This window comes from Bradyrhizobium manausense (assembly GCF_018129685.1).
Taxonomy (GTDB): domain Bacteria; phylum Pseudomonadota; class Alphaproteobacteria; order Rhizobiales; family Xanthobacteraceae; genus Bradyrhizobium; species Bradyrhizobium manausense_D.
Genome location: NZ_JAFCLG010000021.1, coordinates 1 through 57671, shown reverse-complemented (window position 1 = coordinate 57671; position 57671 = coordinate 1). Strand labels below are relative to the sequence as shown.

Below are 57671 nucleotides of genomic sequence, written 5' to 3'. Positions count from 1 at the left end.
AGCTTCAGGTCATGGACGCCGACGACGAGGCGCGCGACGCGGTTGGTCTTGTCGATGGTGAGGATGCGCTCGGCGAGCTTGACCGCCTCCTCTATGTCACCATCGTCGACGGAGGAAATGAAGGCGCGATCGAGCAGCTCGTTGTTCTTGGGATCGGTCCGCAGCGCGGAGCGGTAGAAGGCGGCGGCGGAGGTCGCGTCGCGCTCGACGCTGGCGTGGCGGGCGGCGAGATAGCTGCCGGCGGTGGTGAGCGACTTCAGATCGTTTCGGGTCGGATATTGCGCCGCCGTGTCGGCCGGATGGTCCGGCGTCTGCGCCAGGACCGCGCCGGGGACCGCCACGATCGCAGAGCCGGCAAGGGCGATGGCAGCAGCAGTCCAGCAGTTAAAACGATTTGAAAACATCAGGGCTCGCCTTGAGTTGGTAGTGCCTGGGTTCGAAGCAAAAGGCCGTCTCGCACGCGAACGCGGCCGGCGACATGGACCCGGAACCGTCAGGTCCGGACAATGCCGCTTTTGGCGCTTCGCCGCAAGGATTCGGACCGGGCGTTCCGCTCCGCACGCCTCAAATCGGCCAAGTAAGCGTTCACGAGAGCCCCAAGACCCCGCTACTATGGCCTTATCGTGACCGGGGCTCCCCGTGGCGCTCCCAGGGGTACCTGTTGTGCTCCCGGCCTCACGCGAACGTGCGCACCATCACCCTGCAGGCCGGTTTGGCCTTCCGGCGCGCCCTTACATCGCCTCGTAGTTCGGTCCGCCGCCGCCCTCCGGGGGAACCCAGGTGATGTTGCCGTTGGGGTCCTTCACGTCGCAGGTTTTGCAGTGGACGCAGTTTTGGGCGTTGATCTGGTAGCGCGGAGCGGAACCTTCCTCCACCCATTCATAGACACCGGCCGGGCAATAGCGGTTCGACGGCCCCGCGAAGACGTCATGCTCCGAGGTCCTTTGCAGGTTCATGTCGGCCACCTTGAGATGGACTGGCTGATCCTCCTCATGATTGGTGTTGGACAGGAACACCGAGGACAGCTTGTCGAACGAGATCTTGCCGTCCGGCTTCGGATAGTTCCTGGGCGCATGCTGCTTGGCCGGATCGAGCGTCGCGCGATCGGGCTTGGCATGCGACTGGGTGCCGAACAGGGAGGTCCCGAACAGCGTGTTGAACCACATGTCGAAGCCGCCGAGCGCGACGCCGAGCACCGTGCCGAACTTCGACCACAGCGGCTTGACGTTGCGGACCAGGAACAGATCCTTGCCGACCGACGAGGACCGCCAGGCATTCTCGTAGTCGATGACCTCGTCACCGGCGCGATCCGCCGCCAGCGCGGCGGCGACATGCTCGGCAGCCAACATGCCGGTGCCCATCGCATTGTGCACGCCCTTGATGCGCGGCACGTTGACGAAGCCAGCCGCACAGCCAACCAGCGCCCCGCCAGGGAAAGTCAGCTTCGGCACCGACTGGTAGCCGCCTTCGGTGATGGCGCGCGCGCCATAAGCGAGGCGCTTGGCGCCTTCGAAGGTGCCGCGGATCGACGGGTGCGTCTTGAAGCGCTGGAACTCGTCGAACGGCGACAGATATGGATCGTCATAGTTCAGATGCACGACGAAGCCGACGGAAACGAGATTGTCGTCGTAATGATAGAGGAACGAGCCGCCACCGGTCTTCAGGTCGAGCGGCCAGCCGAACGAATGCTGGATCAGGCCCTTCTGATGCTTGGCGGGATCGATCTGCCAGACTTCCTTCAGGCCGATGCCGAACTTCGGCGGCTCGCTCTTGGCATCGAGTGCGAACTTCGCGATGAGCTGCTTGGTCAGGCTGCCGCGCGCGCCTTCGGCGAACAGCGTGTATTTGCCGAGCAGCTCCATGCCGCGGGTGAAGGAATCCTTCGGCTTGCCGTCGCGGCCGATGCCCATGTCGCCGGTGGCGATGCCTTTCACCGCGCCCTTCTCGTCATAGAGCACTTCGGCGGCGGCAAAGCCTGGATAGATCTCGACGCCGAGCGCCTCGGCCCTGCGCGCCAGCCAGCGACAGACATTGCCGAGCGAGCCGATATAGCAGTGATGATTGTCCATCAGCGGCGGCATCAAGAAGTTCGGCAGCTTGATCGCGCCGCCGGCGGTCATCCAGTAGAAGCGGTCATCCTTGACCTTCGTCTTCAGCGGGCAATCCGAATCCTCGCGCCAGTCGGGAATCAGCTTGTCGAGTCCGGCCGGATCGATCACGGCGCCGGAGAGAATGTGCGCACCGACCTCGGAGCCCTTCTCCACCACGACGACGTTGAGATCGGCGTTGATCTGCTTCAGCCGGATCGCCGCAGCCAGGCCCGAGGGGCCTGCGCCGACGATGACGACGTCGAATTCCATGGATTCGCGCGGGGGAAGTTCTTCGGTGCTCATCTGATCTCAGCCCTTGAGACGGTTCCTTGTCGTTTGCGCCCCCTTGTTTCCGATTTTTCCGGGTAGGACAACCACGGAAATGCGTTCCGCTGGGATGCAAGGCGCCCTAAGATGAACTAATAGTCTGACTTTCCCAAATGATCCCAGAGCCCACGCCCACCGTCCGAGAGCTTCTCGCCTTCTATCTGGAGGCCGGCGTCGATTGCGCGCTCGCCGAGGAACCGGTCGACCGCCTGGCGGAATTAGACGCCCCGGCGCCGCGCGCCGCGCCGGTCGAGGCACCGCGGCCTGTCGCCGCGCCTGCGGTACTGCGCGGCGAAGCCGCGCCTGCGCCCGACGTCGCGATCGCTTCGGCGCGCGAGGCCGCGCGAACCGCGCCGACGCTCGAGGCGCTCCGTGAGCTGATGCAGAACTTCGAGGGCTGCGCGCTCAAGCACACCGCGACGCGGCTGGTGTTCGCCGATGGCAATCCGCAGGCGCGCATCATGTTCGTCGGGGAGGCGCCGGGCCGTGACGAGGACATCGAGGGACTGCCTTTCGTCGGACGCAGCGGCAAGCTGCTTGATCTGATGATAGGTGCCATAGGCCTCAATCGCACCACGGCCTACATCACCAACGTCATTCCCTGGCGGCCGCCCGGCAACCGCACGCCGACGCCGCAGGAGACGCAGATCTGCCTGCCCTTCATCCAGCGCCATATCGAACTGGTGAATCCCGACGTGCTGGTGACGCTCGGCAATCCCTCGACGCAGACACTGCTCTCGACCCGCGAGGGCATCATGCGCACGCGCGGACGCTGGTTCGAGTACGAGACCGGCCAGCGCACCATCCGCGCGCTGCCGACCTTCCACCCGGCCTATCTCTTGCGCTCGCCGTCCTACAAGCGGCTGGCCTGGCAGGATCTGCGGTCGATCGCGAAGGTGCTGGCGGGCTGACTCTGTCAGGTCTTGTCCGCTGCGCCCAACATGACCTGCGGAAGCGCATAGCGGTCCGCCAACAGGCGAGCCAGCCATTCCCTTTCGACCTCGCTCGCCTGCGATGCGAGTTCGACACGTTTGGCACCGATATCGACGGTCAACCGATTGCCCTCTTCCGTTTCGCGCAGGCGGAGCGATATGAGCTCCTGGCGACCGAACTCGGTGAGAAGCCGCTTCGCAAAAACCGAGCCCCAGTAGTTCTTTCTTTTCTGATATGAGTTCAGCTCTAGCGGCGGAATTCCGGTATCGTAGTCGATGGCACCACGCTTGAGCAGGAGCGTCTCGGGCACGGTGGGACGAAAGATCCGAAACGCGGTGTAGGCTGCCATCGCTCCGCCGACTGTCCAGCCGCCGAGCCAAAAAACCTCAAAAGCGTTGCCGTTTCCGGACAGCAGCTGCGTCAGCACCGATTTGAAGCCGAAAGCCCAGCCTCCCAGCCAGAACAGCAGGAACAGGCCGCCGAAGTATCGCGTCGGACTTCCCTTTGCCGGAATGATGATGACGGGGCCCTGGTCACCTCGCCTGATCGAGATCTCCGAGCCGGTCGGCGGATTGAAATCCATCACGAGCCCCCAATGCCTGCTGTGATCTAGCTTCCCTTCGGCCGCACGATGGCCCAGCCGATGCGGAGCAATTGCTGGCGTCCCGTCACCAGCCATTCGAAAGCGCGCGGCACTTCAGGCACGATGCCGGGGAAGCGCGCGAGGATGTCCGGCGGCGGCGTGCCGGCGGTGTCAGCGGCGCGCCAGACCACGACGCCGCCGCTCTCGCTGAATTTGGCCTGCGACATCCACGGCGTGCGTGCAGGATTGGCATCGATGAAGAGATGCGGCCGGCCGGAATGCAGCGCGATCAGGCTCGCAAGCTGGGTCTCGCCGGCGACGGCGCGCAGGCGATGGTTGGTGCGGCGGGCAAAGCTCTCGTCGAAGAAATCCGAGATCGCGTGCGCCGGCATCGAGGTCGCAATCTCGCCGGTGCCGGTCCAGGGCATGAACAGCACGGCCAGCACTACGCCGGCCGCAGGCGCCACGACAGAAGCGGCCCACACCGTGCGCAACATCCGCGCCCGGCGCATCGCAATGAGATCGCCAGCCACCACGACCATGGCAAGGCCCGACATCATCAGCACGACACCCGCGCCGCCAACGACAGAATCAAAACCGAACAGTCCGGAGATCAGGACGGCGCCGAGTGGCGGCACCAGCGCGAAGAAATAGACGAAGTTGCGCGCGAGCGATTCGACCGGCGGCCGGTAGATGATCGGCGCCTCTTCGCTCTTGCCGGCGAACAGCGGCGTATTGAGGAAAGTCAGTACGGGAACCGCGATCGCACCAAGCACGAGCCCGCCGAGCAGCCAGGCGGCGTGGATCGCGCGCGCGCCGAGGTCGGCTACTTGCGGCAAGGCCGGCAGCGCAATCGTCTCGGCCCGCATCAGCCAGACGGCATACGGCAGGGCCAGCACGGCGACGACTACAAGCGCAAACAGCGGATCGAGCGCACGCAAGGTCCGGCGGCCGCCGGCGGTCGAAAGCGCAAAGATCACGAGCAACGCGAGCAGGAAGATCGCAGCCGGCGTGGTCAGGAGCAGCAGGCCAGCCTCGATCGACCAGGCAAACCACGCATTGCCGCGGCGCTGGCCGATGATCTGCCAGGAATGCAGCAGCAACAGCGCCCAGAGCGGCCGCGCCAGCACGAGAGGGCCGAAGTCGAGCGCCGACGAGGAAAAGGCGAGCACCGTCATGGTCAGCAGCACGGCGAGCACCGCCTGCTGAGCGCCGACCACGGCGCGCGCGAGATAATAGAGGGTGACGAGGGTCGCGATCTCGCAGAGCTCGGCGAGGACGTAGACGCCGAACATGTGGCCGCCCGCGATGCGATAGGCGATGTCTCCGAGCCAGACCGACAGAGGCGGGCCGAGATCAGTGCCGACCTGGTACTCCCTGCCGAAGGCCAGCAGGGTCGCAAGGCTGCCGGGCGGGCTGCGATAGAACAGCAGCGCCACCAGCAGCCACATCGCGGCCTGGAGCAGCACGACAATCCAGACGATCAGCCGCGGCCGGGCGCGAATGAGCTCGATGACCAGGGAAGTAAACCGCATGCAACGCCCGCAAGATGCAGCCAACCCGTCCAGCCGGCCCTATTCGCTCCACAGCTTTTTGATAATGGGCGCGACGCGCCGTGGCAACGACAGTCTAGGCTAGAGGCCCGCTGGCGCGTCGATTTCAACCGGCGTCTCGGCCTGCACCTCGACCACGGCGACCTCGAACAAATCCGGCACCGGCTCGACCGTCCAGGGCATGTGCTTGGCGCGGGCAGCCGCGACGGGGGCGAAGAAGCTGCGATGGTGGACCGTGGGGCCGAGGCGGTCGAGCGCGTCGAGGTGCTCGGGCACGCCGTAGCCCTTGTGCTGCTCGAAGCCGTAACCTGGACAATCCTGCGCCAGCGCGCACATCAGCCGGTCACGCGTCACCTTGGCGACGATGGAGGCGGCCGCAATCGACAGCACGATGCCGTCGCCGCCGATCACGGCCTCGCAGTCGCAAGGCGTGTCGAGCCGATCACGGCCGTCGACGAAGACGTGCCTTGGCGCCTCCGGCAGCGCCACCACGGCGCGCTTCAGCGCCCAGAGCGACGCACGCAGGATGTTGTCTCGGTCGATGCGCGCCGGCGAGGCGACGGCGACCGAGACCTGCGCAGTGGCGCAGATCCTGTCGAACAGTCTTTCACGCTCTTCCGCCGTCAGCCGCTTGGAATCGTCGATGCCGCGCGGGATGCGGTCGGGGTCGAGAATCACCGCAGCCGCCACCACGGGACCGGCAAGCGGCCCGCGGCCGGCCTCGTCGCAACCGGCAATCGGCCAGATGCCGCGCTTGATCAGCGCACGCTCGCGGCGGAAGCTCGCCTTGGCTGGCGCGGCCTTCTTTGCAGCGGCCTTCGCCGGCGCGTCTTTGGTTGGCTTGGTGGCGGACCTGTCCCGAATCATGGCCGGGATCGTGCGCAAGCAGCAGTGTTCGCGCAACCGGGAACACCGCGCAATTCCCGTTATTCAGGTGAGCCTGTCCTAGTCCGCCAGATGCACCCGTCGGTCGTCACCGACCTCGATGCCGGGCGCGACAACGACCTCCCAGGGATGGCCGTCGGGATCGGCAAAATAACCGGAATAGCCGCCATAATCGGTCTCGTGCGCGGACTTCAGCAGCTTCGCGCCTTTACGGAGCGCTAACGCCAGCACCATGTCGACCTCCTCGCGCGAGGCACAGTTCCATGCGAGCGTGACGCCGCGAAAGGTCGCAGGCCTCGGCTGGTCCGGCAGCTTGGCATCATCAGCGAGCTGGTCCCAGGGAAAGAGGCCGAGCACCGGACCGCCGGTGTCGAAGAACGCAACGACCTCGCCAGTTGCCTTCAGCCGGCGCGAAAATCCGAGTGCACCGTAGAAGGCGATGCTGGCGCGGATATCGCGCACGCCCAGCGTGATGACCGTGAGTCGTGGCACCGGAGCCGTCAGTTCCTTACTCATCGCACACCTCGTTCGATCCGCGCCTCAGAACAGGCTGAGCTGCTCACCGTTCTTCTTCGGCCTGGCGAAATGATCGGTCGTCAGCTTTGCGCGGCGCTTGTTGAGGCCGAGCCGATCGCAGGCGAGCTCGAAGCGGCGGCCGATGGTCCAGGCCATGGGACCGGTGCCCTTCATCCGCTCGCCCCATTTCGAATCGTAGTCGCGGCCGCCGCGCATGTCGCGGATCAGCGTGAACACGTGGCGATAACGGTCCGGATAATTCGCCATCAGCCATTCGCGGAAGAGATCGCGCACCTCCAGCGGCAACCGCAGCAGCACATAGGAGGCTTCCTTGACGCCGGCATGGGCAGCGGCATCGAGGATGCGCTCGATCTCGGAATCGTTCAGCGCGGGGATCACGGGAGCGACCATCACGGTGGTTGGAATGCCCGCGTCCGACAGCTGCTTCAACGCCTCCAGCCGTTTCGGCGGCGTCGAGGCGCGCGGCTCCATGGTGCGTGCGAGCTTCGGGTCGAGCGTGGTCACCGAGATCGCGACCTTGGCAAGGTTGCGCTTGGCCATCCGCGCGAGAATGTCTATGTCGCGCACAACCAGCGCGGATTTGGTGACGATGCCGACGGGATGCGAGGTGCGCTCCAGCACCTCCAGAATGCCGCGCATGATTTTGCGCTCGCGCTCGATCGGCTGATAGGGGTCGGTGTTGGTGCCGATCGCGATCATCCGCGGCTCGTAGCCCGAGGCCGCGAGCTCCTTCTCGAGCAGCGCAGGCGCCTCCGGTTTGGCAAACAGCTTTGACTCGAAGTCGAGCCCCGGCGACAGGCCGAGATAAGCGTGCGTCGGCCGCGCGAAGCAATAGACGCAGCCATGTTCGCAGCCGCGATAGGGATTGATCGAGCGGTCGAAGCCGATGTCGGGAGACTCGTTGCGGGTGATCACCTTGCGCGAAGTGTCCAATCCGACGGTGGTCTTGAACGGCGGCAGCTCTTCCAGGCTCTGCCAGCCATCGTCGAAAGCAATGCGCGCCTCGGCCTCATAGCGACCGCTGGCGTTGGATTGCGCACCCCGCCCTCGCTTGCGCTGGCGGTCGATGGCAACAGCCAGCTCAGGGAAGTCGGCGGCAATATCGGCGAGCGCACCCGCCGGCTCGGAGGGCGCCGTGACCGGCGGGTGCTTGAGAGCAGAAGAAGCTGGACTCATGCAATCAAGATAGCATGAAAAAAGAACAAATCAAGAACAAGAATCAAAAGCGAGAAAACAACCCCATGCACAGTAGCACTGCCCAAACTTCGCGCGCCGACTTTTGACCTCACGCAACACCGCCTCATCGCAATCTCGTTTGATGCCGCGGAAGGATCGATCTCACCGGAACTCGGTTGATGACGATCCCTGGTGGAGATCGGCTGCAATATGACAAATCAACGACAATCGTCCGCTGCAAGCAGCGACCTCGCTCTCCTCGATCGCTACTGGCGCGCCGCGAACTATCTCTCCGTCGGACAAATCTATCTGCTCGACAACCCGCTGCTCCGCGAGCCCTTGCGGCCCGAGCACATCAAGCCGCGTTTGCTCGGCCATTGGGGCACCACGCCAGGGCTGAACTTCATCTACGCCCACCTCAACCGCGTCATCCGCGCGCTGGACCTGAGCGTGCTCTATGTCTGCGGCCCCGGCCATGGCGGCCCCGGCATGGTCGCCAACACCTATCTCGAAGGCAGCTACAGCGAGATCTATCCAAACATTCCGCGCGATGCGGACGGATTGCGGAAACTGTTCAGGCAGTTCTCCTTCCCCGGCGGCATCCCGAGCCACGCAGCGCCGGAAACACCGGGTTCGATCCATGAAGGCGGCGAGCTCGGCTACGCGCTGGTGCATGCCTATGGCGCGGCGCTGGACAATCCCGATTTGATCGTCGCCTGCGTCGTCGGCGACGGCGAGGCCGAGACCGGCCCGCTCGCCGCATCCTGGCACTCGAACAAGTTCCTCAACCCCGCGCATGACGGCGCGGTGCTGCCGATCCTGCATCTCAACGGCTACAAGATCGCCAATCCGACCGTGCTCGGGCGGATGCCCGACAGCGAGATCCGCGACCTCTTCCACGGGTTCGGCCACGAGCCGCTGTTCGTCGAGGGCGACGATCCCCAGCTGATGCATCGGGCCATGGCCGATGCGCTCGACGTTGCAATCGCCAGTATCCGCTCGATCCAGCAGCACGCCCGCGACGGGCGCAAGACGATCGAGCGGCCGCGATGGCCGATGATCGTGCTGCGCAGCCCGAAGGGCTGGACCGGCCCAAAGGAGGTCGACGGCAAGAAGGTCGAAGGATTTTGGCGGGCGCATCAGGTGCCGGTCGCGAATTGCCGCGAGAACCCGGCCCACTTGAAAATTCTCGAAGACTGGATGCGCAGCTACGAGCCGGAAAAGCTGTTCGACAAGAGCGGCGCGCTCGTTCCGGAGCTTCAGGCCCTCGCGCCTGAAGGCATCAGGCGCATGGGCGCCAATCCACACGCCAATGGCGGGCTGTTGAAGAAGGAGCTGAAGCTGCCGGACTTCCGCAGTTTTGCGGTCGAGGTTCCAGGGCCCGGCGCCGTCACGGGTGAAGCCACGCGCGAGCTCGGCAAATTTTTGCGCGACGTCATCCGCCTCAACGCTGCCGAGCGCAATTTCCGCATCATGGGGCCGGACGAAACCGCGTCAAACCGGCTGGATGCCGTGTTCGACGCCACCGAACGCGTCTGGATGGAGCCGATCGAGCCTTACGACGTGCATCTGGCGCAAGACGGCCGCGTGATGGAGGTGCTGAGCGAACATCTCTGCCAGGGCTGGCTGGAAGGTTACCTGCTGACGGGGCGGCACGGCTTCTTCTCCTGCTATGAGGCCTTCATCCACATCGTCGATTCCATGTTCAACCAGCACGCCAAATGGCTGAAGGTGACGCGGCACCTGCCGTGGCGTCGGCCGATCGCCTCGCTGAACTATCTGCTGACATCGCATGTGTGGCGGCAGGACCATAACGGCTTCAGCCATCAGGATCCTGGCTTCGTCGATCTCGTCGCCAACAAGAAGGCCGATATCGTCCGCATCTACTTTCCGCCTGACGCCAATACATTGCTGTGGATCGCCGATCACTGCCTGCGCACCTATAACCGCATCAACGTGATCGTGGCCGGCAAGCAACCGGCGCCGCAATGGCTGTCGATGCAGGAGGCGGCGACGCATTGCGATGCCGGCATCGGCATCTGGACCTGGGCCGGCAACGAAGACGCCGACAACGAGCCCGACGTGGTGATGGCTTGTGCCGGCGACGTGCCGACGCTGGAGACGCTCGCAGCCGTCGATCTGCTGCGCAGGGCGCTGCCGGACCTCAGGATTCGCGTCGTCAACGTCGTCGATCTCATGACGCTGCAGCCGAAGGAGCAGCATCCGCATGGCCTCTCCGATCGCGATTTCGACAGCCTGTTCACGAAGGACAAGCCCGTGATCTTCGCCTATCACGGCTATCCCCAGCTGATCCACCGCCTCACCTATAATCGTACCAACCATGCCGGCCTGCATGTGCGCGGCTTTGCCGAGGAAGGCACGACGACGACGCCGTTCGACATGGTCGTGCTCAACGAGCTCGACCGCTATCACCTCGCGATCGAGGCGATCGAGCGCGTCCCTGATCTTGCGACCAAGGCCGCACATGTGAAGCAGCAATTCCGCGACGCCCTGATCGCGCATTCGCGTTACGTGCGCGAGCATGGCGAGGACATGCCAGCGATCCGTGACTGGGCCTGGCCAGGCAAGGCGGCATGACGGCGTCAGTCCTCGTCCTCAACGCAGGCTCGTCGAGCATCAAGTTCGGCCTGTTCGATATTTCGGCGGGCGAGCCTGCCCTGCTCTGCAACGGCCTTCTCGACGAGCACGAGGCGAAGCCGCGGCTCGTCGCCAAGAGCCCATCTGGCGAGACGATGTTCGAGACGCAAAGGGACGCATCAGATGGCGACGGCGGCCATCTGTTCGCCGATGTGCTGACCCTCATCGAAGACCGTTTCGGCGATCACCGCTTGCGTGCTGTCGGCCACCGCATCGTCCACGGCGGACCGGACTATTCGGGTCCGGTCGAGCTGACCGAAGATATCTACGCGAAGCTGGAGGCACTGACGCCGCTGGCGCCGCTGCATCAGCCGCGGTGCCTTGCACCGGTTCGTCCCATCAAGGCCATCCGTCCCGCCCTGACGCAGATCGCCTGCTTCGACACCGCCTTTCATCACGGCATGACACCGCCGGCGAACCGCGTCGCGATTCCTCGACGCTACGAAGCACTGGGCTTGCGGCGCTACGGCTTCCACGGGCTCTCGTTCGAATATGTCGCCAGCCGTCTCATCGAGATCGCACCGGAATTTGCAGCCAAACGCACCGTCATTGCCCATCTCGGCAATGGCGCCAGCCTCTGCGCCTTGCGCGACGGGCGCAGCGTCGACACCACGATGGGACTGACACCACTCGACGGCCTCGTCATGGGCACGCGCTGCGGCGCGATCGATCCCGGCGTGCTGCTCTATCTGCTGCAGCATGAAAAGATGTCGGCCGAGGATTTGCAGCATCTGCTCTACCACGAGTCCGGCCTGCTCGGCGTCTCCGGCCTCTCCGCGGACATGCGGACGCTGCTTGCGAGCAGCGAGCCCTGGGCACGCGAGGCGATCGATCTCTTCACCTTCCGTGCGGCGCAGGAGATCGCGGTGATGGCGAACACGCTCGGGGGGCTCGACGGCCTCGTCTTCACCGGCGGTATCGGCGAGCATGCGAAGCAGATCCGGGCCGCGATCGGCGAGCGACTCGCCTGGCTCGGCGTGCGGATCGATGTTGCGGCGAACGATGCGGCGAACGAGCGGATCAATGCCGAAGACAGCGCCGTGAGTGTCCTCGTGATCCCAACCAATGAGGAAGTGACGATGGCACGGCACTGTGCCGCGCTATTGGTGAGTTGAACGTCGGCTGCTCTTCCTTCTTACGAGAAGGCGGCGCGAAGCGCCGGGCGGGTCTCTATCCGCACTCGCTCATGCAGTGATCGCGGTCATTCGTCGGTGGACGGACCGGAGAGGTTCACTGCCGCGAACTTGAACGGGACATGCGCGACTAATCGCATGAACGGATCGAGCGAGCCGGATGATGACGGGCCAGGACAGCGGTATCACGACTTCGTCGATTGGCCTGTTCATCGCCTGCGGCATCCCCGGCTGCGGTCGCAGACGCGACTCGAGGCGGTAACAGCTTTTTGAAAGGGGATTTTCATGAGGTCCATTTTGCGGGGCATGCCGTTGGCTTTGGCCTTCGCGTCGGCGCTCTGGCTGACGGCGGTGCCGGCCGCAGCCGACGATCTCGAGACCTGTGCGAACGCTTCCGCCGACAAGGCGGTCGCCGCGTGCACGCGCGCCATCGATTCCGGTCGATATGGCGGTCGCGATCTTGTTGCCCTCCTGACAAATCGTTGCGCCGAATGGAGCGACGAACAAGGTGACAAGGCCATTGCCGATTGCAGCCGGGCGATCCAGCTTGATCCAACCGACGCAGATGCATTCAGCAACCGCGCCCACGTCTATTACACCAGGCGCCAATATGACCGCACGATCGAGGACCTGAACGAGGCCGTCCGGCTGCATCCGAACGACGCAGACCTGCTGAGCAACCGCGGCCTCGCCTATAACAATATGGGCCAATACGATCACGCCATCGAGGATTTGAGCCAGGCGATCAGGCTCAATCAGGACCTCGCGGATGCGTTTTACAACCGGGGCATCGCCTATCGGCACAAACAGCACCTCGACCGGGCGATCGCGGATTACAGCGAGGCGATCCGGCTCAATCCGAAATACGCAGGAGCATTCAACAATCGCGGGCTTTCCTACGCCCTCACCGGTCAGTTCGACCGCGCCATCGAGGATCTGAACGAGGCGATCCGGCTCGATCCGAATCTCGCAGGTGCGTTCTACAATCGCGGCCTGTCATGGGAACGGAAGCACGATCTGCAACGCGCATTGGCGGATTTCAAGAAGTTCGCCGAGTTGGCCCCGTCCCATCCGGACGGTCCGAGGGCGGTCGAGCGCGTCACAAAGGCGCTGAGCGGCCGTTGACAGGCGGGCGTCGGGTGGGCCGGCGAGACGAAGACAGGCGCGACAATGAGGACCAGGAAAGCCTTGTTCAGAACTTCCTGGATCGGACTCTTTCTGGCCTGCAGCATCGGCCTATGCCGCGCCGCGCAGCCGACGGCTCCTCCGGCAGGTTACCAGATCGTCGAGAAATGGACCCGCACATCGCCGGACGGTAAGACGACCATCGAGCAATATGTCAACAAGGATGAGGATGACGACTGGAAGTGGCAGTTCTGGGCGCGCCGGCAGGACACGTTCACGCTGCTCGATCCGGAGCCGGCCGGCTATCCTTCCGAGTTTACCTTCACCAACGACCTCAACTGGATCGTCCGCGTACAAAAGTACGGCTCGGGCGAGGCGACGCTATATCTCTACCAACTCACGCCGCGCGGTTTTCGGCCCGCGACCAGCAAGCCACTCGGCGACCTCGCCTGGGACTATATGAAGACAACGCCCGAGTGGCGAAAAATCGTGAAGAAGCCGGAGTATCATATCTCGGCGTATCCGGTGAAAGGACTGGACGAGAGCTATCGCGAGTTGGGCGTCGACTGGCCCGCGAACCGCTATCTTCTGATCAGCCTCTCGGGAGAAGCCGACGTCAAGGGACGCAAGCGGGAGCGGACGGGCGTCGTGAACGGCTGGCGCTGCCGCTACGACCTCCAGACGGGCAAGTTCGACGTGCCGGCGGCTTTTTCCCGTGACAATGCCAAGGCAATCCTGCCCGAATGAATAGGCGCCGACCGCCACGACTGGAGGCGTGATTGCACGTGACCCACGGCTGAAGAAGTCTTGGCGTGGCCGCCGCTCGACGCGATCAGCGGCGGCCCAGCCCGCCGACGCGCACAGCCGCGGCTCAGTGAAGGCCGGCAAAGATCTGGAAGCACCCAATCACAACCTCCATCACGATCAGCACCACCACGGCGATTTCGAGCCGCAGCGAGCGCCGGGTGTCGATGATGTCGGTCAGCGCCTGCGGTTTCCGCGATGACCGTGATCTTGCGCTCGAGCGTATCGAGGCGCTCCTTCAGCTCGTATTCGTCTTCGAGGCGCGCATAGCGCCTCTGCGCCGGCATGCCCCATGACCGCGGATGTTTGTGACGAATACATGAATGATCTGGCGCAACGGCGCGCCGTCGCGTTGCGGGCATAATGCCGACACCCCACGTCGCGCGGACAGATCATGAAGACCCAGATCATCGAAGAGCTCGGACAGGGCGACATTCTGTTGCCGAACCTCGTGGCGGAAGGGCTCGCCGCCAATGACCGCATCAAGGTGCGCATGAGTGCCCTGCAGGCAGCGGCCCAGCATGCGCGGAACCCGGACCGGCCCGCGAGCGATCTCGGCATTGAGAGTCAGACCGCCGGCATTGCCCCTGCCGCAATCGCGACGCTGATCGGCGGCGCGCATATGATCGGGCAGGACCGGCTTGCCGCGCCGAACCTCGCGAAGCTGATGAATGAGATACAGGACGACGCCGCGACCATGATTCGCGCCGTCGACGCCGGCGCCGGCGATGAAGGCCGGAAAGCGAATGCGCGGCTCGAGACGTTCCGCGGTGCAGGCCTGCTCGATTCCGCCGGCGAGATCGAGATCGCCCGGATCGCACGCCTGACCGGCGTGACCGACACCGCCGGAGACAGTCTGCACCGGCTGGTCATGGATCTGCACAAGCAGCTCAACAAGCTTGCGGCGAGCTGCTCGGAAGAAGCGCTCGACGGCGCGCATGTCTTCGCGCTGCATGGCGAGGACCGCGCCGCGGTTGCGGCCTTCATGAAGGGGCTGAACAGCACGCGCGGCCTCAAGTTCAATCATCCCGGCCTCGACACCATGGCGACACGGGCGGGCGGACGGCTCCTGATCCAGAACGACATCGGCACCACCGATGCCCATGTCGTCGTGATCGCCGTGAAGAAGAACGCGGTCACCATCACCTACACCGACGTGCACCTGGCGCGGGCGAAATTCTTCATCTCGCTGTTCGACAAATTCGAGGCGACATGGAGCGGGCTCGATCGTCACACCGCCGCAGGTCTCGGCGAAGACAATTCGTTCTATCTCGTCACCGGCCAGTTTCAGGCAGATCATGCCACCGATCGCAACGAATTCCTCGCGGCCGTTGGCGCGGCATTGGTTTTCCTGATCGACTGGAACAAGGCCCGCAAGCTGCTGCGGACCTGGGTCGCCAAGGACGACGCAGCGCGCATCCTGGAATGGGCGGCCCGCAAACGGATCGGCCATCGCGGCTTTCTCGAGCTTGGCGGCAACGAACTGCTCAGCTCCGCGGTCAGGAACGCTGCACCGTCGCGGATCGGCTTCGGCGAGCGCCTCGACCAGGCGCTCGGGCGCGCGGCCGCGATCGACTTCCTGAAGGCGGCGCTGCGGGCCTCCACCGAGGCGCTGCTTGCGGGCCGCTCGGTCAGGACGGTCCGCGACCAGATCGAGGCCGATCTGGTGCGGCATCTCGACCGCGTCAACGGGGCGCTGCTTGCAGCCGTGCTGCGCCAGGTCGGCCTGGCCCATGATCTCGTTACCGCGATCGCGCGCCATATTGCGGCGCTCGGGGCCGGCCAGCCTGCCGACGGCAAGCTGCTGGCGGGACGTTGCGCCGCGATCGAGCAGAAGGCCGACCGCATCGCGCTGGAGAGCCGCAACGAGGTCGACCGCCTCGAGGCCCGGCCCGTGATCGGGCAGTTGATCGACCGCGCCGAGGAGGCGATCGACGAATTGGAGCAGGCGGCCTTTATCGGCTCGCTGCTTCCCGAGCTCACCGAGGCAGCCTTGCTGGCGTCGCTGGCCGAGCTCTGCTTGGTGGCCGCGACCGCGACGGAAACGGCGGCGAGCGGCGTCGCGGCTGCGATGGATGTGCCGGAAGGACAACGGATCGATTCCGAGGACGCGCTGGCCGCCGTCGCGCGCCTGATCGATGCCGAACATGCCGCCGACACCACGGAACGTGCCATCACCACGCTCGTCTTTCGCGGCGGCTTTGACGTTGCGACCTCGCTGTCAGTCATCGAGCTTGCCCGCGCCATCGAGCGCGCCACCGATCGCTTCGCCGCGTTCGGTCACCTGCTCCGCCGCCACATCATGATCGATCTCGCAGCCTGAGGGACACACCATGCGTATCGTTCGTATCGGCGCCGAGGCAACCGAATTTCGGCCCGCCGAGGAGATCGGGGCCAAGGCCGCCAATCTCGCCCGGATGGCCGCGCTCGGTCTGCCGGTGCCGCCCGCCTTCGTGCTGCCGGTCAAGCTCTGCTCCGAAATCATTTCCGGCCATGCCAATGCGGCGCAGCATCTGCGCGACGGCCTGAAGGAAGGCCTGACGTTCCTGGAGAGCGTGACCGGCAAGCGCTTCGGCGATCGCAGGCGACCGCTTCTGGTGTCGGTACGGTCAGGCGCGGCACGATCGATGCCGGGCATGCTTGATACCGTTCTCGACGTCGGCTGCACGCCGGATGCCGTGCACGGCCTGATCCGCGCGACCGGTCGGCCGCGGCTCGCATGGGATTGCCGGCGGCGTTTCCTGGAGAGTTTTGGCGAGACCGTGCTTGGGCTCGATCCCGCGCCGTTCGCCGCGCGCATCTCCGAGTTGGTCGGGGCTGAGGGCGTCGCCAACGACCGCGAGCTCGATGGCGAAGCGCTGGAGCGGCTTGCCGCCTCGGAGCAGGCGCTGGTCGAGGATCGCGCCGACGGCTGGCTCGACGATGCGGTCGCCCAGCTCGAGGCGGCGGCGCGAGCGGTCTATCAGTCCTGGATGAGCGAGCGCGCTCAGACCTATCGCAGGCTCCAGCAGCTCGACGACCTCGAAGGGACCGCCGTCACCGTACAAGCCATGGTGTTCGGCAATGGCGGCCTTTCTTCAGGTGCCGGCGTGGCATTCTCGCGCGATCCTTCGACCGGGGCGCCCCGGGCGATGATCGATCTCGTGCTGGACGCGCAGGGCGAGGACGTCGTGTCCGGCCGCCGCACGCCCGATACGGACGATGCGATCGCCCGTGCGCTGCCGACGATCCGGGACGAGCTTGGCGCGGTGTTGAAACGGCTCGAGGGCGAGTTTGGCGACGTGCAGGATGTCGAGTTCACGGTCGAGGACGGCAAGCTGTGGATCTTGCAGACCCGCACGGCCAAGCGGACGCCGCGCGCAGCGGTCAGGATCGCCATCGACCTCGTGCGTGAGGGATTGATCGCGAAGGACGAAGCGCTGGCTCGCCTCGCCGGCCTCGACCTCGCCTCGCTTGTCGAAATCTCGCTGGTATCCTCCGGCACGCCGGCGACGTGCGGTATCGGCGCCTCCGGCGGTATCGGTGTCGGCCGCGCGGCATTCGATTCAGACGGCGCCAAGCGCCTTGCAGCGGCCGGCGAGCCGGTCATTCTGTTGCGTCCCGACACCAGCACGGCCGATGTCGCGGGCTTTGCGGTGGCGACCGGCATCGTCACCGCAGTCGGCGCCCGGACTTCGCATGCGGCGCTGGTGGCGCGTCAGATGGGCAAGCCATGCGTGGTCGGCTGCAGCGAGCTCAAGATCGATGCCGCCACGCGCCAGGCCCGGCTCGGTGTGGCCGCGCTGCACGAGGGCGACTGGCTCACGATCGAGGGCGATGCGGGACGGATCTATCTCGGACGCTGTCAGACGTCGCAGACGCGGCCGGAGGCCGAGCTGGCCGAGATCGCGACATGGCGGGCGCACGCCGACGATCCACACTCGGCATGCGCCGACGCGTCTCAGTGAATCCCGGCAAAGATCTGGAAGCAGCCGATCACAACCTCCATCACGATCAGCACCACCACCGCGATTTCGAGGCGCAGCGAGCGCTGGGTGTCGATGATGTCAGTGAGTGCATCTGCGGTTTCCGCGATGACCGTGATCTTGCGCTCGAGCGTATCGAGGCGCTCCTTCAGCTCGTATTCGTCTTCAAGGCGCGCATAGAGACGGTCGAGCTGCGGCCTTTCCCAGAGCGCGTCCGGCTTTTCGGCAACCGCGACACGGCCGGCGACCCGCTGCTGCACCAGCAACGCATTGCCGATCAGTTGCAGGATGCCCTTGCGGCGCCGCGAGGTCCGGCCTTTCTCCGCGAGTTCGCGCGCAAAGGGTTCGATGACATCGAAAACGGCAGCGACGCGCCGCTCGTCGCGCGCCAGCGACGTGCTCTTGGCGAGTGCGTCCGCGATCAGCAGCAAACGCTCGTCGGAAAATTTCGAGAGATTGATCGGTCCGCCCGGCTGGATCGCCTCGGCGTTTTCGTCCTTGCAGAGCTGCGCTTGCGCGGTCTCTTCTTCATGAGGGCTGAGTTCGCCGGTGACGCGGGACTTCAGGCTGTCGAGCAATACCTTCTCTTCCGAGGGAAGCAGACCGATCAGCACCACGACACCGTAGCGGAAGATCACGGCGAGGCCGGCATGGACCCGAAAGGCGGCGGGCGTCGAGGACACCACCGGACCGATCTCGAGTCCCGACGCATTGATGCGTTCGCCCAGCATCACGGCGCGGATCCGCAAGGTCGGCGCCGCCTCCGGCTTCGGCGATGGTGACGGCGCACCAACGGAAAGTTGATCGGCATTCATGGGACATATCTCGTTCTGGGCATCGGCGAATGCATGTTTTTCCCGTCGAGGGTCTATGTCAGACTGCCAATGCAGCCTTGCGAAAAGTACAGCCTCGCCCTGGCGAGATCAGTGGAAAGAAAGCGCCAGGTTGGGCTCACGGGGGGCGGAATAGCCCGAAACATTCGGCAACATGACCACCCTGCAGGCGACACATTCGGCTGCGATGGACTGGCGGCGGTTTACCATCGCATGGCCAAAGGCTGGTGGAAATTTGCGCTCGGCACCGCAGCGTGTTTATGACAATATCATAACGAGCTACGCTTCTCCCGAAGTGCGGACATCGAAGTCTCAATGCTGAGCGTCATCATTCCGACCGAAGGCGTCGAACAGACGGCGGTCGCAACTCTGGCCGCACTGGTCCCCGGCGCCGCTGCGGGCCTGATCAAGGAAGTTCTGCTGGTCGACGGCACCCGCAATGGCGTCATCGAGCGCGTTGCCGACGTCGCCGGCTGCCGTTTCATCGGCTACGAGGGACATTCGCAAGGCGCCGCGCTGGCCGCCGGCGCGCTCCAGGCCCGTTCGCCCTGGCTGATGTTCCTGCCTGCCGGCGCCGTGCTGGACACCGGCTGGATCGAGGAGACCACCCAGTTCATCCAGGCCGTCGCGGCCAGCGGCCGGGATCGCGCCGCCGTCTTCCGTTACGCGCGCTCGCCCTACGCCGATACCGGGTTCCGCGATATCCTCTGGTCCGTGGCGCGCAAGCTGGTCGGCCCTCTCGGCGATGAGGGGCTTTTGATCGCGCGCGACCATTATGACCGGCTCGGCGGCTATCCGCCGCAGGCCCGCCGGTCCGAAGCGCGGCTGCTCAGGCGGCTCGGCCGCTCCTCCCGAACACTGCTGCGCAGCCGGATCGTCATGGTCGGGTGACGCATCTAATACTTGCTAAAGTCAAATAGTTATTTGACAATGGCAAGTATCGAGGTGTCCCCATGCCTGATACCGGTCCCGACGACCAGATCGCCGCGGTTCGCGCCTTCAACCGCTTCTACACCCGCAAGCTTGGCGTGCTCGACCAGCACCTTGGACAGAGCCCGTTCTCGCTCAGCGAGGCGCGGGTGCTCTATGAGCTCGCCCATCGCGACGAGGTTGCGGCAAAGGAGATCGGCACCGAACTCGGGCTCGATCCCGGCTATCTCAGCCGCATCGTCCAAGGCTTCGACGAAAAAGGGCTGATCACACGAACGCCCCTGCCCGCGGATCGCCGGCAGTACCAGCTCAGCCTCACTGCGAAGGGTCGCCAGACCTTCGCCAAGCTGGACCAAGGCTCGCAGAATGAGGTCGCCGCCCTGCTGGCCCCGCTATCGGCCGGCGATGCGACGCGGCTCACGCAGGCGATGGCGACCATCGAGACGTTGCTCGAGCAACGCCAGAGCCAGCCGGCGACCGTCGTGCTGCGCAGCCATCGCGTCGGCGACATGGGCTGGGTCATCTCCAGGCAGGCGGCTGCCTATGCCGCGGACTACGGTTGGGACATCAGCTACGAGGCGCTGGTCGCCGAGATCTGCGCGCAGTTCATCAAGACCTACGATGCCGCACGCGAACACTGCTGGATCGCGGAAGTCGGTGGTGAGCCGGTCGGCTCGGTGTTTCTGGTCAAGGCCACGGACGAGGTCGCAAAACTCCGCCTGTTGCAGGTGGAGAAGAAAGCACGCGGCCTCGGCGTCGGCCGCGCCCTGGTCGAGCAGTGCATCAATGGCGCGCGCGAGCGCGGCTACCGCAGGATGACGCTGTGGACGCAGAGCATTCTGGTCGCCGCGCGCGGCATCTACAAGAGCGCCGGGTTCGAGCTGGTCGCGACGAAACCGCATCGCAGCTTCGGGCAGGACCTGATCGGCGAGACCTGGGAGCGGGATCTGTAGCTGCGCGAGACGAGAAGAGGAGTGCTCATACCGTCGCGCCTTGCGCCTTCGGCCTCCGCAGATGCTCGTCGAGGCGCGGCATGATCTCGACGAAATTGCAGGGACGCGTGCGGTAGTCGAGCTGCGCCGCGAGGATGCCGTCCCAGCCGTCGCGGCAGGCGCCGGGCGAACCCGGCAGGCAGAAGATGTAGGTCGCACCAGCTACGCCCGCGGTGGCGCGGCTCTGGATCGTCGACGTGCCGATCTTGGCGTGGCTCAGCATGTGGAAGGCGATGGAGAAACCATCCATGCGCTTCTCGAACAGCGGCTCGATCGCTTCCGGCGTGACATCGCGCCCGGTGAAGCCGGTGCCGCCCGTGGTGATGACGACGTCGACGCCGGCGTCCGAAATCCAGCGGCGGATGACGGCGCGGATCGCCTCGACATCATCAGTGACGAGTTCGCGCGCGGCGAGATGATGGCCGGCCGCCGTGAGACGATCGACGAGCGTCTGGCCGGATTTGTCATCTGCAAGCGCACGCGTGTCGGAGACGGTGAGCACTGCGATATTGAGCGGGATGAACTGTCTGGATTCGTCGATCGACATTGCGGTTTCACTCCTGTTTCCGCACCCGCCGCCGTCATCCCGGGACGAACGCAAGTGCGTGCGTCCCGGGATGACGGACAACGGCCCGTGACGGATAACTACCGCACCGCGCCCGGCGCAAAGGTGTTGCAGGCGTTCAGGGTGCCCTGCTGATAGCCGGTCATGAACCACTGCTTGCGCTGCGCGGCCGAGCCGTGGGTAAAGGAGTCGGGCACCACGCGGCCGGTGGCCTGGCGCTGCAGCGTATCGTCGCCGATCGCAGACGCCGTGGTCAGCGCGGCATCGATGTCGCCGGCCTCGAGGAAGTTCGGGCGCTTCTTCTGTTCAAGATTGGTCCACATGCCGGAGAGACAATCGGCCTGCAGCTCGACCTTCACCTGCAGCGCGTTGGCTTCGGCCTTGCTGCCGGCCTGCTGCTGCAACTCCGTCACCTTCGGGATGATGCCCAGCAGGTTCTGGATGTGATGGCCAGCCTCATGCGCGATGATATAGGCGGAGGTGTATTTACACGCGTTGCCCTGGCAGCCATGGAAGCGGGTCTCGACCTCGCGGAAGAAACCGGTGTCGAGGAAGATGGTGCGGTCCGGCGGGCAGTAGAACGGTCCCATCGCCGACTCCGCCCGGCCGCAGCGGCCGCCATTGGTGGCGTTGCGGAACAGCACGACCTTCGGACCGGTGTAGGACTTGCCACTGGCCGCGAACTGCTCGCTCCAGCGATCGTCGATCTCGCCGAGGATGCCCGAGATCATGCTGCCCATCTCGTCGGTCGGCGCGCCGCGCTTGGCCTGGGACGGACGGTCGCTCTGGTAGCTCGGCGCCTGGCTGCCGCCACCGGTGAGGATCTCGGCGCCGCCGATCAGAATACGCGGATCGATGCCGAAGGCATAGCCGACCAGGCCAAGCACGATGATGGTGCCGATGCCGAGGCCGCCCCCACCCATGGGAAGGCCGAATCCGCCGCCACCACCGCCGCCACTGTCGTCGCGACGATCCTCGATGTCGTCGCTGCGGCGGAAATCATCGTAGCGCATGGCGGGTTTCCCTCAGGTCGTCGATTTGCATGGCATGGGCACGCAGAAGCGAGAAAAGCTCAACGCGCCACAGACGTAAAATTTCCATTGCGTTAATCAATATCCCGCTCGGCAATTATTGCCTAGTGCGACAGCGTGCGACGCCTGCAATTTTTTCCGAGGGCCAAGCATTTTTTTCCGAGAGAAATTCGAGAGTCTTTTGCAACACGGGCGACCTTCCGAACACGACATGACGCGAAACACACTGTAAAACACGGCTCTTGCGCGCCGCGAACCGCGCGCCACATGCGATGCGCGATCTGCTCACGAAAGCGGCGGGTTAAGCCCATTTTTACTTTGCCGCTTCATTGTAACGGCCAGTCGGTTGTTTGGTCCCGCGTCGCCGACAGCGTCGCCTGAGTCAGAGTTCTTGAGTCATGGTAGTGTCGCGTCGCGGGGCGTCTGCAAAGGCGCCCCGCACAAATTTTGAGTCCGCTTCGCACAGCATCATTCTCGGTGATTGCGTCGCCGAGATGTCGAAGCTCGAGGCTGGTTCGGTCGATCTCGTGTTCGCCGATCCGCCCTATAATCTTCAGCTGAAGGGCGATCTCAAGCGCCCCGACGAGTCCCATGTCGACGCCGTCAACGACGACTGGGACAAGTTCGATTCGTTCTCCGCCTATGACGATTTCACCCGCGCCTGGCTGCTCGCCGCGCGCCGCGCGATGAAGCCGTCGGCGACGATCTGGGTGATCGGCTCCTATCACAACATCTTCCGCGTCGGCGCGATCATGCAGGACCTCGGCTTCTGGCTCCTGAACGACATCGTCTGGCGCAAGACCAACCCGATGCCGAATTTCCGCGGCCGCCGCTTCACCAACGCGCACGAGACCATGATCTGGGCCGCGCGCGACGAGAAAGCCAAGGGCTATACGTTCAACTATGAAGCGCTGAAGGCGGCCAACGAGGACGTGCAGGCGCGCTCCGACTGGCTGATCCCGCTCTGCACCGGCGAAGAGCGCCTCAAGGGCGCGGACGGCAAGAAGGTGCATCCGACGCAGAAGCCGGAAGGCCTGCTCGCGCGCGTGCTGCTGTCGTCGTCGAAGCCCGGCGATCTCGTGATCGATCCCTTCAACGGCACAGGCACCACCGGCGCCGTCGCCAAGCGCCTCGGCCGCTCTTATATCGGTTTCGAGCGCGACAAGACTTACGCCAAGGCCGCGGAAGCGCGCATCGCCGCTGTCGAGCCGCTGCCGGAGGAGAGTCTTGCGCCCTTCATGACAGCCCGCGAAGCACCGCGCGTGGCATTCTCCGAGCTGATCGAGCGCGGCATGATCATGCCCGGCACGAAACTGTTCGACGCCAAGAAGAAGCTCGGCGCGCTGGTCCGTGCCGACGGCGCCATCATGTTCGGCGACAAGGTTGGCTCGATCCACCGCATGGGCGCGGTAGCGCAGGGCGCGCAGGCCTGCAATGGCTGGACCTTCTGGCACGTCGAGACCAAGAAGGGCCTCAAGCTGATCGACGAGCTCCGCGCCGAGATCCGCGCCGGCATGGCGGCGGAGTAGTTTTCCGCGACCCCGTAGGGTGGGCAAAGGCGCGAAGCGCCGTGCCCACCATCTCTCCCGGCAATAGAGCTTTGGTGGGCATGCTTCGCTTTGCCCACCCTACGGCTCCTTGAACGCCGCAACAGCCGGGACTACATACGTTGGACCAGTCCGTGTCCCGACCGGCGGGTCCGCCATGCGAAAACAGTCCGAGATATTGCTGGTGTTGCCGCTGCTGCCGATCTTCCTGATCGGTATGTTCCCGATGTTTCTGATCGCCCTGCTCGGCTTTTTCGGGCTCGCTCTGTTCGGCGTGCTCGTGATCTGCGTCGGGCTTGCCAGCAGCAACGAGGCGCATGACGAATTCAATCAAGACGCCATCGTGCACGGCTATGCGCGCGAATCGCAGCGGAAGGCGAGGGCCTCGGACGTGCATCTTGCGACCAGGCTGGGGCTGCGGCTGGAGGCCATGGGCCTCGCCATGATCATCGCGGCTGCGATCGGAAGTGCCTGTTCGGGCTGAGCATGTGTCACGCCAGCAGGAGCTGCGAACGGATCAACGCGAGGGACAACCGGCGCCCTTGCTCTCTCCGCTTCCTTCGACAATGACGCAGGAATGGCCTGGGTCGCCGTCGGGATACGGCACGCCCTTCATGATGAGAAACGTGACGGAATGGGCGCCGGTCAGCCGCGCCGGAAACCGGATCTTCTCGCGTACGACATATTCGCCGGCGCGGTTCTGGCTGATCTGGCCCTTGGCCAGCAGCTGGACTAAACCGGCCTGCGAGGGTAGCACGTCATAGGGCGTCACAGGGGCACTGGCGATCACGGCATTCGGGTCGATCTCGGTCACGCCGCCAGGAAAGAAGCGCTCCATCTCCTCCTTGGCCCGGCTGGGACCGGACTGGATAAGGACGTTAGCCAGATTTCCGATGATATTGAGCGTCCCCTCGCTCTTGCGGATTACGAGCTTCTGACGCTGATCCGCAGTGGACTCGATCGCCCCCGAGGGGATACTGACGCTTGCGAGCGAATATCTGGTCGCAACCAAGTCCGGCTGCTTGCCGGCTGAGGTGTTGACAAAGGCCGCCGCCTGCAGCGACGCGCTGGACGGCGCTTCGCTGAAATAGCCGAAGCAGTTCGATCGTGCCAGCAGTGTGATGCGCTCACGCGGGATTCCCGTGGCGCCGACAAGAGACGGCTGCTTCGGATCACCGGCGTCCGGACCGGTACGCGAGCTCGTCATCACCAAGCGCTCGACACGCTCGACGGCACCGCTGAATTGCCAGATCGTCGGGTCATAGCTCGCGATCACCACGTAGATCGGTTCGCTGCCGGGCTCGACCACGATACGACCGGCCCGCACTTCATTGTCCTGCGAGCCGATGGTGACGCTCGACAGCGCGTCCGTCTGGTAGACGCCCAATAGCACGACCTTGCTCGTCTCGGAGGCTTTCGGAATAGCACAGGCCGCGCGCTCGGCGTCGATCGCTTCTTGTTTCTTGCGCGCGATCTCGGCTTGTTCCCGCAGCTTTCGCAGCCGCGCCTCTTCGTTCGCGGCATCCGTGGTTTTGCGACGAAAGTCCGTCAGCTCCTGCTGGGATATCTTGCTGTCGGCATCGGTATCAATGGTGCGAAACAGCATCTCGCCGGCTGCCTGATAGCTGGCCAGCGACAGCTCGCCCGAATTCGCAGCATCAAGCGTCAGCGCATCTCGCACCCGTTGCGCGTAGCCGTTGTTGGATAGGCGGGGAGGATTCGGAGCCGGCCTGTAGCCCTCAGCCAGGGTGATCTTGCCGTCCTTGTCGGCGTCGAACGCCATGATCGTTTTGACGACCCGCTCGACTTCCTCCTCTAGCCGGCCGATCGGCGGCCTGCTTTCCGCCGGCTGCACGAGTATGGTTCTTTGCTCGTATCGCGTAACCTGCCTTACCTCGTCCTCGGTCACCACGCCATCGCCGTCGATGTCGAAGCGCATGACCTGCAGCAACGGAGCGATCCTGGCCTGCGGCGCCTCCATCTGCGCGTGAAGCGCCGAATCGCGCTCGGTCAGTTTACCATCGCGGTCCGCATCGAGCTGGAAGAACTCCTCACGCAACTGCGTCATGTACCTAGTCAGATCGGTCCCCGCGTACAGGCGGCCAAGCAGGACCCGTTCTCCGACGGATTGTGGCTGCTGCGCGCATGCGGAACTGCCAAGCGACATTGCCGCAGCAATCAAGCACGCCGACGCAAATCGGAAACAGCTCTTCGCCTCGACCATCCTGCACGCTCCGCAAAACCTCGTGGGGAAATACGACGAAGGTGCATTGGCGACAAGGCACTACCTTTTGTTGACGCTTTGCAAAGTAAATTCTTGCTTGAGATCACCCTTGCGTTTCCATCATGCCGCAGTCACGAAGTCTTCGCTTGCAGACGCGGTGGAACCGACGCAGATAGACCAACCGCAGGCGCCGCACCTGCAGAGTCAGCCTCAAACATGCAGCACTGGGGAGACCAACGATGCTCAAATTCTATTTCAACGGATCGCCGAACCCGACCAAGGTCGCGCTCTTCCTCGAGGAGGCCGGCCTGCCGTTCGAGCCGGTGAAGATCGACACCCGCAAGGGCGAGCAGTTCGCGCCGGACTATCTGAAGATCAATCCGAACGGCAAGGTGCCGGCGATCGACGACGCCGGCACGATCGTGTTCGATTCGAACGCCATCCTGCTCTATCTCGCCGAGAAGACCGGAAAATTCCTGCCCGCCAACCGCGCCGAGCTGCTGTCCTGGCTTATGTTCGTGGCAACAGGCGTCGGGCCGTATTCGGGTCAGGCCGTGCACTTCAAGCATTTTGCGCCAAAGGATCAGAACCACGATTACGCCCACAACCGCTACCAGTACGAGACCGATCGTCACTACAGGATTCTCGACGCACATCTCGCCGGCCGCCGCTATATGGTCGGCCACGACTATTCGATCGTCGACATGGCGTTGTGGGGCTGGGCACGGATGGTGCCGTTCAAGCTCGGCGACGACGCGTTTGCGCGCTATCCTAACGTGAAGCGGCTGATCGACGAGATCTCGGCGCGGCCGGCAGCCGCCCGCGCGATCGCGCTGAAGGACAAGTTCACCTTCAAGGCCGAGATGGACGATGAGGCGCGCGCCAACATGTTCAAGCACATGACGACGAAAGTCGCCTGATCATAAGAGCGCCGCGTTGGATAGACGCAGCTTCAAGGCAAATGGCGTCGTCCCGGCGCCCCGTGCGCAATTGCGCAACTGGGCCGGGACGACACGAGGGTGTCACGCCTTCTGCGCGTCCATCACCTTGCGGATCGCCGGGCGGTCCATCATGCGCTTGAAATGATCCGCAATCCTCGGCGTCGCGTTGATATCGACGCTGTCGCCTTCGAGCCAGTGCGAGAGCGTGTGGAGATAGGGATCGCAGACCGTGAACTGATCGCCCATCACCCACGGCCCCCTGAACATCGTCTGCTCGATCAGTTTGAAGCAGGCGCCCATGGTCTTCGGCACCATCGCCTTCATGTCGGCGAACGAGCTCTCCTGCGTGGCCCAGCGCGCGCCACGCATCTTGTGGGCATGGTTGATGTGCACGGTCGAGCAGAGATAGGAGTTGAACGACTGCACCTGGGCGAAGTCGAAGGGATCATCGATCGGCGCGAGTTTCGCCTTGGGGAACACTTGCGCGATATAGGCCAGCATCGCCGGCGTCTCGGTGAGGACGCCGCGATCGGTGACCAGCGCCGGCACACGGCCCTTGGGATTGATGGCCAGATAGGCCGGGCTGTTCTGCTGGTTGTCTTTGAAGCTCAGCCGTTCAGCCGTGTAGTCGGCGCCGGCCTCCTCCAGGGCCATGTAGGTGGCGAGCGCGCAGGTGCCGGTGGCGTAGTAGAGCTTGAGCATGTCGGACCTCATGGGAAAACCGGAAAATAACCGCTGTCGTCCCCGTGGTCTATAGCACGACATTCTCTTCGCAGTTGCCCACATCCGCCCGCCTGTGCCAAGACGCCCGCAATCGGAGGGGTTTGTCATGACGGTACTCATCGCCGGTGGCGGCATCGGCGGCTTGACGCTTGCGCTCAGCCTGCACGGAATCGGCGTTCCCGTAAAAGTGTTCGAAAGCGTCGCGGAACTGAAGCCGCTCGGCGTCGGCATCAACGTGCTGCCGCATGCGGTACGCGAGCTGATCGAGCTCGGTCTGTTGGACAAGCTGGACGCAAGCGGCGTGCGCACCCGCGAGCTCGCCTATTTCTCCAAGCACGGCAAGCCGATCTGGAGCGAGCCGCGCGGGCTGGAGGCCGGCTACAAATGGCCGCAGTTCTCGATCCACCGCGGCACGCTGCAACAGATCCTGCTCGATGCTGCAGTCGAGCGGCTCGGCCGCGAGAACATTTTGACCAGCCATCACCTCAACGGCTGGACCGAGACGACCACCGGCGTGCGCGCCGACTTCATCGACAGGGCGAGCGGCAAGCCTGCCGGGACCTACGACGGCACGATCATGATCGCTGCCGACGGCATCCATTCCGCCGCGCGAGAAAAGCTCTATCCCAACGAAGGCCCGCCGATCTGGAACGGCCGCATCCTCTGGCGCGGCGTCACGCCTTCAAAGGCCTTCCTCACCGGCCGCACCATGATCATGGCTGGCCACGAAATCCTGAAATTCGTCTGCTATCCCATTTCCAAGGAGCCCGACGCCGCGGGCAATCACCTGATCAACTGGGTCGCCGAACGCCACATGCCGCCGACCTATCAGTGGCGTCGCGAGGACTATAACCGCACCGCCCGGCTGGAGGAGTTTCTGCCCTGGTTCGAGAGCTGGACATTCGACTGGCTCGATGTCCCCAGCCTGATCCGGAACTGCCCGCACGCCTATGAATACCCGCTGGTCGATCGGGATCCGGTGTCGCAATGGACGTTCGGCAAGGTCACGCTGATGGGCGATGCCGCGCATCCGATGTACCCGATCGGCTCGAACGGTGCCTCGCAGGCGATCCTGGACGCCCGCACCATCACGCGCGAGATCCTGGCGCATGGTCCGACGACCGCAGCGCTGCTCGCCTATGAGGCCGAGCGGCGGCCGGCGACCACCGACCTTGTCTTGCTCAATCGCAAGAACGGCCCCGAGCAGGTGATGCAGCTCGTCGAAGAACGCGCACCTGACGGCTACAAGGTCGTCACCGACGTGCTGTCGCAGAAGGAGCTGGAAGACATCGCGTCGAACTACAAGCGCGTTGCGGGGTTTCAGGTCGAGGCGCTGAACGCCAAGCCGCCGATCGTGAGCGGGGACGCGCGGGTGCAGGTGTGAATTTCATTCGCACTTAATGCGGATTTCTGAGGTTCGTCATGCCCGGGCTTGTCCCGGGCATCCACGTTCTTCATTCCGCTTGGCAAGGCGTGGATGGCCGGGACAAGCCCGGCCATGACGACGCGGAAGCTTGGGCGCTCGAACGCAGACATCGCACGCGAAGCGGAAAGCAATCGCCCTACTTCACCACCCTAGCCGCCTCCAGCAGTCGCTCGCTCGCAGTCGCCGTTGCCAGCACCGTGCCATCCTCCGCCATCAGCCTGGCCTCGACGAACGCGATGGTCTTGCCGAGCTGCGTCACCCTGGCCTCGCCGATGATCGGGCCGGGCCTGGCGGGGCTGAGAAAATTCACCGTCATGCTGATCGTGGTGGTGTAGAGCCGGCCCTCGCTCATCACGAGGACCGCAGGGCCCATCGTGTCGTCGAGCATGGCCGAAAGCATGCCGCCCTGGATAAAACCGGCCGGGTTGCAGAACTCCGGCCTGCCTTCGAAGCCGAGTTTGATCCACCCCTCCTCCGGTCGGACATCGAGCAGCCGCCATCCGAGCAGTTCGGCACAGGGCGGCCTCTTGAAGTTATCGAGCGCGGTCTTGACCATGCGAACCTCCGTTGCCGTCGAACTGATAGTCCCGGTCTGCTGACAGCTTCATGGCAGCAGGCGATCCGCGACAACGCAAACTTCCGGGATTTACGGAAACTGTACGGATTCAGGGCATTTCGCCAGCGATTAAGCCGACTTCAACCAACCGGTTTCACGACCGATTCAATACGATCCAATTAAGCAATCGGGCGGTAAGCGGCTGGAAGTTACGACGTGGCACGAGCGACGGTGAAACCGGAGCCTTTCCATGCGAGCCCTTTTGCAACAGGCGGCCAACCGCCTGCACGCGATCGAAGATCGACTGACCGTACGGACGCAGATCGCTGCTGCCGTTGCGGTGATGTCCATCGTGCTGGTGGGCACCCTGGCCGCCGGCGCCGCCCTCATCAGTTACAGACACACGGCGGCTCTCATCGAGAGCAGCGTCGCCGGGATCGCATCCAGCACCTCCGCCCGGCTCGAGCGTTTCATGGCGACGCGGCAGCAGGAGATGAAGCTGTTCACCGAGCTCGAGCCGATGCAACGGCTGTGGCAGGGCGACCCGAACGAGCTGCGCAGCGCGCTCGAGGCGCTTCAGCGCAATTTCGAATTTACCTGGATCGGTTTTGCCGACCTCAATGCCAACGTTGTCGCGTCGACCGGCGGCCTGTTGCAGGGCAAATCCGTGCTGGAGCGACCATGGTTCAAGCAGGGTCTCGAAAATGTCGTGGTCGGCGACGTGCACGAGGCCATCCTGCTGTCGTCGCTGCTCACCCAGCGCGCCAACAACGAACCCTATCGCTTCGTCGATATCGCCCTGCCCGTGCGCGATGCCTCCGGCAAAGTGGTCGGCGTGCTTGGCGGGCATCTGGACTGGTCATGGGCCAGCAATTTGATCAAGGACGTCGAGGCCAATGACGGCAATACCGACACGCGGCTATCGATCCTCAGCAAGGGCGGCATGGTCCTCGTCGGCCCGCAGAAGGAAACCATCCGCTACGGCGGCGATCAGCTCGCCGGCATGCTGAAGGCCCGCGACGGCACCTTCCGCGAAACGGTCGACGGCCAGCAGATGCTGACCGCATTCCACGTCGGTTACGGCTATCGCGACTACCAGGGCTTGAACTGGATCGTCACCGCGAGCCAGCCGGCGAGCGTGGCGCTAAAGGCAGCGATCTCCTCCGCGCAGATGATCTTGACGATCGGAGCGGTCATCGCGCTGATCGCGCTGTCTCTGGCCCTGCTGGTCTCGCGCCGGATCGCCGCTCCGATCATCGCCCTGACGCAGGAAGCCGACCGCATCGGACGCGCCCACGGCCCGACCATGCTGGCACGGCAGAGCGGCTCGGTCGAAGTCGTCCAGCTCTCACGCGCGCTGCGCTCGCTGCTGCGACGTATCGGCCATGCCGAGGAACGCACCAAGGAAGCCGAGATGCGCGCAACCGAGAATGCGATGCAGCTCCAGGAGGACATGCTGAAGCTGCGGCATCTCGCCGACACCGATTTCATGACCGGCCTGATGAACCGCCGCTCCTTCCTCGCCGTCGCCGACGACGCCGTTGCGTTCAGCCGCCGCTACAGGCGCAACATGGCGACCTTGATGATCGACATCGATCACTTCAAGAAGATCAACGACACCTACGGACACGCGGCCGGCGACGACGCCATCAAGAGCATCGCCGACGTCATCAGCCAGTCGATCCGTACCACAGACAAGGCGGCCCGGTTCGGCGGCGAGGAATTCGTTGTCCTGCTGCGCGAGATCGACCAGGAGACAGCGCTTCTGCTCGCCGAGCGCATCAGGACATCGATCGCGGGTGCGACCGTGCGCCATGGCGACACCGTCATTCCCATCACCGTCTCGGTCGGGCTCGCTCTGTTCGACGAGAACGACCGCGACGTGCAGGACGTGATCGAGCGCGCCGACCAGGGCCTCTATGTCGCCAAGAAAACCGGGCGCAACCGCACTTTCCTGATGCCCGCAACCGACGAACGCGCCGCGCGCGCCGCCTGAGCCGTCAGTCCAGCGCATGCGCGATCACCTTGCGCATGACGTTGGGCAACGCCTCGTCGGCAAGGGTCGCGATCGGCACCCAGCGCATGCCCGCGGGCGCGCGCGTGCGGGCTTCGGCCCTCGCGGTGTAGACCACCAGTTCCAGCGGGAAATGCGTGAAGACGTGGGTGACCACGCCGAGCTTGCGGTGCCAGCGCGACAGACCATTCAAGCGGGGCGCCTGTTGTTTGGCCGTCGCGTCTTCCTGTCCGGCGAGCCAGTCCGAGCCCGGCACTTCGGTCATGCCGCCGAGCAGGCCTTTTTCGGGCCTTGAGCGGACCAGCAGTTCATCTCCGCGCGTGACGACGAAGGCTGCGCCACGCCGGAGCGTGCCGCTTTTCTTCGGTGCCTTGCGCGGAAATGTCTCCTGCGTCCCCTGCAGGCGCGCCGCGCAATCCTCGTTCAATGGGCACAGCGAGCAGGCTGCCTTCTTCGGTGTGCAGATCGAGGCGCCCAGATCCATCAGAGCCTGGGCACTGTCGCCCGCGCGGGAGTTGGCGAGCAACGTCGTTGCCATCTGCTGGATCAGCGGCTTTGCCTGCGGCAGCTCCGCTTCCACCGCGAACAGGCGCGACACCACGCGCTCGATATTGCCGTCAACAGGCATGGTGTGCCGATCGAACGCGATCGCCGCAATTGCCGCCGCCGTGTAGGGCCCGATGCCCGGCAGCGCCCGCAGGCCTTCTTCGGTGTCGGGAAAAGCACCGCCATGCTCGCGCGTCACCGCAACCGCGCAGGCATGGAGATTGCGCGCGCGGGAATAATAGCCGAGCCCGGCCCACATCCTCAGCACGTCATCCAGCGAGGCGTTCCCCAACGCCTCGACATCAGGCCAGCGCGCGACGAATTTTTCGAAGTAGGGCCCGACCGCCTTCACCGTGGTCTGCTGGAGCATGATCTCCGACAGCCAGACGCGATAGGGATCGGAGGTCTCTCCAGGCGCAGCGCGCCACGGCAGTCTGCGGCGGTGGCGGTCGTACCAGGCGAGCAGCAATATAGGACGAGCCGAAACTGCAGACTGAGCTGATTCCGGCTCGGCCTTAAGGGCGGATTTGGGGTTCATGCCCCGCACTGTAGCGGCAACGCACCGACCTCTCCACGTCATGCCAGCGCTCGTCGCGGGCATCCACGCCTTTCTTCGTCAAAGAACGTGGATGGCCGGGACATAGGCGAGCGCACGCGACGCCGTCCTTCGGACCGCCCCGGCCTTGACGGCCGCCAAGAGGCAGCGCGCGGCGCGCCGGAGTGCTATAAGGCCCCATGGCCAAATTTCCCCCCAAACCCGGCCCCATCAGCGCCAAGCCGCTCGGGATCCTGCTCAACGACGTCTTTGCCGAGGCGTATGCCAAGCAGGGTTTTGCCGCGCGCGAGCTGGTGACGCGTTGGGGGGAGATCGCCGGGCCCGAGATCGCCGCCCATGCCGAGCCGCTGAAGATGCAATGGCCGCGACCGGTGGAGGGGCAGCCGCAGGAGCCGGCCACGCTGGTGCTGCGGGTCGAGGGGCCGATGGCGCTGGAGATCCAGCACTCGGCCGACGTCATCCTGGAGCGGGTCAACCGCTTCTTCGGCTGGAGCGCGGTCGGCAAGCTTGCCTTCCGCCAGGCCCCCCTGGCGCGGCCCCATCGCCCGGTGCGGCCCGCCCCGCCGGACCCCAAGGCCGTCGCCAAGGTGGCGGAAAGCCTGGGCGATATCGAAGATGAAGAATTGAAGACGGCGCTGGCGCGGCTCGGGGCCGCCATCAAGCGAAATTGAGCCTCATTCCTGCGCCAATCTGGACCCGGCCTTGCCGCTCGCCATTGCCTCAAACCACGTTTCAAGCTAGCGACAGGCCGCCCGGGAACCTTCAGGTAAAGCTCGGGTCGAGACCACGCCAATTCGGGAGCCGACCTTGATCATCACCCGCCGCGCCTTCACCACGATGCTGTCGCTGACCGGTCTCGCCGCGATCGCCGGGCTCTCGCCGCTGCGGTTCATCTCCGAGGCCATGATCCCTGAAGCAAAGGCGCAGGCCGCCGGCGATGTCGCCAAGCCGGTGTCGCTGCCCGACATGGCGCTCGGCCCCAAGGACGCCGCCGTCACCATCACCGAATTCGCCTCGATGACCTGCCCGCATTGCGCGGCCTTCAACGAGCAGGTGTTCCCCAAGATCAAGTCCGAATACATCGACACCGGCAAGGTGCGCTACGTCTTCCGCGAGTTCCCGCTCGACATCAAGGCCGCCGCCGGCTCGATGCTGTCGCGCTGTATCGCCAACGGCGATGCGCCGAAGTACTTCGCCGTCACCGACATGCTGTTCCGCCAGCAGAACGACTGGGTGGTGAAGAACACCACCGAGACCCTGACGCGGATCGGCAAGCAGGCTGGCCTCACCCAGCAGCAGGTCGAAGCCTGCCTGAAGGACCAGGCACTGCTCGACAAGATCGCCGCCGACCAGAAATATGCGAGCGACGTGCTGAAGGTGGATTCGACGCCGACCTTCTTCATCAACGGCGAGAAGATCAAGGGCGAGGCCTCGTTCGAGGAGTTCGCCAAGAAGATCAATCCGCTGCTGAAGAGCTGATTCGGGCGTCAAGATCCTGATTCGCATCTCGAAAGCCGTATCTTTCCCGGCATAAATCCCTTGGGAAAAGCGGCTTTGGCTGGTTGCCCTCGTGGCGCACCGCGGCCATTGTCCGCCGCATGAGGCGCCCCGCGCGACTCGCCCAGAGAGTGGCATTGCCTTCCATGGTATTGTCCCGGCAGGGGGATTCGCGCCTGCCAACAGAGATGCGTGCTTATGAAAATCACCCGCCTGCGCCTACACGGATTCAAGTCCTTCGTTGAGCCGACGGACTTCGTCATCGAGCCCGGCTTGACCGGCGTGGTCGGACCCAACGGTTGCGGCAAGTCGAATCTCGTCGAAGCGCTGCGCTGGGCGATGGGTGAAACCTCCTACAAGAGCTTGCGCGCCGCCGATATGGACGCGGTGATCTTCGCGGGCTCCGGCAACCGTCCCGCGCGCAACCATGCCGAAGTGACGATGACGATCGACAATGCCGATCGCACCGCGCCTGCGGCGATGAACGACAGCCAGCTGCTGGAAATCTCCCGCCGCATCGAGCGCGAAGCCGGCTCCGTGTATCGCATCAACGGCCGCGACGTGCGTGCGCGCGACGTGCAGATCCTGTTTGCGGACGCCGCCACCGGCGCGCGTTCGCCGGCCCTCGTCCACCAGGGCAAGATCGGCGAGATCATTCAGGCCAAGCCCGAGCAGCGCCGCCGCGTGCTGGAAGACGCCGCCGGTGTCGCCGGCTTGCATGCCCGCCGCCACGAGGCCGAGCTGCGGCTGAAGGCGGCCGAAACCAACCTCACCCGCGTCGAGGACGTGATCGGCCAGCTCGCAGGCCAGATGGAAGGCTTGAAGAAGCAGGCGCGCCAGGCCGTGCGCTATCGCGAGGTCGCCGCCAAGGTCCGCAAGGCCGAAGCCACACTGTTTCACCTGCGCTGGATCGGCGCCCATGCCGACGTCAACGAATCCGGCCAGACCCACGATCTCGCCGTCCGCGAGATGGCCGAGCGCACCCAGCATCAGGCCGAAGCCGCCCGCATCCAGGCGATCCGCGCTGCCGAAATGCCGGCACTGCGCGATGCCGAAGCGCGTGCTGCTGCAGGTCTTCAGCGCCTGACCAATGCCCGTGAGTTGCTCGACCGCGAGGAAGAGCGCGCCAAGGAGCGCGTTGCCGAGCTCGAGCGTCGTCTCGCGCAGTTCGAAGGCGACATTTCCCGTGCTCAGCAGCAAACCATGGATGCCGACGTCGCCTTGCAGCGGCTCGACACCGAGGACGCCGAGCTGAAGGAAGAGATCAAGTCGCGCGTCGAGAAGCGCTCCGGCGTCGACGAGCGCGTCGCGGAAGCCGAGGCGGTGCTGACCGAGACCGAGCAGCAATTCGCCGAGCTCACCACCGCGCTCGCCGACCTCACCGCCAAGCGCAACCAACTGGAAGCCAACGTTCGCACCCATCGCGACAAGCTCGCGCGCCTCGATCAGGAGATCGCGAATGTCACGGCTGAAGAGCAGAAGCTTGCCGCCGACACCGGCGGCTTCGGCGACCTCGACGAGCTGACCGCGGCGGTCGAGACCGCCGAGCAGACGCTGGCAGCTGCGGAAGCCGCCGCGCAGGCGAGCGAAGCTGCGCATGTCGCCGCCCGCCAGACGCTGGAATCCTCGCGCTCGCCGCTGGTCGAAGCCGACAAGCGCGTGCAGCGGCTCGACACCGAGGCGCGCACGATCTCCAAGATCGTCAACGGCGAGACCAAGAATCTGTGGCCGCCGATCATCGACGGCATCACCGTCGACAAGGGTTTCGAAAAGGCGATCGGCGCCGCGCTCGGTGACGATCTCGATGCGCCGATCGACCCCTCGGCGCCGATGCGCTGGACCAATGTCGGCGTCACCGACGGCGATCCGGAGCTGCCCGAAGGTGTCACCCCGCTTTCCAACCACGTTCAGGCGCCGGCCGAGCTGGCGCGCCGCCTGGCGCAGATCGGCGTGGTGCCGCGCGAGCGCGGCGCCGAGCTGGTCTCGCAGCTGAAGACCGGCCAGCGGCTGGTCTCGCCCGAAGGCGACGTCTGGCGCTGGGACGGTTTTGTTGCCGCCGCTCACGCGCCGACCGGCGCCGCGCGGCGCCTGGCCGAGCGCGCCCGTCTCGTCGACATCGAGAACGAGCTCGAGCAGGCCCGCATCGACGCGCAGATCAAGCGTCAGGCGCTGGAGAATGCCGAGTCCGAATTGCAGATGGCGGCCAGCACCGAAGGCGCCAGCCGCGAAGCCATGCGTGCGGCGCAGCGCGAGCTCAACACCGCGCGCGAACGCCACGCCGCCGCCGAACGTGAGATCAGCCGTCACGCCGCCCGCAAGGCGACGCTGTCGGAGGCGCACAGCCGTCTTGCCGCCGACCGCGCCGAGGCCGAGGCCGCCTGCGAATACGCCGAGGCCGGCATCAGCGAGCTGCCGTCGAGCGAGGACACCGAGACCCGTCTTGCCGCCGTCCGCAGCGACATCGAGAACCATCGCCGCATCGCCGCCCAGGTCCGCGCCGAGGCGCAGGCCCTGGCGCGCGAGGCCGAGCTCGCCGACCGCCGCGTCCAGGCGATCCTCGCCGAACGCACCGAGTGGCAGAACCGCAAGGAGAGCGCGGCCTCCCACATCGACACCATCCAGGCGCGCATTGCCGAGCTCACGATCGAGCGCGGCGAACTCGAGAACGCGCCCGCTCTCTTCGCCGAGAAGCGCAGCGCGCTGATCACCGAGATCGAGTACGCCGAGAACGAGCGCCGTATGGCCGCCGACGCGCTCGCCACCGCCGAGACCGCGATGGCGGAGACCGATCGCGTCGCCAAGCTGACGCTGGAGGCGCTGTCCAGCTCGCGCGAGGCCACCGCCCGCGCCGAAGAGCGCATGGAAAGCGCGCGGCGCCGGCTCGAGGACATCGAGCGCGAGATCCGCGACATGCTCGAAGTCGAGCCGCAGGCCGTCGCCGGCCTCGCCGAGATCGAACCCGGTGCCGAGCTGCCACCGCTGCACGAGATCGAGGAAGACCTCGAAAAGATGCGCCGCGACCGCGAACGCCTTGGTGCCGTGAACCTGCGCGCCGAGGAAGAGCTGCGCGAGGTCGAGACCCAGCACACGGGCCTGGTCACCGAGCGCGATGACCTGGTCGAGGCCATCAAGCGGCTGCGCCAGGGCATCCAGAGCCTCAACAAGGAAGCGCGCGAGCGGCTGCTGACCTCGTTCGAGGTCGTCAACAACCACTTCAAGCGCCTGTTCGTCGAGCTGTTCGGCGGCGGTGAGGCCGCGCTGCACCTGATCGAGAGCGACGATCCGCTCGAAGCCGGCCTGGAAATCATCGCCAAGCCCCCGGGCAAGAAGCCGCAGACGCTGTCGCTGCTGTCGGGCGGCGAGCAGGCACTGACCGCGATGGCGCTGATCTTCGCAGTGTTCTTGACCAATCCCTCGCCGATCTGCGTGCTGGACGAAGTCGACGCGCCGCTCGACGACCACAACGTCGAACGGTACTGCAACCTGCTGCACGAAATGACCGGCTCGACCGACACCCGCTTCATCATCATCACGCACAATCCCATCACGATGGCGCGCATGAACCGGCTGTTCGGCGTCACCATGGCCGAGCGCGGCGTCTCCCAGCTCGTCTCGGTGAGCCTGTCCGAAGCCGTCGACATTCTCGACCAGAACGTGGCGTGAGAAGATTGACCGTCATTCCGGGGCGATGCGCAGCATCGAACCCGGAATCTCGCGCTACAAGCTCTGGATTCCGGGTTCGCGCTTCGCGCGCCCCGGAATGACGCGAGTTGTCGATGATCTCGCCCATACTCCCTCCTGAACTCAAGGCCGCGCTCGACGCCAAGCTGCAGGGCTTTTCACGCACTGACGCTGCGCAGCGCTCGCAGAAGATCTCGACGGCTTATCGCGCCGGCGGCGGCTCCGGCACGATCAAGTCCGAAGCAGATGCGCTCGCCTATGCGCTGGCGCGCATGCCGGCGACTTATGCCGCCGTCGCCGCAAGCCTGAGCGCGCTCGCCGAGATCGCGCCGGACTTTGCTCCCGAAACGCTGCTCGACGTTGGCGCAGGTCCCGGCACCGCCAGCTGGGCTGCCGCGGAGGCCTTCTCCTCGCTGCAGGATTTCACCCTGCTCGATGCCAATACCGTGCTGAGCCGGCTCGCGCTCGAACTTGCACGCGACAGCACGCGTTTGGCCGATTGCCGCTACCTGCCCGGCGATGCCGCCGCCAATCTCGCCGAGGTCTCGCAGGCCGATCTCGTCGTCGCAAGCTACATCGTCGGCGAGCTCGCAGAGAGCGACCAACGCAAACTCGCCGAGACCATGTGGGCCAAAGCGCGCCACGCACTGGTCGTGATCGAGCCTGGCACGCCCGCCGGCTATGCCCGCATCCTCGCGCTGCGCCAGCAGCTGACGGAGCTGGGCGCTTTCGTCGCCGCGCCCTGCCCGCATGAGAAGTCCTGCCCTCTCGTCGCCCCTGACTGGTGCCATTTCAGCCAGCGCCTGCCACGCTCGCAGGCACACCGTCAGATCAAAGGCGCCGAGGTGCCGTTCGAGGACGAGCGCTTCATCTACCTCGCCCTGACCCGCACGCCACCGGCGAGCCGCGTCGCACGCGTGCTGGCGCCGCCGGATATCGGCAAGGCCGAGATCACGGCAAAGCTCTGCACCAAGGACGGCGTCGAACTTGCCAGGGTCCCGCGACGTGACAAGGCCGCCTATGCAAGCGCCCGCCGCTGGCGCTGGGGCGATGCCGTCATGTCCGAAAGTTAACCTCGTTTCCCGCTTTTGCCTTGAACTTGGATGGTTCGTGATCCGACCAAGTCTTACCTTCCCTCCGCGCGGGGCTCTTCCCCGGCTCCATTTTGGTTTAGGCTGTCCGCTCCAATTCCCTTTCAGGAGTTCTCCATGTCGACCGGCTGGATCGTTCTCGGCGTCATCGCCGTCCTCGTGTTCTTGGCGTTCAGCGCCTACAACCGGCTGGTGGCGCTTGGGCAGCGCGTCGGCCAGGCCTTTGCCGATGTCGACGTGCAGCTCAAGCAGCGTCACGACCTGATCCCGAATCTGGTCGAGACCGTGAAGGGCTATGCCTCGCATGAGCGCGGCACGCTCGACGAGGTCATCAAGGCGCGCAATTCGGCGATGTCGGCGCAAGGGCCGGCGCAGGTGTCCGCCGCCGAGAACCAGCTATCCGGCGCGCTCGGCCGGCTGATCGCGCTGTCGGAGGCCTATCCCGACCTCAAGGCCAACGCCAACTTCCAGCAGCTCGCATCCGAGCTCTCAGACCTCGAAAACAAGATCGCGGCGAGCCGCCGCTTCTTCAACAACGCGGTCCAGGAATACAATACCGGCATCCAGCAGATGCCCGCCGCTTTGTTCGCCGGCATGTTCGGCTTCACCAAGAAGGACTTCTTCGATCTCGGCGCAAGCCGCACCGAAGTCGAGGCAGCCCCTCAGGTGAAGTTCTGATCTGAGCTGACGGGCCGGCAGGGCAGCGCGTCATGGCCGCGTATGGTCTCTACACGCACATCGCCTCGAACAAGTTTCGTTCGATGCTGCTGCTCGCCGGCCTGTTCGCGCTGGTCTATGTGCTGGTCTTCGCCGGCGCGCTGGTCGCCGAAGTCGTCACCGACGGCAATCAGACCGTTGCCGATTATTTGAACCGGGGCTTCCACGACCTCATTGTCGCCTTTCCCTTCGCGACGATTGCGGCCGTCGCCTGGATCGTCATCGCCTATTTCTTCCATCAGTCGATGATCGACGCGGTGACAGGCGGCCATGACGTCAGCAGGCAGGAGGAGCCGCGCCTTTACAATCTGCTCGAAAACCTCTGCATCTCCCGCGGCATCACCATGCCGAAGCTGAAGATCATGGACTCACCGGCGCTCAACGCGTTCGCGACCGGGCTCAATCCGCGGCAATACGCTGTGACCGTCACCACGGGTCTCCTGAAGGCGCTTGACGACCAGGAGATCGAGGCGGTGCTTGGCCACGAGCTCACCCACATCAAGAACGGGGACGTGCAGTTGATGGTGGTCGCCGTCATCATCGCCGGCGTGGTCGGATTCTTCGGCGAGCTGTTCTTCCGCCTGTTCACGAATCTGAGCTGGAGCTCGGGTGGCGGATCGTGGTCGTCCGGCTCCTCTTCGTCGTCACGATCGTCCTCGTCATCGAGCGACAGCAAGAATTCGGGCGGTGGCGCGGTGATCGTGATCATCATCGCGGTCGTGCTCATCGTGGTGGCCTGGCTGGTGTCGCAAGTGGTCAAGCTCGCGCTTTCGCGCTCGCGCGAATATCTGGCCGATGCCGGCTCGGTCGAACTGACGAAAAATCCCGATGCCATGATCTCGGCGCTACGCAAGATCGAGGGCCGCGGCGAGCTTCCCGGCGCAACCTCCGCGGTGATGGAGCTGTGCCTGGACAATCCGCGCGAAGGTTTTTCCGATCTGTTCGCGACCCACCCTTCCGTGCAGTCCCGCGTCGACGCGCTGGTCAAATTCGCCGGCGGCCACGATCCCGGTCCGCTGCCGCCGCCTCCTGACGAGACGGAGCAGCCCGCCGCGCAAGAACCCGAGGCCGATCAGCAGGACACAGCGCCGCCGCCGCTTCCGCAGGGTCCGTGGAACGATACGGGCGGCCGGGCCATTCCGCCGCCAGTCCCTGCCCCAAGCGCTTCCGGAACCGCGGCCGGCAATCCCCTGCCCAATCCGATCGGCAATCCCATGGGTCCGTGGGGCCGCCACTAGGCACAGAATACGTCGTACCTTGGGCCTGTTTCACTGCCTTTGGGAAAAACTCCGGGAATTGCCGCAAGCGGCCGGCAGAGATTTGAATTCTCCCTTGTTTCTGCCATGTTCGCGCCCAACAGCAGACTCGGGATTATCCTTGGGACATCGATTTGGGGCCCGGCCGATTGCGACCTCGCGATCGGGGGCGCGCGTGAGGGGACAGCAATGGCAAAGCCGGCAGTGGTTGTGGTGGGCGCGGACAAGGGCGGGGTCGGCAAGACCACGGTATCGCGCACCTTGCTCGATTATTTTTCCGCCAACAACGTGCCGACCCGCGCCTTCGATACGGAATCGCCGCGGGGCACGCTGAAGCGCTTCCACCCTGACATCACCGAGATCGTCGATATGACGACGACGGCCGATCAGATGAAGATTTTCGATACGCTCAATGCGACTAGCCCGTCGGTGACCGTGATCGACGTCCGCGCCGGCCTGCTCTCACCCGCTTTGGCGTCGCTGCGCGACATCGGTTTCCTCGACGCCGCCAAGGCCGGCCAGATCACCTTCGCGGTGTTCCACATCCTCGGACCCTCGATCGCCTCGCTGGACGAGATCGCCGAGACGGCGGGCTTCATGACCGGTGCAAAATATTTCCTGGTGAAGAACTTCATCAACGACACCCAGTTCTTCCAGTGGGACCAGGCGACCTACAATTCCTATTTCCATCGCATCAAGGACGCGACCGAGCTGACAATCCCGAAGCTCAACGAAATGGCCTATGAGCAGGTGGAGGTCTCGTCCGTTCCGTTCCTGAAATTCGTCGCCAACAAGGGCATCCACGACGAAGCCGCGAACTACTCGTTCGTGCTGCGCGGCTATGTCCGGCACTGGCTGGCCAACGTCTGGAGCGAGTTCGACCGCATCCATCTGACCGACATCGTCGGGTCCAAGCCCGCCCGCAACAGCGAAAAATAGTTGCGCTTGCAGGGCTGATACGGCTGGATTGGGCGGTAAGTTCGCTCAGATAATGGCGTGATGCCCGCGACGCCCCTTTACATCATCTGCTCGCCCCGCCCGCAGGTCGGCAAGACGCTGCTGGCGCGGCTCCTCGTCGAATTCCTGCTGCTCAAGAACGGCAACGTCGCGGCCTTCGACGTCAATCTGAAGGAGCCGTCGCTGCTCGATTACCTGCCGAAGGTGACCGAGACCGCAGACGTGAACGACACCTACGGCAAGATGCAGCTGATGGACCGCGTCATCGTCGATGACGGGCTCGCCAAAGTCATCGACCTCGGCTTCCACGCCTTCGATGAGTTCTTCAAGATGACGGACGAGATCGGCCTGCTCAAGGAAGCGGCACGCCGTCATGTCGCGCCCATGATCCTGTTCGTCGCCGACACCGACCGCGTCTCGGCCCGGGCCCATGCGATGCTGCGCGAGCAGATCCCGCGGATCAACCTGATCACCGTCGACAACGAATTCATCATCCGCGGCGAGCTGCCGCCAGCGATGGCCGAGGGCCGGTTGTTGCGCCTGCCGGCGCTGCCCGGGTTCCTCAAGACCTATATCGACCGGCTGAACTTCTCCTTCACCGGCTATCTGCGCCAGGAGAAGGACTCCTCGACCGAGCTGCACCAGTGGATCCGGCGGAATTACCTCGCCTTCCGCGAGCTCGAGCTGAGCCTGATCCTGCAACGGTAGTGAATATTTTACCCGGATAATATTGACGTGGACGGGATCGGCCGCTAACAAGGGCTGCGCAGCAGCGTCCCTCAGCAAGGCCCTCTCCCCGTGAGCACCGACCGGAAAGCAGCCATCGCCGCCTACAAGGAGCGGAAGACCATTGCGGGCATCTATGTGGTCCGCTGCGCGGCTTCGGGCGAGGCCTGGGTCGGCCAGGCTCCGAACCTCGAGACCATCAAGAACCGCATCTGGTTCACGCTACGCCGGGGCGGCCACCCCTGCCGCAGCCTCCAGGCCGCGTGGAACACGCATGGCGAGGCCGGCCTGACATTTGGCGAGTGCGAGCGGCTGGAGGATGAGGAAACTGCTTACGTCAGGAATGCGCTCCTGAAAGAGCGCGCGCTGCATTGGCAGGCGGAGCTAAAGGCACAGGCAATCTAACGATCGCAGCCGCTCAGTGCCCCTCGAACGTCATCAGCGTGCGCACCGGCACGTCCATGGCGCGCAGCTTGGCGGCGCCGCCGAGCTCTGGCAGGTCGATGATGAAGCAGGCGGCGACGACATTGGCGCCGATCTGGCGCAGCAGCTTCACCGCGCCTTCCGCGGTGCCGCCGGTGGCGATGAGATCGTCGACCAGGATGACGCGCTCGCCGGGCGAGATGGCATCGACATGCATCTCCATCTCGTCGATGCCGTATTCGAGCGAGTAGGCGATGCGCACGGTGGTGTGCGGCAGCTTGCCCTTCTTGCGGATCGGCACGAACCCTGCCGAGAGCTGATGCGCTACCGCGCCGCCGATGATGAAGCCGCGGGCTTCCATGCCGGCGACCTTGTCGATCTTGTTGCCGGCCCAGGGATTGACGAGCTCGTCGACCGCACGGCGGAAGGCGCGCGCATCCGCGAGCAACGTCGTGATGTCGCGGAACATGATCCCCGGCTTGGGATAGTCGGGGATGGTGCGGACGCTCGCCTTCAAATCATGGTCAAAGGTCATTGGCACCTCTCAATTGACCGGCGCATCCAGCCGGAACGCATTCTCGACGATCTTCAAGCCGACCTCGCCCCCGAGCGACATCAGCGACTCCGGGTGGAATTGCACACCGGCGACCGGCAGGGTCTTGTGCTCCAGCGCCATGGCGACACCGTCCTCGGTGCTGGCGGTGACGTTGAGCACGTCAGGCATGCTATCCTGCTCGACAAACAGCGAGTGGTAGCGGCCGATCACGATCTCGTTCGGCAGATTGCGCATCAGGCGTCCGCCACGCACCTGGACCCGCGAGGGCCGTCCGTGGGCGGGATGGGTGAGCTGGCCGAGCTCGCCGCCGAAATATTCGCCGATCGCCTGCACGCCGAGACAGACGCCGAACACCGGCAGCCTGTTCTCCAGAGCCGCCTCGATGGTCTTCTTGATCCCGAAATCTTCAGGCCGGCCCGGGCCGGGCGAAAGCACCAGCAAATCCCACCTCTTCTGCTTGAGCATGTCGAGCGCATGCACATAGCGGACCACGGTGACGCTGGCGCCGACCTGACGGAAATAATCGGCCAGCATATGGACGAAGCTGTCGTCATGGTCGATCAGCAGCACGCGCTTGCCCGAGCCGGTGGCATCCGGCGCGAAACTCGACAGCGGCTTCGGCGGATCGCCGCGCAGCGCCTGGAACAGGGCGGCGGCCTTGACTTGGCATTCGCGGTCTTCCGCGGCCGGATCCGAATCGAACAGGCAGGTGGCACCGACACGGACTTCGGCGAGACCGTCCTTCATGCGGATGGTGCGGATGGTGAGGCCGGTGTTGATGCTGCCGTCAAAGTTCACCGCGCCGATCGCGCCGGCATACCAGCGCCGCGGCGAACGCTCGTGATCCTCGACGAACTGCATCGCCCACAGCTTCGGCGCACCTGTCACGGTGACGGCCCAGGCATGGGTGAGGAAGGCGTCGAGCGCATCGAAGCCGGGGCGCAGCATGCCCTCGACATGGTCGACGGTGTGGAACAGCTTTGAATAGGTCTCGATCTGCCGGCGCGCCAACACCTTGATCGTGCCGGGCACGCAGACGCGCGCCTTGTCGTTGCGATCGACGTCGGTGCACATGTTGAGCTCGAACTCGTCCTTCTCCGAGTTCAGGAGCTGGCGGATCTGCTCGGCGTCGCCGATCGCATCAAGGCCGCGCGCGATCGTGCCCGAGATCGGGCAGGTCTCGACGCGGCGTCCGTCGGAGCGCACGAACATTTCCGGCGAAGCCGAGACGAGGAATTCGCCCTCGCCGAGATTCATCAGCGCGCCATAGGGCGACGGGTTGATGACGCAGAGGCGCTGGAACACTTCGGCCGGCGAGCGGTCGCAGGGCTCGGCGAACAGCTGGCCCGGCACGGCCTCGAACAGATCGCCGCGGGCGAAGGCCGCTCGCGCGGTCTCGACGGTGGCCTGATATTCGCCCGGCGCGTGATCGGCAAAACCCTGGCGGTGCGTCTTCACATAGGGGCTCTCGGCCGTCTCGCGCGGCAGGCCGTCGGTCGATTTGCCCTTCCAGGCAAAATCATAGCTGAGCACGACGCCGCGCCCCGTGGCGCGGTCATAGGCGAGCAGGCGATCGGGGACGTAGAGCACGATGTCGCGCTGGTCATCTTCGCGCGGGCGCTTCTGCACGAGGTCCTCGATCTGGAAGACGAGATCGTAGGCGAAGGCGCCGAACAGGCCGAGCAGCCCGTCGTCATTGGCGGCGAAGGCGGCGACGAGGTCGCGCACCAGCGACATCACGCTGGCGCGGCGCGTGCGCTGGTCTTCCTCAACAGGCGCATCGCCGCGAATGATGTGACCGGCAAGCCGCGTGGCGGTCTTTTCGGAGATCACGACGCAGGGTTCGCGCAGCACCTCCGAGAGGAATGCGATCAGCACCTGCCCGCGCTCGTTGAGCGCCTCGAGCCTGAAATTGATGCCAACGGTCTCGAGCTTGAGCGGCGGATCGGAGAAGCCGAGGTCGAAGCTCTCGTAGCGGCCCGGCACGGTCGTGCCCGAGGACAGCACCACACCGCGGCGGCGGTCGAGCAGGCTGACGAGATCATCCAGCCGATTGGCGCCGCCGGTAAACTGCTCCGCCACGCGCGTGATCGCAAGACCTGCGCGGGTGACGTAATCGCTTCTGGGGGGAAGAGCAAAGACCGTCCTGTTCATGTCGTCCTCTTACGAAACTTGCCGAGGGAACGCCACACAGGAGAAACGATCAGGCCGCCGCGCTGTGCTGGCGACCTCAGACGATTTTGGGAGAATAAATCGCACCGGCCACCTCTTAGGAGGTGCGCCACCAATGACGGGATGGGCAGGCTGCGGTGCTCATAGGAGCGGATACTCACCATGGCGCGGGGACGGCGTCAAGGGCGCCGCCCCCTCGCGGTTACCGACAATTATCCCAGATGCTTCCTGAAAAACTCCGTCGCCCGGCCCCAGGCGAGTTCGGCGGCTTCGCGGTCGTGCACGGCCTGGCGCTGCTCGTTGACGAAGGCGTGCTCGGCGTCATAGCGGAACAGCTCGAGCGACTTTCCGGCCGCCTTCATGGCCTTCTCGAAGCCGTTGACCAGCTCGGGCGTGCACCAATCGTCCTTTTTGGCGAAATGGGCCTGTAGCGGGATCTTGACGTCGGCGGGCCTGGCCGCCTGCTCCGGCGGAATGCCGTAGAACACGACGCCGGCGGCGAGCTCCGGCACATGCACCGCGCCGATGATCGTGACGGCGCCGCCGAGGCAGAAACCGGTCAGCCCGACCTTGGCGCCGTTGCGCGACAGATATTGCGTGGCGCCGCGCACGGTCTGCGTGGTGGCGTCCATGAAATCGAGCGAGTTCATCTCTTTGCCGGCGGCGTCCGTGTCGTGATACGGCACCACCTTGCCCTTGTAGAGATCGGGCGCGAGCGCATCGAAGCCGGCAAGCGCGAAGCGGTCGCACAGGCCCTTGATCTGGTCCGACAGGCCCCACCACTCCTGGATCACGACCACGCCCGGCGCATTGCCGCGTGCGGCGTTGGCGAGATAGCCCGAGGCGTCCTTGCCGTCCGGGCGCTTGAACGTGATGGTGGTTCCCATGGTGGTCCTCCGACGATGTTGTGGGGAGCGGTTGGCGGCATTCTGGCGGGTACCGGCGCGATAGGCAATCGCGCCGGACAACACACGCGCGTGTCCAATAAAAAAAGCCCCCATGCGGGGGGCTTCTTCATTTTCGGTTCGCGTCAGGCCGCTCAGTGCGAGTCGGCCCAGACCTTCTTCTTGGTGAAGTACATCAGGAATGCGAAGATGATCAGGAAAACGAACACCTGCAAACCGAGGCGCTTGCGCGCTTCCATGTGCGGCTCGGCGGTCCACATCAGGAACGTGGTGACATCGTGAGCGTACTGCGCAACGGTCGCCGGCGAACCGTCGTCATAGGTCACCTGACCGTCGCTGAGCGGCTTCGGCATTTTGATGGCGTGGCCGGGGTAGTACTTGTTGTAGTACGTCCCTTCCGGAACCGTGACCCCCGCCGGCGGGTTCTCTTCGAAGCCTTGAAGAAGCGCATCGACGTAGTTCGGTCCCTGCTCCTGGAACTGAGTGAAGAAGTCGAAAATGAACTGAGGAAATCCGCGTTCATAGGAACGCGCCTTGGTGATCAGCGAGAGGTCCGGTGGCGCTTTGCCGCCGTTGGCTGCAGCAGCTGCCTGCTCGTTCGCGAAAGGTGACGGGAAGTAATCCGCTGTACGGCCCGGACGTTCGAACATGTCTCCCTGCTCGTTCGGGCCGTCCTTAACCTTGTAGTCGGCCGCGAATGCAGCCGCCTGTGCCACCGAGTAGCCGGGACCACCAGGATCGGCCAGGTTTCGGAACGCGATGTAGTTCAGGCTATGGCAGTTAGAGCAGACTTCCTTGTAAACCTTGAGGCCTCGCTGGAGCGCACCCCGGTCATACTTTCCGAAGGGACCCGCGAACGACCACTTGTTCGACGGCGGCTTCTGATCACTTTCAGCGCGGGCATCCCCGAGCGAACCGACGAACAGCGCACCTGCCGCGACGAGCGCGACAGCGATCGACGCGACGGCCTTGCCGCTTTTGGCGAGGATCGCCTCCGAGATCGAGTTCGGCACCGGCCGCGGCGTCTCGATACGCGCGAGCAGCGGCAGCACGATCAGGAAGTAGGCGAAGTAGCAGACCGTGAGGACACGGCCGGCGATCACATAGATACCTTCCGGCGGCTGCGCGCCGAGATAGCCGAGCAGGATGCAGACCACCACGAAGATCCAGAAGAACTGCTTGGCCAGCGGGCGATACTTCGACGACCTCGTCTTTGCGCTGTCGAGCCAGGGCAGGAACACAAGCACGATGATCGCCGAGAACATGCCGATCACGCCCGCGAGCTTGTTCGGGATCGAACGCAGGATCGCGTAGAACGGCAGGTAATACCATTCCGGCACGATGTGCGGCGGCGTCACGCCCGGGTTCGCCGGAATGTAGTTGTCGGCATCGCCGAGATAGTTCGGCATATAGAAGATGAACCAGGCATAGAGCAGCAGGAAGCAGGCGACGCCGAAGCCGTCCTTGATGGTCGCATGCGGCGTGAACGGCACCGTGTCCTTTTCCGTCTTCGGCTCGACACCATCAGGATTGTTCTGGCCGGCGACGTGCAGCGCCCAGACGTGCAGCACGACGACGCCCGCGATCAGGAACGGCAGCAAATAGTGCAGCGAGAAGAACCGGTTCAAGGTCGGGTTGCCGACCGAATAGCCGCCCCACAGCAGCGTCACGATGCTCTCGCCGACATAGGGAATGGCCGAGAACAGATTGGTGATGACCGTGGCGCCCCAGAAGCTCATCTGGCCCCAGGGCAGCACGTAGCCCATGAAGCCCGTCGCCATCATCAGGAGGTAGATGATCACGCCGAGGATCCAGAGAACCTCGCGCGGCTCCTTGTAGGAACCGTAATAGAGGCCGCGCAGCATGTGGATGTAGACTGCGAAGAAGAACATCGAGGCGCCGCATGCGTGCATGTTGCGCAGCAGCCAGCCGTAGTTGACGTCACGGACGAGCAGCTCGACCGACTTGAAGGCGAGATCGGCATGCGGCGTGTAGTGCATCGCCAGGATCACGCCGGTCAGGATCTGCATCCCCAGCATGAAGGAGAGGATGGCGCCGAAGGTCCACCAGTAGTTCAGGTTGCGCGGGGTGGGATAGACGACGAACGAGGAATGGACGAGGCCAATGATCGGCAGACGCCGCTCGATCCATTGCAGGGCCGGATTGCTCGGCTGGTAGTCGGATGGTCCGCTCATGATGCGATCCTGAGGAAATAAAACGACGAGACGGCGCGAAGCTTCGGACGCGGGTCCGAAGCTCAGCCGATCTGGATTTTGGTGTCGGAAACGAAAGTGTACGGCGGCACCGCCAGATTCGCGGGCGCGGGCCCCTGGCGGATGCGGCCGGACGAATCGTACTGCGAACCATGGCAGGGGCAGAAGAACCCGTCGTAATTGCCTTCATGGGCGATCGGGATGCAGCCGAGATGGGTGCAGATGCCGATCACGACCAACCACTGGTCGTGGCCGGACTTGACCCGGGCCTCGTCGGCCTGCGGATCGGGCAGGCTCGCGACCGGAACGGCGCGCGCCTCGTCGATCTGCTTCTTGGTGCGGTGGCTGATATAGATCGGCTTGCCGCGCCAGAACACCTTGATGTCCTGTCCCTCGGCAACCGGGCTCAGATCGACCTCGATCGGCGCACCGGCGGCGATCGTCGAGGCGTCCGGATTCATTTGAGAAACAAAGGGCCAGAGCGCAGCTGCGCCCCCTACTGCTGCAGCTGCCCCCGTTGCAACGAATAAGAAATCACGGCGTGTCGGATGGTCCGCCGAAGACGCTGTCGTCACGATTCCAACCCTTTCTTCTTATGCTGCCGGTGGAACCGCTCCAGGAGCCCCCAAGGTCCCCGGAACAGCGCTGCCGGCGCCCGCGGCCCCCCGCGGCGGCAGAACTTCGCTCGTCGCCGCCAAAACAAGGCGAAAACAGCAGTCCAGAATCGTTCTATTGGCACCCTTGCAGGGCGAGCGCAAGCCCGCTAACGGCGCGGGAGCGTGCAATGCACGAATTCCGCGGCCGGCGATGTTTTATTGAGACATTTCCGGCCCACACCCACCCCTGTGACGCCCATGCAGATCGCACTTTTCCAACCCGACATTCCCCAGAACACCGGCACGATTCTCCGCCTCTGCGCCTGTCTGGGGATCGACGCCCATATCATCGAACCCGCCGGCTTCCCGGTCTCCGACCGGCATTTCCGCCGGGCGGGAATGGATTACCTCGACCACGTCAGCATCGTCAGGCACGATTCCTGGTGGAAATTCGAGGAGTGGCGGGCGGCACAGCGCTACCGCCTGGTGCTGTTCACCACAAAGGGCGCTACCGACTACCGCGATTTCCGTTACCAGACGTCGGACATCCTGCTATTCGGGCGCGAGAGCGCCGGCGTCACCGATGCGGTGGTGGAGGCCGCGGATGCGCGGCTGGTGATCCCGATCGCGCCCGGACTGCGGTCGCTCAATGTCGCCATGACCGCGGCGATGGCCGCAGGCGAAGCGCTTCGGCAGGTCCGGAACCCGCACGATTTGATATGACGAGGAGAGAGAGTTGAGTTACGCGGTCAAGGAAATCTTCCTGACCCTGCAAGGCGAAGGCGCCCATGCCGGGCGCGCGTCCGTATTCTGTCGTTTTGCCGGCTGCAACCTCTGGAGCGGCCGCGAGGCGGACCGGGCCGAGGCGACATGCCAGTTCTGCGACACGGATTTCGTCGGCACCGACGGCACGCTCGGCGGCCGCTACGCCACGGCCATGGATCTCGCGGATACCATCGCCGCGCAATGGACGGCCTCCGCCGGGAATCGCTACGTCGTGCTGACCGGCGGCGAGCCGCTGCTCCAGGTCGATGCGGACCTGGTCGATGCACTCCATGCCAGGGGCTTCGAGATCGGCGTCGAGACCAATGGAACCGTTGCCCCGCCCGCGGGCCTCGACTGGATCTGCGTCAGCCCGAAGGGCGGCAGCGAGCTCGTGCTGCGTCGGGGCCACGAGCTCAAGCTGGTCTATCCGCAGGCCCTCGCCGCTCCGGAAGCGTTCGAGGGCCTCGCCTTCGAGCGCTTCTCGCTGCAGCCGATGGACGGACCTGAAGTGATCGAGAACACCGCGCGCGCGATCGACTATTGCCTGCGCCATCCGCAATGGCGGCTGAGCGTGCAGACGCATAAATCGCTCGGCATCAGATAGGACTGAACGGACAGATGTGGGAATTGACGAAATCGTTCCGCTTCGAGGCGGCGCATACGCTGTCGGGAACGACCTTTGGCGCGGCGAGCGAAGAGATTCACGGCCACTCCTTCCGCGCCGAGGTGACGGTGCGCGGCACGCCCGACCCCAAGACCGGCATGGTGGTCGATCTCGGCCTGCTCCAGCGCGCCATCGAAGATGTCCGCCTGATGCTCGACCACAAGTTCCTCAACAAGATCGAGGCGCTGGGCACACCGACGCTGGAAAACCTGTCGCGCTTCGTCTGGGAGCGGCTCGCCCATATCGGCAAGGTGACGCGCGTCAGCATCCACCGCGACAGTTGCAACGAGAGCTGTACCTATTACGGTCCGCAAGGCTGACGACATGACATCCACACTGGACCCCGGCACAATCGAAGACCGCAAGGCCCGCGCCCGCAGCTGGTTCGAGCGCTTGCGCGACGACATCTGCGCAAGCTTCGAGCGGCTGGAAGATGAGGCGCCGCAAAGCCTTTATCCCGGCGTATCGGGCCGCTTTGCACGCACGCCCTGGCAGCGCACCGATCACAGCGGCACGGACGGCGGCGGCGGCGTGATGTCGATGATGCACGGCCGCCTGTTCGAAAAGGTCGGCGTGCACTGCTCGACCGTGCATGGCGAGTTCGCGCCGGAGTTTCGCGCGCAGATTCCCGGTGCCGCCGAGGACCCGCGTTTCTGGGCCTCCGGCATCTCGCTGATCGCGCACATGCGCAATCCGCACGTGCCGGCCGTGCACATGAACACGCGCTTCGTCGTCACCACCAAGTCGTGGTTCGGCGGCGGCGCGGACCTGACACCGGTGCTCGACCGCCGTCGCACGCAGGAGGACGCGGACACAATCGCCTTCCACGCCGCGATGAAGGAGGCCTGCACGGGGCCGAACGGCGTTGCCGATTACGACAAGTACAAGAAGTGGTGCGACGAGTATTTCTATCTGCCGCACCGCAAGGAGCCGCGCGGCGTCGGCGGCATCTTCTACGACTGGCATGACAGCGGCGACTGGGATGCCGACCTCGCCTTCACCCAGGATGTCGGCCGCGCCTTCCTCAAGATCTATCCCGAACTGGTCCGGCGGAACTTTGCGAGCGCCTGGACCGCGGAGGACCGCGAGGAGCAGTTGATCCGCCGCGGCCGCTATGTCGAGTTCAACCTGCTCTACGACCGCGGTACGATCTTCGGACTCAAGACCGGAGGTAACGTCGACTCGATCCTGTCCTCGCTGCCGCCGGAGGTGAAATGGCCATGACGCTGAAGCCCGCAGCCAAGCCCCTCCCCCGCGCCATGCTGATCGACATGGACGACACGATCCTGTCGGCCTACGGCCGGCCCGAGATCGCCTGGAACACGATCGCGGAAGAATTCGCCCCGGAGCTCGCGCCGCTGCCGCCGCAGCAGGTTGCAGCCGCCGTGCTGGCTTACGCGCGAAACTTCTGGGCCAATGCGGACGCCGCCTGGCGGCTGAAGCTTGGCGAGGCGCGCCGGCTCACGGTGCGCGGCGGCTTTGCCGCGCTCGCAGCCGGCGGCCATCGCGCGCTCTCCGACGATCTCGCCGATCGCCTCGCCGACCGCTTCACCACCTATCGCGAGGAAGCGATCTTCGTCTTTCCCGGCGCGCATGACGCGATCGACGCGTTCAAGGCCCACGGCGTCAAGCTCGCGCTCGTCACCAACGGCGCGGCCGACATGCAGCGCGCCAAGGTCGAGCGCTTCGAGCTCGCCCATCGCTTCGACCACATCCAGATCGAGGGCGAGCACGGTTTCGGCAAGCCGGAGGAGCGCGCCTATCTGCACGCGATGGAAACGCTCGGCGTCACCGCCGAGGACACCTGGATGATCGGTGACAATCTGGAATGGGAAGTCGTCACCCCGCAGCGCCTCGGCATCTATGCGATCTGGCTCGATGCGCATGGCGATGGCCTGCCGGAGGGCTCGACCATCAAGCCCGATCGCATCATCCGCTCGCTGACCGAGCTGGTGCCGCGCTGAACCCGCGAAAACAACCCCATGCACAGTAGCCGGTTGCTGCAAATTCAATAGCTTGCCGCAGGCGCGGACACGACTACGGATTTTGCGAAAAATTCTTGACCCGTCGGGCAAAACAGGCGCATGATGCCATGGTCGCGAATTTTGCGGCGCACGTCCTCGGCGGCAAGTACGAGCGAGCCGGTTAGTCATACTGACCAATCGCGCCAAGGCGCGGACGACATGTGGCTCTCCTGCGGCGACAGGAATTGACGAAAGACGTTCAGTCTCGACGCGAGACCCGACAAGAGGTCCCACACAAGCGAGCACGTTCATACGTTCACAGGGAGAAGCGAAATGCCTTTCGTCACGCGACGATTGGCGGCGTTATCGACCGCCATGATTTTATTTGCTTCCAGCGGAAGCGACGCAGTTGCTCAGAAAAAATACGATACTGGTGCGACCGATACCGAAATCAAGATTGGCAACATCATGCCGTATAGCGGACCCGCGTCCGCTTACGGCATTATCGGCAGGACGATGAGTGCCTATTTTCGGATGATCAACGACAACGGCGGAATCAATGGCCGGAAGATCAACTTCATATCCTACGACGATGGCTATAGTCCGCCGAAGACGGTGGAACAGGCACGCAAGCTCGTCGAGAGCGACGAAGTCTTTCTGATTTTCGCGCCGCTCGGCACCGCCACCAACGCCGCCATCCAGAAATACATGAATACGATGCGCGTGCCGCAGATATTCGTGTCGACCGGCGCGTCACGGTTTGGCGATCCTGAGCATTTTCCCTGGACGATGGGCTGGCAGCCGACCTACCGCGCGGAGGCACGCATCTATGCAAACTACATTCTGACGAACCATCCGAACGCCAAGGTCGGCCTGCTCTACCAGAACGACGATTTCGGCAAGGACTACATTCAAGGCCTGAAGGACGGGCTTGGCGACAAGTTCGACAGGACCGTCATCGTCAGCGCGCCCTATGATGTCGGCACGCCGACCATCGATTCGGAAGTCGTGGCGATCAGAACCGCGAAACCCGAAATCTTCATCAATATTGCCACGCCCAAATACGCGGCACAGGCGATCCGGAAAGTCGCTGAACTCGATTGGCATCCGATCCACATCATGACGAACGTCTCGAACTCGATCGGTGGCGTCATAAAGCCCGCAGGCGTCAAGAACGCCGTGGGAATCCTGACCGCCCTGTACAACATGGATGTCACCGATCCGCAGTGGGACAGCTACCCCGGCATGCAAACCTTTCGAGCTTTCCTGGCAAAGTATTATCCGGAAGCCGACACGTCCGACGGCGGTACGATGGCCGCCTACAATTTGTCGCAGGGATTGGTCGAAGTCCTGAAGGGATGCGGTGACAATCTCACACGTGAGAACGTCATGAAGGTGGCCGCTAATCTTGATTTCGCGCTCGAAACCTTCCGTCCGGGTATCCGGGTCAAGACTTCGCCGACCGATTTTTATCCGATCGAACAGATGCGAATGAGCCGCTTCAACGGCGAACACTGGGAGGGGTTTGGCCCGATCATGGACTCGCACATCGATCAGGTGGCACTTTCCACCAAGTAACTCTTTTCGTGAAGGACGCGAGGATTGCGCCTCCACAAGTCGAATGCACCGGGATGAGGAACCGGTGATGGGCTTGAGGCGGACGTGCGCCCGCGCCCCATCGCATTATGCCCCGCGATGCAGAATTTGATCGCTGCGGGGGCACAGCGGCCCTTCGCGGGCCGCCGTTTCGTGTTCGGCCTGTCATGACAAGTTGATAGTTTCATGTCCGGATCGATCAACTCGAAAGGACAAACCCATGGAATTGAAAGCCGGCGATATCGTGATGCTCAAGTCGGGCGGCCAGCCGCTGACGGTGGCGGAGGTCAAGGGCGACGACGTGCTCTGCCTCTGGATGGGCATGGAAGGCGATCTCTTCCGCGAGACGCTGCCGCTCGCCACGCTGGTCCAGGTCGAAGAGGATGAGGACGACGAAGACGAGGAAGAGGACGACGAGGACGACGAGTAAGTCCATCCTGGCCGCCAGCCTGATGGGAGCGGTCAGCTCCGGCGCGCCTGATATCCGCTTCTCTGCCGACAACGGCGCATGAGCGGATATCGCTGGATGAAGCGGATGAACTTGCGAATTCGCACCATGCCTGAGTTGTGATTGGATGAGCTTCAACCGCGCTCGAATTTGTTGACACGGTCGCTGGCCCGGTCTCCAATGGTATATGGATACAAGACGTTTGATCTTTTAGCAGTCGGCTTCTGCTTTTCGTGTAACGAAACTACTTGTCCTCTCTGGAAACGGGCCATCCGCTTTTTATGGATCACAGCCCGCGGCCGTCTCGTCACTCAGTTCGATCGAATGTTTTCCAACGCCTTGTTGAGGAGATCGTGTGATGTCGGATTTTTCGTTTGGCTGGAACAGGATCAAGAACATTGCCGGCTTCAGCGTTGACGGCCTGACGCCTACACAGCCCATGAGCGCGCCATTGACCCTGCCGACAACAGGCGTGTCCTCACACACCGACTGGTCCTCGCTGCATTACTACGTGTCGTTCCAGCTCTACAACGGCACGACGCTGACCGTGGACGGCAACACATTGTTCGCGCTGGACAACTTCTCCTTCGGCGACACGCAGACGCTCAACATCGGCAGCCAGTCGAGCGGCGCAGGCGCCGGCAAGGTCACCTTCGACCCGCTGCATCTGAGCTTCTCCCAGCTCGATCTCGACCCCAAGCTGTTCCAGATGCTCGCCTCCGGCACGCCGTTCAAGGAGGTCGACGTGCTCGGCTACAAGGTCGATGCGCATTCCAGCCACCTCGCCGTCGACTACAGCTTCGGCCTCGTGGCAGGCAAGACGCTGACCATCGACAACACCGGCATCAGCCAGCTCGATCTGGAGTATGGCTCCGAACAGCTCCGGGATTACGTCCAGAACAAGAACGGCTCGTTCCCGACGACGCCGACCGATCTCGGCGGCTGGGACCGGCTCCATAACGTTAGCTGGCTTTCCAGCGAGTCCAGCATCCCGGCGGCAGCGGCGACATCCTCAACCACCGCACCGTTGACCCTACCGACAACAGGCGTGTCCAATCAGACCGGCCCGTCCTCGCTGCATTACTACGTGTCGTTCCAGCTCTACAACGGCACGACGCTGACCGTGGACGGCAACAAATTGTTCGCGCTGGACAACTTCTCCTTCAGCGACACGCAGACGCTCAACATCGGCAGCCAGTCGAGCGGCGCGGGCGCCGGCAAGGTCGCGTTCAATCCATTGCATCTGAGCTTCTCCCAGCTCGATCTCGACCCGAAGCTGTTCCAGATGCTCGCCTCCGGCACGCCGTTCAAGGAAGTCGACGTGCTCGGCTACAAGACTGATGCGCATTCCAGCCACCTCGCCGTCGACTACAGTTTCGGCCTCGTGGCAGGCAAGACGCTGACCATCGACAACACCGGCATCAGCCAGCTCGATCTGGAGTATGGCTCCGAACAGCTCCGGGATTACGTCCAGAACAAGAATGGCTCGTTCCCGACGACGCCGACCGATCTCGGCGGCTGGGACCGGGTCCATAACGTTAGCTGGCTTTCCAGCGAGTCCAGCATCCCGGCGGCAGCGGCGACATCCTCAACCACCGCACCGTTGACCCTGCCGACAACAGGTGTGTCCAATCAGACCGGCCCGTCCTCGCTGCATTACTACGTGTCGTTCGAGCTCCAGAACGGCAAGATGCTGACCGTCGACGGCGACACATTGTTCGCGCTGGACAGCTTCTCCTTCAGCGACACGCAGACGCTCAACATCGGCAGCCAGTCGAGCGGCGCGGGGGCCGGCAAGGTCACCTTCGACCCGCTGCATCTGAGCTTCTCCCAGCTCGATCTCGACCCGAAGCTGTTCCAGATGCTCGCCTCAGGCACGCCCTTCAAGGAAGTCGACGTGCTCGGCTACAAGACCGATGCGCATTCCAGCCACCTCGCCGTCGACTACAGCTTCGGCCTCGTGGCAGGCAAGACGCTGACCATCGACAACACCGGCATCAGCCAGCTCGATCTGGAGTATGGCCGCGAACAGCTCCGGGATTACGTCCAGAACAAGAACGGTTCGTTCCCGACGACGCCGACCGATCTCGGTGGCTGGGACCGGGTCCATAATGTTAGCTGGCTTTCCGGCGAGTCCAGCATCCCGGCGGCAGCGGCGACATCCTCAGCCACCGCGCCGTTGACCCTGCCGACGACAGGCGTGTCCAATCAGACCGGTCCGTCCTCGCTGCACTACTACGTGTCGTTCGAGCTCCAGAACGGCAAGATGCTGACCGTGAACGGCGACACATTGTTCGCGCCGGACAGCTTCTCGTTCAGCGACACGCAGACGCTCAACATCGGCAGCCAGTCGAGCGGCGCCGGGGCCGGCAAGGTCGCCTTCGACCCGCTGCAACTGAACTTCTCCCAGCTCAATCTCGACCCGAAGCTGTTCCAGATGCTGGCCTCCGGCACGCCCTTCAAGGAGGTCGACGTGCTCGGCTACAAGGTCGATGCGCATTCCAGCCACCTCGCCGTCGACTACAGCTTCGGCCTCGCGGCAGTCAAGACGCTGACTGTCGACCCCTCGGGCATCACGAGGTTCAGCCTTGAGTATGGATCCGAGCAGATTCACGTCATCTCAGCGCCGGTCAATGATACGGTTCACCTGCACACCGACCTCTTTCTGGCATAGCGGCACCAGACTCAGCGCCAGGCGAACCGGGAAGGTGCTCGCACGATTTCTCTCAGCGCCGCAATGCCGCGGATGTGACCAGTCGTGATGCCGGCATGTGTTGGGGCTTTGCGATCG

At 64.3% G+C, this 57671-nt stretch carries 50 protein-coding genes and 1 pseudogene (1 of these 51 running past the window's edge); 31 read left to right on the top strand and 20 right to left on the bottom strand.

Annotated features, from left to right (window positions below; translation table 11 throughout):
- Window positions 1–404, bottom strand: the 5' portion of a protein-coding gene (locus JQ621_RS30175; RefSeq protein ID WP_212240419.1) for a tetratricopeptide repeat protein. It extends 1393 nt beyond the left edge of the window; only the first 404 of its 1797 coding nucleotides appear in the window; it begins with the start codon at window positions 402–404; the stop codon falls past the left edge of the window.
- Between the two features lie 327 nt (window positions 405–731).
- Window positions 732–2393, bottom strand: a complete 1662-nt coding sequence (locus tag JQ621_RS30170; RefSeq protein ID WP_212240417.1) for an electron transfer flavoprotein-ubiquinone oxidoreductase — start codon at window positions 2391–2393, stop codon at window positions 732–734.
- Window positions 2394–2530: 137 nt separating this feature from the next.
- Here JQ621_RS30170 and JQ621_RS30165 point away from each other — a divergent pair, with 137 nt between their 5' ends.
- A complete protein-coding gene (locus JQ621_RS30165) occupies window positions 2531–3328 on the top strand; it encodes a uracil-DNA glycosylase (RefSeq protein WP_212240416.1) in 798 nt (265 codons plus the stop codon).
- Window positions 3329–3333: 5 nt separating this feature from the next.
- Here JQ621_RS30165 and JQ621_RS30160 read toward each other — a convergent pair whose 3' ends face one another.
- The 5 genes from JQ621_RS30160 to JQ621_RS30140 form a co-directional block, all read right to left on the bottom strand.
- On the bottom strand, window positions 3334–4029 hold the full coding sequence (locus JQ621_RS30160; RefSeq protein WP_212240414.1) for a hypothetical protein: 696 nt from the start codon (window positions 4027–4029) through the stop codon (window positions 3334–3336).
- Window positions 3960–5468, bottom strand: a complete 1509-nt coding sequence (locus JQ621_RS30155; RefSeq protein WP_212240412.1) for a glycosyltransferase family 39 protein — start codon at window positions 5466–5468, stop codon at window positions 3960–3962. The genes JQ621_RS30160 and JQ621_RS30155 overlap by 70 nt, the downstream gene beginning before the upstream one ends.
- A 99-nt stretch (window positions 5469–5567) precedes the next feature.
- Window positions 5568–6353, bottom strand: a complete 786-nt coding sequence (locus JQ621_RS30150; RefSeq protein ID WP_212240410.1) for a ribonuclease HII — start codon at window positions 6351–6353, stop codon at window positions 5568–5570.
- A 78-nt stretch (window positions 6354–6431) separates the two neighbouring features.
- The gene (locus JQ621_RS30145) at window positions 6432–6887 is read right to left on the bottom strand and encodes a VOC family protein (RefSeq protein WP_212240408.1); all 456 of its coding nucleotides are present in this window, start codon (window positions 6885–6887) and stop codon (window positions 6432–6434) included.
- 24 nt (window positions 6888–6911) lie between these two features.
- Window positions 6912–8084, bottom strand: coding sequence for a PA0069 family radical SAM protein (locus tag JQ621_RS30140; protein ID WP_212240407.1), 1173 nt, complete (start codon window positions 8082–8084; stop codon window positions 6912–6914).
- Between the two features lie 210 nt (window positions 8085–8294).
- On the opposite strand from JQ621_RS30140, the gene JQ621_RS30135 reads away from it, so the two are divergent.
- The 4 genes from JQ621_RS30135 to JQ621_RS30120 all read left to right on the top strand — a co-directional run bounded on the left by JQ621_RS30135 (window position 8295) and on the right by JQ621_RS30120 (window position 13747).
- Window positions 8295–10682 (top strand): phosphoketolase family protein, encoded by a 2388-nt coding sequence (locus JQ621_RS30135; protein WP_212240406.1) that lies wholly within the window; start codon window positions 8295–8297, stop codon window positions 10680–10682.
- Complete coding sequence (locus JQ621_RS30130; protein WP_212240405.1) at window positions 10679–11857, top strand: acetate/propionate family kinase; 1179 nt, start codon at window positions 10679–10681, stop codon at window positions 11855–11857. Before JQ621_RS30135 ends, JQ621_RS30130 begins: the two co-directional genes overlap by 4 nt.
- 303 nt (window positions 11858–12160) lie before the next feature.
- Window positions 12161–13000, top strand: a complete 840-nt coding sequence (locus tag JQ621_RS30125) for a tetratricopeptide repeat protein (protein WP_212240404.1) — start codon at window positions 12161–12163, stop codon at window positions 12998–13000.
- Window positions 13001–13063: 63 nt separating this feature from the next.
- Entirely contained in the window at window positions 13064–13747 is a 684-nt protein-coding gene (locus JQ621_RS30120; RefSeq protein WP_249125670.1) for a hypothetical protein, read from the top strand.
- A 124-nt stretch (window positions 13748–13871) separates the two neighbouring features.
- Here JQ621_RS30120 and JQ621_RS35615 read toward each other — a convergent pair.
- Window positions 13872–14082: pseudogene (locus JQ621_RS35615) on the bottom strand (RMD1 family protein); the annotation flags it as partial.
- Window positions 14083–14198: 116 nt separating this feature from the next.
- On the opposite strand from JQ621_RS35615, the gene JQ621_RS30115 reads away from it, so the two are divergent.
- On the top strand, window positions 14199–16127 hold the full coding sequence (locus JQ621_RS30115; RefSeq protein ID WP_212240395.1) for a hypothetical protein: 1929 nt from the start codon (window positions 14199–14201) through the stop codon (window positions 16125–16127).
- 10 nt (window positions 16128–16137) lie between these two features.
- Complete coding sequence (locus JQ621_RS30110; protein WP_212240393.1) at window positions 16138–17751, top strand: PEP/pyruvate-binding domain-containing protein; 1614 nt, start codon at window positions 16138–16140, stop codon at window positions 17749–17751.
- Here the strand turns inward: JQ621_RS30110 and JQ621_RS30105 are convergent.
- Window positions 17745–18584 carry an RMD1 family protein gene (locus JQ621_RS30105; RefSeq protein WP_212240388.1) on the bottom strand — a complete coding sequence of 280 codons (840 nt, stop codon included), beginning with the start codon at window positions 18582–18584 and terminating at the stop codon, window positions 17745–17747. The genes JQ621_RS30110 and JQ621_RS30105 overlap by 7 nt on opposite strands.
- Before the next feature lie 333 nt (window positions 18585–18917).
- Between JQ621_RS30105 and JQ621_RS30100 the strand changes: the two genes are divergently transcribed.
- On the top strand, window positions 18918–19493 hold the full coding sequence (locus JQ621_RS30100) for a glycosyltransferase family protein (protein ID WP_212240387.1): 576 nt from the start codon (window positions 18918–18920) through the stop codon (window positions 19491–19493).
- Window positions 19494–19555: 62 nt separating this feature from the next.
- The gene (locus tag JQ621_RS30095; protein WP_212240386.1) at window positions 19556–20485 is read left to right on the top strand and encodes a bifunctional helix-turn-helix transcriptional regulator/GNAT family N-acetyltransferase; all 930 of its coding nucleotides are present in this window, start codon (window positions 19556–19558) and stop codon (window positions 20483–20485) included.
- Between the two features lie 25 nt (window positions 20486–20510).
- Here the strand turns inward: JQ621_RS30095 and moaB are convergent, their stop codons facing one another.
- Together moaB and ypfJ are read right to left on the bottom strand one after the other, a co-directional pair.
- Window positions 20511–21071, bottom strand: coding sequence for a molybdenum cofactor biosynthesis protein B (moaB, locus tag JQ621_RS30090; protein ID WP_212240385.1), 561 nt, complete (start codon window positions 21069–21071; stop codon window positions 20511–20513).
- Between the two features lie 98 nt (window positions 21072–21169).
- The gene (gene ypfJ, locus JQ621_RS30085; protein WP_212240384.1) at window positions 21170–22102 is read right to left on the bottom strand and encodes a KPN_02809 family neutral zinc metallopeptidase; all 933 of its coding nucleotides are present in this window, start codon (window positions 22100–22102) and stop codon (window positions 21170–21172) included.
- 416 nt (window positions 22103–22518) lie between these two features.
- Between ypfJ and JQ621_RS30080 the strand changes: the two genes are divergently transcribed.
- Together JQ621_RS30080 and JQ621_RS30075 are read left to right on the top strand one after the other, a co-directional pair.
- Window positions 22519–23649, top strand: coding sequence for a site-specific DNA-methyltransferase (locus JQ621_RS30080; protein WP_283813218.1), 1131 nt, complete (start codon window positions 22519–22521; stop codon window positions 23647–23649).
- 175 nt (window positions 23650–23824) lie between these two features.
- A complete protein-coding gene (locus JQ621_RS30075) occupies window positions 23825–24151 on the top strand; it encodes a hypothetical protein (protein WP_212240373.1) in 327 nt (108 codons plus the stop codon).
- Between the two features lie 33 nt (window positions 24152–24184).
- Here JQ621_RS30075 and JQ621_RS30070 read toward each other — a convergent pair whose 3' ends face one another.
- Complete coding sequence (locus JQ621_RS30070; RefSeq protein WP_212240372.1) at window positions 24185–25891, bottom strand: EF-hand domain-containing protein; 1707 nt, start codon at window positions 25889–25891, stop codon at window positions 24185–24187.
- Between the two features lie 239 nt (window positions 25892–26130).
- On the opposite strand from JQ621_RS30070, the gene JQ621_RS30065 reads away from it, so the two are divergent.
- Window positions 26131–26811, top strand: coding sequence for a glutathione S-transferase family protein (locus tag JQ621_RS30065; RefSeq protein ID WP_212240369.1), 681 nt, complete (start codon window positions 26131–26133; stop codon window positions 26809–26811).
- A gap of 102 nt (window positions 26812–26913) precedes the next feature.
- On the opposite strand, the gene JQ621_RS30060 is transcribed toward JQ621_RS30065, so the two are convergent.
- The gene (locus tag JQ621_RS30060; RefSeq protein WP_212240368.1) at window positions 26914–27534 is read right to left on the bottom strand and encodes a glutathione S-transferase family protein; all 621 of its coding nucleotides are present in this window, start codon (window positions 27532–27534) and stop codon (window positions 26914–26916) included.
- Window positions 27535–27661: 127 nt separating this feature from the next.
- On the opposite strand from JQ621_RS30060, the gene JQ621_RS30055 reads away from it, so the two are divergent.
- On the top strand, window positions 27662–28939 hold the full coding sequence (locus JQ621_RS30055; protein ID WP_212240367.1) for a flavin-dependent oxidoreductase: 1278 nt from the start codon (window positions 27662–27664) through the stop codon (window positions 28937–28939).
- A gap of 178 nt (window positions 28940–29117) precedes the next feature.
- On the opposite strand, the gene JQ621_RS30050 is transcribed toward JQ621_RS30055, so the two are convergent.
- A complete protein-coding gene (locus tag JQ621_RS30050; RefSeq protein ID WP_212240366.1) occupies window positions 29118–29537 on the bottom strand; it encodes a PaaI family thioesterase in 420 nt (139 codons plus the stop codon).
- 250 nt (window positions 29538–29787) lie between these two features.
- Between JQ621_RS30050 and JQ621_RS30045 the strand changes: the two genes are divergently transcribed.
- Complete coding sequence (locus JQ621_RS30045; protein ID WP_212240365.1) at window positions 29788–31533, top strand: sensor domain-containing diguanylate cyclase; 1746 nt, start codon at window positions 29788–29790, stop codon at window positions 31531–31533.
- Window positions 31534–31537: 4 nt separating this feature from the next.
- Here the strand turns inward: JQ621_RS30045 and mutY are convergent, their stop codons facing one another.
- A complete protein-coding gene (gene mutY, locus JQ621_RS30040; RefSeq protein WP_212240363.1) occupies window positions 31538–32635 on the bottom strand; it encodes an A/G-specific adenine glycosylase in 1098 nt (365 codons plus the stop codon).
- 197 nt (window positions 32636–32832) lie between these two features.
- Between mutY and JQ621_RS30035 the strand changes: the two genes are divergently transcribed.
- The 9 genes from JQ621_RS30035 (at window position 32833) to JQ621_RS29995 (ending at window position 42983) form a co-directional block, all read left to right on the top strand.
- Window positions 32833–33324: a DUF721 domain-containing protein gene (locus JQ621_RS30035; protein ID WP_212240361.1), complete on the top strand. Its 492-nt coding sequence runs from the start codon at window positions 32833–32835 to the stop codon at window positions 33322–33324.
- Window positions 33325–33460: 136 nt separating this feature from the next.
- The gene (locus JQ621_RS30030) at window positions 33461–34132 is read left to right on the top strand and encodes a DsbA family protein (RefSeq protein ID WP_212240359.1); all 672 of its coding nucleotides are present in this window, start codon (window positions 33461–33463) and stop codon (window positions 34130–34132) included.
- A gap of 216 nt (window positions 34133–34348) precedes the next feature.
- Entirely contained in the window at window positions 34349–37813 is a 3465-nt protein-coding gene (smc, locus tag JQ621_RS30025; RefSeq protein WP_212240357.1) for a chromosome segregation protein SMC, read from the top strand.
- Between the two features lie 113 nt (window positions 37814–37926).
- Window positions 37927–38904 carry a small ribosomal subunit Rsm22 family protein gene (locus tag JQ621_RS30020; RefSeq protein ID WP_212240356.1) on the top strand — a complete coding sequence of 326 codons (978 nt, stop codon included), beginning with the start codon at window positions 37927–37929 and terminating at the stop codon, window positions 38902–38904.
- 135 nt (window positions 38905–39039) lie between these two features.
- Window positions 39040–39600, top strand: a complete 561-nt coding sequence (locus JQ621_RS30015; RefSeq protein ID WP_212240355.1) for a LemA family protein — start codon at window positions 39040–39042, stop codon at window positions 39598–39600.
- 32 nt (window positions 39601–39632) lie between these two features.
- Entirely contained in the window at window positions 39633–40877 is a 1245-nt protein-coding gene (locus tag JQ621_RS30010; protein ID WP_212240354.1) for a M48 family metallopeptidase, read from the top strand.
- Window positions 40878–41084: 207 nt separating this feature from the next.
- A complete protein-coding gene (locus JQ621_RS30005; RefSeq protein ID WP_212240353.1) occupies window positions 41085–41834 on the top strand; it encodes a P-loop NTPase family protein in 750 nt (249 codons plus the stop codon).
- Window positions 41835–41894: 60 nt separating this feature from the next.
- Entirely contained in the window at window positions 41895–42560 is a 666-nt protein-coding gene (locus tag JQ621_RS30000) for a hypothetical protein (RefSeq protein ID WP_212240352.1), read from the top strand.
- Between the two features lie 90 nt (window positions 42561–42650).
- A complete protein-coding gene (locus JQ621_RS29995) occupies window positions 42651–42983 on the top strand; it encodes a GIY-YIG nuclease family protein (protein ID WP_212240351.1) in 333 nt (110 codons plus the stop codon).
- Between the two features lie 13 nt (window positions 42984–42996).
- On the opposite strand, the gene JQ621_RS29990 is transcribed toward JQ621_RS29995, so the two are convergent.
- The 5 genes from JQ621_RS29990 to petA form a co-directional block, all read right to left on the bottom strand.
- On the bottom strand, window positions 42997–43536 hold the full coding sequence (locus tag JQ621_RS29990; RefSeq protein ID WP_027529190.1) for an adenine phosphoribosyltransferase: 540 nt from the start codon (window positions 43534–43536) through the stop codon (window positions 42997–42999).
- 9 nt (window positions 43537–43545) lie between these two features.
- Window positions 43546–45711: an anthranilate synthase component I gene (locus JQ621_RS29985; protein WP_212240346.1), complete on the bottom strand. Its 2166-nt coding sequence runs from the start codon at window positions 45709–45711 to the stop codon at window positions 43546–43548.
- 230 nt (window positions 45712–45941) lie between these two features.
- The gene (locus JQ621_RS29980) at window positions 45942–46616 is read right to left on the bottom strand and encodes a dienelactone hydrolase family protein (protein ID WP_212240345.1); all 675 of its coding nucleotides are present in this window, start codon (window positions 46614–46616) and stop codon (window positions 45942–45944) included.
- 152 nt (window positions 46617–46768) lie between these two features.
- Complete coding sequence (fbcH, locus tag JQ621_RS29975) at window positions 46769–48829, bottom strand: cytochrome b/c1 (RefSeq protein WP_212240343.1); 2061 nt, start codon at window positions 48827–48829, stop codon at window positions 46769–46771.
- A gap of 62 nt (window positions 48830–48891) precedes the next feature.
- Window positions 48892–49422 (bottom strand): ubiquinol-cytochrome c reductase iron-sulfur subunit, encoded by a 531-nt coding sequence (gene petA, locus JQ621_RS29970; RefSeq protein ID WP_212240342.1) that lies wholly within the window; start codon window positions 49420–49422, stop codon window positions 48892–48894.
- A gap of 279 nt (window positions 49423–49701) precedes the next feature.
- Here petA and JQ621_RS29965 point away from each other — a divergent pair, with 279 nt between their 5' ends.
- From JQ621_RS29965 to JQ621_RS29930, 8 genes are all read left to right on the top strand, one after another.
- On the top strand, window positions 49702–50166 hold the full coding sequence (locus tag JQ621_RS29965) for a tRNA (cytidine(34)-2'-O)-methyltransferase (protein WP_212240341.1): 465 nt from the start codon (window positions 49702–49704) through the stop codon (window positions 50164–50166).
- Window positions 50167–50179: 13 nt separating this feature from the next.
- Window positions 50180–50812, top strand: coding sequence for a 7-carboxy-7-deazaguanine synthase (gene queE, locus JQ621_RS29960; RefSeq protein ID WP_212240340.1), 633 nt, complete (start codon window positions 50180–50182; stop codon window positions 50810–50812).
- 14 nt (window positions 50813–50826) lie between these two features.
- Entirely contained in the window at window positions 50827–51192 is a 366-nt protein-coding gene (locus tag JQ621_RS29955) for a 6-pyruvoyl trahydropterin synthase family protein (RefSeq protein WP_212240339.1), read from the top strand.
- 4 nt (window positions 51193–51196) lie between these two features.
- Window positions 51197–52096, top strand: coding sequence for an oxygen-dependent coproporphyrinogen oxidase (hemF, locus tag JQ621_RS29950; RefSeq protein ID WP_212240337.1), 900 nt, complete (start codon window positions 51197–51199; stop codon window positions 52094–52096).
- Window positions 52087–52836 (top strand): HAD family hydrolase, encoded by a 750-nt coding sequence (locus tag JQ621_RS29945; protein ID WP_212240335.1) that lies wholly within the window; start codon window positions 52087–52089, stop codon window positions 52834–52836. Before hemF ends, JQ621_RS29945 begins: the two co-directional genes overlap by 10 nt.
- Before the next feature lie 333 nt (window positions 52837–53169).
- Window positions 53170–54414: an ABC transporter substrate-binding protein gene (locus JQ621_RS29940; RefSeq protein WP_212240334.1), complete on the top strand. Its 1245-nt coding sequence runs from the start codon at window positions 53170–53172 to the stop codon at window positions 54412–54414.
- A gap of 238 nt (window positions 54415–54652) precedes the next feature.
- On the top strand, window positions 54653–54862 hold the full coding sequence (locus tag JQ621_RS29935) for a YodC family protein (RefSeq protein ID WP_212240333.1): 210 nt from the start codon (window positions 54653–54655) through the stop codon (window positions 54860–54862).
- A 376-nt stretch (window positions 54863–55238) separates the two neighbouring features.
- A complete protein-coding gene (locus tag JQ621_RS29930; protein ID WP_212240329.1) occupies window positions 55239–57554 on the top strand; it encodes an Hcp family type VI secretion system effector in 2316 nt (771 codons plus the stop codon).
- Window positions 57555–57671 lie beyond the last annotated feature (117 nt).

Coding starts and splice junctions, on each gene's coding strand:
- JQ621_RS30170 (WP_212240417.1), bottom strand. CDS start 2,393: ATGAGCACCGAAGAACTTCCCCCGCGCGAATCCATGGAATTCGACGTC.
- JQ621_RS30165 (WP_212240416.1), top strand. CDS start 2,531: ATGATCCCAGAGCCCACGCCCACCGTCCGAGAGCTTCTCGCCTTCTAT.
- JQ621_RS30160 (WP_212240414.1), bottom strand. CDS start 4,029: ATGGCTGGTGACGGGACGCCAGCAATTGCTCCGCATCGGCTGGGCCAT.
- JQ621_RS30155 (WP_212240412.1), bottom strand. CDS start 5,468: ATGCGGTTTACTTCCCTGGTCATCGAGCTCATTCGCGCCCGGCCGCGG.
- JQ621_RS30150 (WP_212240410.1), bottom strand. CDS start 6,353: ATGATTCGGGACAGGTCCGCCACCAAGCCAACCAAAGACGCGCCGGCG.
- JQ621_RS30145 (WP_212240408.1), bottom strand. CDS start 6,887: ATGAGTAAGGAACTGACGGCTCCGGTGCCACGACTCACGGTCATCACG.
- JQ621_RS30140 (WP_212240407.1), bottom strand. CDS start 8,084: ATGAGTCCAGCTTCTTCTGCTCTCAAGCACCCGCCGGTCACGGCGCCC.
- JQ621_RS30135 (WP_212240406.1), top strand. CDS start 8,295: ATGACAAATCAACGACAATCGTCCGCTGCAAGCAGCGACCTCGCTCTC.
- JQ621_RS30130 (WP_212240405.1), top strand. CDS start 10,679: ATGACGGCGTCAGTCCTCGTCCTCAACGCAGGCTCGTCGAGCATCAAG.
- JQ621_RS30125 (WP_212240404.1), top strand. CDS start 12,161: ATGAGGTCCATTTTGCGGGGCATGCCGTTGGCTTTGGCCTTCGCGTCG.
- JQ621_RS30115 (WP_212240395.1), top strand. CDS start 14,199: ATGAAGACCCAGATCATCGAAGAGCTCGGACAGGGCGACATTCTGTTG.
- JQ621_RS30110 (WP_212240393.1), top strand. CDS start 16,138: ATGCGTATCGTTCGTATCGGCGCCGAGGCAACCGAATTTCGGCCCGCC.
- JQ621_RS30105 (WP_212240388.1), bottom strand. CDS start 18,584: ATGAATGCCGATCAACTTTCCGTTGGTGCGCCGTCACCATCGCCGAAG.
- JQ621_RS30100 (WP_212240387.1), top strand. CDS start 18,918: ATGCTGAGCGTCATCATTCCGACCGAAGGCGTCGAACAGACGGCGGTC.
- JQ621_RS30095 (WP_212240386.1), top strand. CDS start 19,556: ATGCCTGATACCGGTCCCGACGACCAGATCGCCGCGGTTCGCGCCTTC.
- moaB (WP_212240385.1), bottom strand. CDS start 21,071: ATGTCGATCGACGAATCCAGACAGTTCATCCCGCTCAATATCGCAGTG.
- ypfJ (WP_212240384.1), bottom strand. CDS start 22,102: ATGCGCTACGATGATTTCCGCCGCAGCGACGACATCGAGGATCGTCGC.
- JQ621_RS30080 (WP_283813218.1), top strand. CDS start 22,519: ATGGTAGTGTCGCGTCGCGGGGCGTCTGCAAAGGCGCCCCGCACAAAT.
- JQ621_RS30075 (WP_212240373.1), top strand. CDS start 23,825: ATGCGAAAACAGTCCGAGATATTGCTGGTGTTGCCGCTGCTGCCGATC.
- JQ621_RS30070 (WP_212240372.1), bottom strand. CDS start 25,891: ATGGTCGAGGCGAAGAGCTGTTTCCGATTTGCGTCGGCGTGCTTGATT.
- JQ621_RS30065 (WP_212240369.1), top strand. CDS start 26,131: ATGCTCAAATTCTATTTCAACGGATCGCCGAACCCGACCAAGGTCGCG.
- JQ621_RS30060 (WP_212240368.1), bottom strand. CDS start 27,534: ATGCTCAAGCTCTACTACGCCACCGGCACCTGCGCGCTCGCCACCTAC.
- JQ621_RS30055 (WP_212240367.1), top strand. CDS start 27,662: ATGACGGTACTCATCGCCGGTGGCGGCATCGGCGGCTTGACGCTTGCG.
- JQ621_RS30050 (WP_212240366.1), bottom strand. CDS start 29,537: ATGGTCAAGACCGCGCTCGATAACTTCAAGAGGCCGCCCTGTGCCGAA.
- JQ621_RS30045 (WP_212240365.1), top strand. CDS start 29,788: ATGCGAGCCCTTTTGCAACAGGCGGCCAACCGCCTGCACGCGATCGAA.
- mutY (WP_212240363.1), bottom strand. CDS start 32,635: ATGAACCCCAAATCCGCCCTTAAGGCCGAGCCGGAATCAGCTCAGTCT.
- JQ621_RS30035 (WP_212240361.1), top strand. CDS start 32,833: ATGGCCAAATTTCCCCCCAAACCCGGCCCCATCAGCGCCAAGCCGCTC.
- smc (WP_212240357.1), top strand. CDS start 34,349: ATGAAAATCACCCGCCTGCGCCTACACGGATTCAAGTCCTTCGTTGAG.
- JQ621_RS30020 (WP_212240356.1), top strand. CDS start 37,927: ATGATCTCGCCCATACTCCCTCCTGAACTCAAGGCCGCGCTCGACGCC.
- JQ621_RS30015 (WP_212240355.1), top strand. CDS start 39,040: ATGTCGACCGGCTGGATCGTTCTCGGCGTCATCGCCGTCCTCGTGTTC.
- JQ621_RS30010 (WP_212240354.1), top strand. CDS start 39,633: ATGGCCGCGTATGGTCTCTACACGCACATCGCCTCGAACAAGTTTCGT.
- JQ621_RS30005 (WP_212240353.1), top strand. CDS start 41,085: ATGGCAAAGCCGGCAGTGGTTGTGGTGGGCGCGGACAAGGGCGGGGTC.
- JQ621_RS30000 (WP_212240352.1), top strand. CDS start 41,895: ATGCCCGCGACGCCCCTTTACATCATCTGCTCGCCCCGCCCGCAGGTC.
- JQ621_RS29990 (WP_027529190.1), bottom strand. CDS start 43,536: ATGACCTTTGACCATGATTTGAAGGCGAGCGTCCGCACCATCCCCGAC.
- JQ621_RS29985 (WP_212240346.1), bottom strand. CDS start 45,711: ATGAACAGGACGGTCTTTGCTCTTCCCCCCAGAAGCGATTACGTCACC.
- JQ621_RS29980 (WP_212240345.1), bottom strand. CDS start 46,616: ATGGGAACCACCATCACGTTCAAGCGCCCGGACGGCAAGGACGCCTCG.
- fbcH (WP_212240343.1), bottom strand. CDS start 48,829: ATGAGCGGACCATCCGACTACCAGCCGAGCAATCCGGCCCTGCAATGG.
- JQ621_RS29965 (WP_212240341.1), top strand. CDS start 49,702: ATGCAGATCGCACTTTTCCAACCCGACATTCCCCAGAACACCGGCACG.
- JQ621_RS29955 (WP_212240339.1), top strand. CDS start 50,827: ATGTGGGAATTGACGAAATCGTTCCGCTTCGAGGCGGCGCATACGCTG.
- hemF (WP_212240337.1), top strand. CDS start 51,197: ATGACATCCACACTGGACCCCGGCACAATCGAAGACCGCAAGGCCCGC.
- JQ621_RS29945 (WP_212240335.1), top strand. CDS start 52,087: ATGGCCATGACGCTGAAGCCCGCAGCCAAGCCCCTCCCCCGCGCCATG.
- JQ621_RS29940 (WP_212240334.1), top strand. CDS start 53,170: ATGCCTTTCGTCACGCGACGATTGGCGGCGTTATCGACCGCCATGATT.
- JQ621_RS29935 (WP_212240333.1), top strand. CDS start 54,653: ATGGAATTGAAAGCCGGCGATATCGTGATGCTCAAGTCGGGCGGCCAG.
- JQ621_RS29930 (WP_212240329.1), top strand. CDS start 55,239: ATGTCGGATTTTTCGTTTGGCTGGAACAGGATCAAGAACATTGCCGGC.